Origin of the sequence: Kitasatospora sp. NPDC004799, assembly GCF_040609095.1 — a bacterium.
GTDB lineage: Bacteria > Actinomycetota > Actinomycetes > Streptomycetales > Streptomycetaceae > Kitasatospora.
Window position 1 is genome coordinate 1 of sequence record NZ_JBEXJK010000012.1, and the last position, 50,485, is coordinate 50,485.

Genomic DNA, 50,485 nt, shown 5'->3' on the forward strand with positions numbered 1-50,485 from the left:
TCCCGATCGAGCGCGAGGGCGAGCCGGCCCTGCGGGTCTTCGACCCGGCCGCGCCCCGCCGGGCGGCGTTCGCGGGCATCTCCGCCTACCCGTACACGCACGAGCGGTCGTGACGACCGGAGTTCGGCCGGGACGGGACGGCATGGTCTGCTAGCCTCGGCCCATGGCCCGGAAACCTGCTGCCGGTACCCGCGAGCGCATTCTGGACGCCGCTGCCCACCTCTTCGACCAGCGGGGCGTGCACGCGGTCGGCATGCAGCAGATCATCGACGCGGCCGGCTGCGGAAAGCAGCTGCTCTACCGGGAGTTCTCCGGCAAGGACCAGCTGGTGGTGGCGTACCTCGAGCGGTCCGCCGAGGACTGGGACCGGCTCGTGAGCGAGGTGTGCGCCGCGGTGGAGGCGCCGGAGGAGCGGCTCGTCGAGCTGGTCCGGGCGGTCCGGGCCATGGCGCCGAACGCCAGGGGCTGCCCGCTGCGCAACACCCAGGCGGAGTTCCCCGACCCGGACCATCCGGCGCACCAGGTCTCCGTGAAGCACTTCCGGCGGGTGCGCGAGCAACTGCGGGACCTCGCGCGCAGGACTCCGGCCGCGAACCCGGAGCGGCTCGGCGACCGGATCATGCTGATCATCGACGGCGTCTACGTGAACGGGTCGACCCTGGGTTCGACCGGCGCCGCGGAGGCGGCCGTCGGGTTCGCCGACGACGTGGTCCGGGCGGAGATCGCCGCCGCGGTCGGCTGATCCCCGTCCGCTGACCCCGTCCCGCTCTTCTCGATTCATCTCTTTTCCCACAGTCCGTCCCCGGGTGGAGTCCGCCCGCGGGCGGGAGACCTTCTGCTGCGCAGAATCCCACGACCCAGTGTTCCGAGGAGGACCACGGTGAAGACCATTGTTGTCACGGGCGGCACGTCCGGTATCGGGCAGGCGCTCGCGCACACCTATCTCGGCCGGGGCGACCAGGTGGTCGTCATCGCTCCGGACCCGGTGAAGGGCAAGAAGTACCTCGACACGGCACACAAGCTGGGCGCCGCCGACCGCGCCTTCTTCATCGAGGCCGACCTCAGCCTCGTCAGCGAGAACCGGCGCGTCATCGCGGAGATCGAGGACCGGTTCGAGGCGGTGGACGTCCTCGTGCTGTGCGCGCGGTACTTCCGCAGCCACCGGAAGGTGACCTCCGAGGGGATCGAGCACAACTTCGCGCTCTACTACCTCAGCCGGTACCTGCTCGGGTACGGCCTGGCCGACCTGATGAACAAGGCCGAGACGCCGGTCGTGATGAACGTCGCCGGCCCCGGCGTGGGGGCGCCGGGCATCAACTGGAACGACCTCGGCTTCGAACGGGGCTACGACGGCTGGTCGGCCATGTTCCAGGGCGGCCGGCTCAACGACCTCCTCGGCGTCTCGTTCGCCGAGGGCGGGAGCACGCGTCGCGCCCGGTACGTGCTGCTGTTCCCCGGGGGGACGCGCACCGGCTTCGCGGGCGAGTTCGACGCCGCCACCGCGGCGCACATCGCCCAGATGAAGCAGGCCGCGCAGCCGGTCGAGTTCACCGTCCCGCCGATCCTCGAGATCATCGACGCCCCGCCGCGGGAGCCGCTGAGCGCCTTCGTGGAGGGCACGCCCCTCAGCCTGCTGCGCCCCGCGTTCGACAAGGGCGCCGCGGCGCTGCTCGACAGCATCACCAGGGACCTCCTGCGCGAGAAGGCGAGCGCCTCGTGACGAACGTCCCGCAACCGGTGCCCGCTCCGCGCTGAACCGCCCCCGTGCCGTCAGGAAGGAAGTGAACGCCATGACCGAACCGGTGTCGATGCCTCACAACCACCGCCAGGCCGAGTGTCCGTTCCGGCCCGGGCCCGCGCTCGTGGCACTGCACGAGGACCCGTCGCTGCACCGGGTTCCGGTGCCGAACTCCCAGCTCGGCGAGGTCGGAGCCGTCCTCGTCACCCGTGAGGAGGACGCCCGTACGGTGCTGTCCGACGCCCGCCACGAAGTCGGGTTCGCCTTCGATCCGCACTGGACCGGCCCGCGCTCGGTGATGAACCAGCCGGGCGTCCTGCTCAACTACGACGGGGACGAGCACACCCGGTACCGCCGGATGCAGGCCGGCGCCTTCACGATGAAGCGGATCCGGGCGCTCAGCGGCGTGATCGAGCAGATCGTCGGGAAGCACCTCGACGCGGTGGAGGAGGCCGGTCCGGGCGCCGACCTGGTCAGGACCTTCGCCGAACCGCTGCCCCTGATCGTGATCTGCGAGTTGCTGGGGGCACCGCTCGAGGACCGGGCGGGCATCCTGGAGCGCAGTGCGATCGCGAGCAGCGTCGACACCACGCTGGAGGTCCAGCAGGAGAACTTCGCGGCCATGATCGACTACATGGCCCACCTGGTCGCCGCCCACCGGCGGGACCCGGGCGACAACATCCTCGGGGACCTGGTGCGCAAGCACGGCGCGGAGCTCAGCGACGACGAGCTGATCGGCATGGGGCTGGACGTCCTGGTGGCCGGACACGGGACCCTCTCCGGCATGATCGGACTGAGCGTCCTCGCCCTGCTGTCGCACCCGGAGCAGCTGGCGGTCCTGCGCGACGGGGACGCGCTGTCCGGCGGCGCCGTCGAGGAGCTGCTGCGGTTCCTCGCCGTGGCGCCCCCGCTGGTCAGGCGGGCCAGCACCGACCTGTCGGTCAACGGCCAGGAGGTGCGCGCCGGGGAGTACGTCGTCGTCTCGACGCTGATGGCCAACCACGGCGCCGCCCTGCCCTCACCCGCGGACGAGCTCGACCTGCGCCGCAAGCCGGTGCCGCACCTGGCCTTCGGCTACGGCCGGCACCAGTGCGTCGGTCAGCAACTCGCCCGTCTGGAGCTGGGCATCGCGCTGCCCGCGCTGTTCCGCCGCTTCCCCGGGCTGCGGCTCGCCGTCCCGTTCGAGGAGATCGAGTACCGCACCGAATCGCTGGTGTACGGGGTCAGGAGCCTTCCCGTCGCGTGGTGACCGAGCGGCGTTCCGCCCGGGGGGGCACTCCGGGCGGAACGCCGCACACGAGGGAGCCGCCCACCTGGTCGGAGGGCGGCTCCCCGGGCCCGTCCCTGTCACCGGCGACGACCCGGTCGGGCGTCAGCCGTGCGGCGGCGGCCCCTGCGCCAGGCGGATGGCGGCGGCCGGGCAGAGGGCCACGGCCGCGCGCACCCCGTCCTGGGCCGCGGCGGGCGGCCGGGCGTCGAGGAGGACGACGACACCGTCCTCGTCACGCTGGTCGAAGACCTCCGGCGCGGTCATCACGCACTGCCCCGAGGCCACGCACCTGTCCTCCTCGACGATGATCTCCAGGGAAGCGGTCATGGCGAGTTCCTCTCCTGCCGCGGCCCGGGGCCGAGGCGGTCGACTCCCGGCCGGCCGGAGCGCGTTCCGCCGACCGCGACGGCGACCCCGGCCGCGCCGGCGAGCGCGACGGCCAGGAGCGCCGGCCGGTGGCCGCCGAAGCGGGTGAGCAGGGCGGCGGTCAGGGGCAGCATCAGGACGCCGCCGAGCTGCACGCCCGTCTGGAACAGCGGCACCGCCGCCGCGCGCAGGCCGGGTTCGACGTCCTGGGTGGCCTGCATGTTCAGCGCGGCGAAGGACAGCGCCATGGCGGCGCCGACGAGCAGGAGCGTCGGCAGCAGACCGCCGGCGTACGAGGCGGGTTCGGGGCGCAGCAGCAGGAGCAGCTGGCCCGCGAACGCGGCCGCCGCCCCGGCGGCGATCTGCCGCCGGGTACCGAAGCGGGCGACCAGGCGGCCGGCGAATGGCACGGACACCGCGAGCGGCACGCACGCGGGGAGCAGCGCCAGCGCCACCTGCCAGGGCCGCCACCCGAAGCGGTCGTGCGCCTGGAAGGTGACCAGGAGGAGCAGCGCCGCGTAGGTGCCGTTGAGGGTGGCCGCGCCGAGTGTCGCGCGGATCAGCGAGCCGTTGCGGGCGAGGTCCGCCGTCAGGCGCGGCGGCGTCCGGCGCCCGGTGTCCGGGATCACCCGCAGGCCCCACACCAGGAGCACGAGGGCGAGCGGCGCGGGGAACAGGAACGTCCAGCGCCAGCTCGCCGCGGTGAGCACCCCGGAGAGCAGCAGGCCGAGGGTGAACCCGGCCGCGCCGAACAGGGAGTACACCGACACGGCCCGCCGCTGCCGCGGGCCGTCGGGGACGGTGGTGGTGATCAGGGCCAGCCCGGCGGGCGCGGTGAGCGCGGCGCAGCCGCCCTTGAGGACGCGCGAGGCGATCAGGAGGGCGGTCGAGTCGGCGAGGCCGCCCGCCACCGACGCCGCGGCGAACACCAGCATCGCCACGAGGTAGCAGCGGCGCAGGCCCCACCGGGCGGTGGCGCGGGGGCCGAGGAGCAGCATCGCGGCGAATCCGGCGGCGAAGCCGCCCATCAGCCACTGCACCGTCCAGACGGACAGGCCGAGGTCGGCGCCGATCCAGGGCAGGGCGACGAGGACCACCGAGACCTCGACGGCGTCGAGGACCATGTTGCCGGACAGGATGAACAGGAGCCGCCAGGTGCCCTGCCGGGCCGGCGCGGGGAGGGGTCGGGCGGCGGGCGCCTCAGTCACCTGCGGGCACCTTGCCCGGGCGGGATCCGGCGGCGTCGGCTCCGGCGGTCCCGGCGGTCCCGGCGGCCTCGGCGAGCAGCGCGGGCAGCCGCTCGCTGACCAGCTCGATGTGGCGGACGACGAGGTCGTCCGGCATCCCGGCGATGCTCGCCCAGAAGATGAGGTGCTTCACCGGGAGGCCCTTGGTCCGCTCGTGGATGCGGGCCGCGGCGTCCTCGGGCGTGAGGATCTCCAGGGTCGACCAGGAGCCGTCGGCCTTCGGGACCTCCGGGAAGTCCTCGGGGTTGAGCAGCGGCGGCCTGGGGTGGTCGGTGCCCTCCACCGAGCCCTGCCGGTAGGTGTTCATCTGGTGGGCGAGGTGCGGTGCGACGCGGGGCCAGGCCGCTTCCGGGTCGTCGGCGAGTATCACGGGGAGCAGGTCGGAGACCCGGGCGAGCCCGGGGTCGTGGCCGCCCTCGACCAGGCCCTCGCGGTAGTGCCCGTACGAGGCGTGCGAGATGTGCAGGAGGCCGATGCCGAGCCGGCCCGCGATGCGGGCGCCGCGCGGACCGTAGAAGCCGCCCCACAGCGGGACCGAGGACTGGAGCGGCCGCGGGGTGATGCCGCCCTCCTCCCAGAGCCGCCTGACCTCGGCGATGTTGCGTTCGATCTGGGTGAAGCGGCTCTTGAAGTCGGCGTCGAACAGCTCGTACTCGGGCACCCGGTAGCCGGCGCCGAAGCCCATCTCCAGCCGACCGCCGCTGATCAGGTCGACGACCGCGGCGTCCTCGGCGAGCCGGGCGGGCTTGTGGAGGTTGGGGAGCACGACCGCGGTGCCGATGCGGGCGTCGCGGGTGCGGGCGGCGGCGGCCGCGGCGAAGGTCAGGGGCGAGGGCAGGTAGCCGTCCTCGAAGAGGTGGTGCTCGGTGAACCAGAGGCCGTCCGCGCCGCGCCGGTCGGCCTCCTCGCAGAACTCCAGGGAGCGGGCGTAGTGGTCGGCCCAGGGCCGGTGCCACTGGTCGGGGTTGCGCAGGTCGAAGAGAAGTCCGACATCCATGCTCTGGTCTCCGTGTCGTGTGGGTGGGGTGCTCAACTGGGGCTGTGGCGCCAGGTCCGCGGGCCCCGGAAGCCGGGCGCGCGCTCGGGGCGGCGCCAGTGCGCGGACGGGTGACCGGGCTCCGGCGGCTGCTCCTGGGCGGCGGCCAGCCGGGCGTACAGGACGGTGACGAGGGCGCCCAGCTCGGTCGGGTCCGGGCGGCCCCGCTCCACCCGCAGGAGCGGGGGCCCGTCGGAGCCGGTCGGCCGGCCGCTCACTGCGGGGGGTTGCCGTGCTTGCGCTGCGGCAGGTCGACGTCCTTGCGGCGCAGCATCGCGAACGCGCGGATCAGGACGGAACGGGTGTCGCCGGGGTGGATGACGTCGTCGACCAGGCCGCGTTCGGCCGCGTAATAGGGGTGGACGAGCTCCCGCCGGTACTCCTTGATCTTCTGCTCGCGGGTGGTGGCCGGGTCCTGGGCCGCGGCGATCTCACGGCGGAAGACGACGTCGGCCGCGGCCTCCGCACCCATCACCGCGATCTCGTTGGTCGGCCAGGCGTAGGACAGGTCGGCGCCGATGGAGCGGGAGTCCATCACGATGTAGGCGCCGCCGTAGGCCTTGCGCAGGATCACCGAGACGCGGGGCACGGTCGCGTTGCAGTACGCGTACAGGAGCTTCGCGCCGCGCCGGATGATGCCCTCGTGCTCCTGGTCGACCCCGGGCAGGAAGCCCGGCACGTCGACGAGGGTGAGCAGCGGGATGTTGAAGGCGTCGCAGAACTGCACGAACCGCGCGCCCTTCTCGCTGGCCTTGATGTCCAGGACGCCGGCCAGCGAGGACGGCTGGCTCGCGACGACGCCGATCACCTGGCCGTCGAGCCGGGCCAGGGCGCACACGAGGTTGGCGCCCCACTGGGCGTGCACCTCCAGCACCTCGTCGTCGTCGACGATCTCGGCGATCACGTCGCGGATGTCGTACGACCGGTTGCCGTCGGCGGGCACCAGGTCGAGCAGGCGGTCCACGCGCCGGTCGGCCGGGTCGCCGTTCGGTGCCGCGGGCGGCAGCTCCCGGTTGTTGGACGGCAGCATCGACAGCAGGAAGCGCACGTCCGCGAGGCAGCTCTCCTCGTCGTCGTGCACGAAGTGCGCGACGCCCGACACGCCGCCGTGCACGTCGGCGCCGCCGAGCCCGTCCTGGGTGACCTGCTCGCCCGTCACCGAGCGCACCACGTCCGGGCCCGTGATGAACATCTGCGAGATGCCGCGGACCGCGAACACGAAGTCGGTGAGCGCGGGCGAGTAGGCGGCGCCGCCCGCGCAGGGCCCGAGCATCACGCTGATCTGCGGGATGACCCCGGAGGCGCGGGTGTTGCGCTGGAAGATGCCGCCGTACCCGGCGAGCGCCGAGACGCCCTCCTGGATGCGGGCGCCCGCGCCGTCGTTCAGCGAGACCAGCGGGGCGCCGGCCGCGATGGCCATGTCCTGGATCTTCTGGATCTTCTGGGCGTGCGCCTCGCCGAGCGCGCCGCCGAAGATGCGGAAGTCGTGCGCGTACACGAAGACCGTCCGGCCCTCGACGGTGCCCCAGCCCGTGACCACGCCGTCGGTGTGGGGACGCTTGGCCTCCAGGCCGAAGCCGGTCGCGCGGTGCCGCCGCAGCTGCTCCACCTCGGTGAAGCTGCCCGGGTCGAGCAGCAGGTCGATGCGTTCGTACGCGGTGAGCTTGCCCTTGGCGTGTTGGCGCTCGGTGGCCTTCGGGTCGGCTCCGAGCCGCGCCAGTTCCTTGAGTTCCTTGAGTTCGCCGAGCCGGTCGCCGGCGGTGGTCACGGGTGCCTGCGCGGTGGTCATCGTCGCTCCTGGGGGTCCGGGTCGGGTCGGCTCCGGTCGGGTCGGCTCTGTGCGGGTCGGCTCTGTTCGGGTCAGCCGAGCAGGGTGCCGCCGCTCGCGTCGACGAAGGACCCGGTGATCCAGCGGGCCTCGTCGGTGGCCAGGAACGTCACGACGTCCGCGACGTCCCCCGCCTTGCCGACCCGCTTGAACGCGGACAGCTGGGCCATCTGCTCGACGGCCTCGGGGATGTCGAACACCGCGCTGCCGTTGTCGGTGATGCCGGGCGCCACGCTGTTCACGGTGATGCCGCGCGGGGCGAGGTGCCGGGCGAAGTGCAGCGAGAGCTGCTCGATGGCGCCCTTCGTCATGGCGTACGCCACCTGGTCGGGGCTGGCGAAACGGGTGAGCCCCGACGAGATGTTGATGATGCGGCCGCCGTCGGAGAGCAGCGGGAGCGCCCGCTGCACGATGAAGAACGGGGCCTTCGCGTTCACGGCGAAGAGCCGGTCGAACTCCTCGGGGGTGACGTCCTCGGGGGCGAGCCCGGCCGGCGTGGTGGCGCCCGCGTTGTTGACCAGGATGTCGAGCCTGGTCTCACCGGTCCGCTCCTTCAGGCCCTGCTCCACGCCGAGGAACAGCTCGTGCACGTCGCCGGGGGCGCCGAGCCGCGCGCGGACCGGGAAGGCGCGGCCGCCGTCCCGCTCGATCAGCGCCACGGTCTCGTCCGCGGCGGCCTGGTCGGAGGCGTAGTGCACGATGACGAGGGCGCCCTCCCGGGCGAGGCGCTGTGCGGTGGCGCGGCCGATGCCCCGGCTGGAACCGGTGACCAGCGCCGTCCTGTCGGTGAGCCTGCCCATCGTGGAACTCCTGTCGGTCGTCGCGGTCGTCGCGGTCGTTGTGGTCGGGGCGGTCGTCGCGGTCGTTGCGGGGGAGTCGTGCGGTGCCGCGGCGGAACGGGGGCGGCCGAGGCCGCTGATCATGCGGGCCAGGTGGCGGCGGACCGGGGCCAGGCCGAGGAGTTCGCCGAACACGTCCCGCAGCTGCTCCACTTCGGGCCCGCCGAGGAGCAGCAGCGACTGCGCCCGGATGTTGTCGAGGGTGTGTGCGCCGACGGGTCTGCGCACGAGGTCGTAGCCGTCGAGCAGGTCGTCGCGGTCCGGGGACCGGACCCGCTCGGCGAGGCGTCCGCCGAGTTCGGCGGCGTCCTGCAGGCCCAGGTTGAGCGCCTGCCCGCCGACGGGCATCTGCACGTGGGCGGCGTCGCCCGCGAGCAGGACCCGGCCCTTGCGGTACCGGGTCGCCTGCCGGCTCGTGTCGTCGAACGCGTTCAGCCACCGGGCCGTGCCGTGGCCGATGTCCTCACCGGTGACCTTCGCCCACGCGGTGACGACCTCGTCGAACGCGGGCGGCCCGGTGCGCTCCTTCGGGTCCGCGCCGAAGACGTGGACCATCACCCGGGTGCTGCCGTCCGGCCAGCGGTGCGCCACGGCGAGGCCGTCGGGGTGCCGCTCGAAGCGCCGGGCGGGCACGTCGATGCCCGCCACGTCGGCGCGCAGCATCTCGCGGGTCGCGGCGCGGCCCGCGAAGTCGAAGCCGGCGAGCCGGCGCACGGTGCTGTCGCCTCCGTCGCACCCCACCACGAACGCGCCGGTGACGCGGACGCGCTCGCCGTCCTCCCTGACGGCCTCGACCAGGACGTGTCCGTCCCGGTCGGTCAGGGAGACCACGCGCAGGCCGCGCCGCAGCCGCGCCCCGAGTTCCAGGGCCCGCTCCTGGAGGACCGCCTCGAGGCGGGTCTGCGGGCACTTCCACTGGCCGGCGTACCGGTGTCCGGGGTCGGCGGCGGTCAGGTCGAGCCGGATGCCCCCGAAGTGGCCGGGGCCGCCGTCCGGCAGCTCACCGAGCCGCTCGCGGATGCCGCGCTCCTCGAGCACCGTCATGGTGCGGGCGTGCAGCGTGGACGCCCGGGACTCGGTCATCGGCGCGCCGAGCCGCTCCAGGACGGTCGTGCGCACGCCGTGCGTGCGCAGGTCCCCGGCGAGCAGCAGCCCGACGGGCCCCGCGCCGACGATCACGACATCGGTGTCCGTCGGGGGAGTCGAGGTGGACGGCATGGGTCAGCGCCGCGCTTCCGCGAACCGCTTGGCGTGCTCCAGGGTGGCCCGGCTGTTGGTGCCGAGCGCGTCGCGCAGGAACCTCCTGGCCTGCTCGACGTCCGCGTCCGGGCCCAGGATCCGGGTGATGTTCTCCGGGTTGACGACGACGGTGTGCTGCGACGAGGCCGTGACCACCCCGTCGTCGCCCTCCACGAACTCCCAGATCCCGGTGTGCAGCGTCATGAGCGCGGGCAGCGTGGTCTGCTTGTACGCGATCCGCTGGTGCGGGAAGCACACCCGCACCGACTCGGTGGTGTGCGTGGAGCCGTCCTTGGCGACGGTGTCCATCCGCAGGACCTGCAGGCCGGGGGTGTCCTCGGTGAGCCGGACGGAACCGACGTGCGGCAGGCGCTCCACCCACCGGTCGGCCTCGTTGACGAAGTCGTACAGGTCCTTCGCGGACCCCTCGACCCGCACCGAGTCCGTGAACGACAGCGTTAACTCCGCGGTCCGCGAGGCCTCTTCGAGTCCGGCCTTGAGCGAGGGCAGCTCGGCGCGGCTGTTGCCGTCGACCGCCCGGTCGATCCAGGCGAGCGACTCGGGGTCGTCGTCGACGGCCCGGTAGGAGTGCAGCAGCCGCAGCCGGGTCTCCTCCGGGCCCAGCGGCTCGACGATCCAGGTGCCGCTCATCTCGGCGATCGGCGGGGACGACACCTCCTGCCGGAAGGTGATGCGCAGCCCCTGGGGGTCGAGCCGGCGGCGCGAGGTCCAGTTCTTGGCCTCGCCGTTGGCGGTGGCCCAGATCCGGATCCGCTCCCGGTCGCCCTCCCGCTCCAGGTGCTCGACGTACACGTTCGGCGGGAAGAGGCGCGGCCAGTTCTCCACCTCGGCGAGCAGCCGGTAGACCTCCTGCGCCGTCGCCGAGACGGTGATCTCGTGCTCGACCTCACGGGTCGTCATGATGGGTGCTCCTCAGTCGGGTCGGGCGGGATCAGAAGTTGCCGAGGCCGCCGCACACGTTCAGGGCCTGGGCGGTGATGGAAGCCGCCAGGTCGGAGGCGAGGTAGCCGACCAGGCCCGCGACCTCCTCCGGCGTCGAGTACCGGCCGAGCGGGATCTTCGCCTGGAACTTCTCCAGGATCGCGTCCTCGGTGGTGCCGTACGCGTCCGCGTAGCCCTGGCGGACCCGCTGCGCCATCGGGGTCTCCACGTAGCCGGGGCACACCGCGTTCACCGTGACGCCGGTCGGCGCGAGCTCGTTGCCGAGGGCCTTGGTGAAGCCGACCACGCCGTGCTTGGACGCCGAGTAGGGGGCGCCGAGCACCACGCCCTGCTTGCCGGCGGTGGAGGCGATGTTGATGATGCGGCCGCGCGCCTTGGTGCGCATCCCGCCCGAGTTCAGGACCTCGCGGGTCATCAGGAAGACGCTGGTGAGGTTGGTCGCGATGACGTCCTCCCACAGCTCGTCGGCCAGGTCGGCGGTCACCCCGCCGCCCGAGCGGCCCGCGTTGTTCACCAGGACGTCGATCGGCCCGAAGCGGTCGACCGCGGCCCGCACCACGGCGGCCACCTGCTCCTTGGAGCGCACGTCGGCGGTGGTGCCGTCCACGTCGAGGCCCTCGTCCTGCAGGTCCTTGACGGTCCGGGCGACGGTCTTCTCGTCGCGGGCGCACAGGAACACCCGGTGCCCCTGCTCGGCGAGCAGCCGGGCCGAGGCCAGGCCGATCCCGCTGGTCGCACCGGTGACCAGGGCGACCCTGCGTGCGGTGGTGTCGGTCATGTTCGGCTCCCGGTCAGGCGGCGTGGGCGGCGGGCAGGTGGGCGGTGACGAGGTCGATCAGGGCGCGCGGGGTGCGGGCCTCGGAGAAGGCGTCCTCGTCGAGGCTGATCCCGTACTCGCGCTCGATGCGCCCGGCCGTCTCCAGGAGGGCGAGCGACTCGTAGCCGAGGTCGGCGAACTCGGTGTCGAGGATGTCCCCGTCCAGGTCGGCCTCCGCGTCGGCGCCGGCGGCCTCCAGGAGGATCCGCTTGAGCTCGGAGAGGGTGAAAGCGGTGGTGGACACGAGGTTTCCTTCCGTCAGTGGTGGGCGGACCGCACGACCATCGCGGAGTTGAATCCGCCCTGGCCGCGGGCGAGCACGAGGGCGGCGCGCACCGCGTGGGGGCGCGGGGCGCCGGTGACCAGGTCGATGTCGTAGTCCGGGGACAGGGTGGAGCCGGTGGTCGGCGGGATCACGCCGTCGCGCATCGACAGGAACGCGGCCGCCAGGTCCAGCGGCGCCGCGCCGGAGTACAGGCGGCCCGTCATCGTCTTCGGGGCGGTCACCGGTACGGCGCGCACCCCGAACACCTTGGTGATCGCCTCCGCCTCGGCCCGGTCCAGGTCGGGCACGGCCGCCGCGTCGGCGAACACCACGTCGATGTCGTCCGGTGCCAGGCCGGCGTCGGCCAGGGCGAGTTCCACGGCGCGCTGCAGGGTCGGCGCGCGGTCGCTGCCGGGCCGCGGGTCGACGGTGGAGGCGTGCCCGGCGATCTCCCCGTACACCTGCGGGGCGCCGCGCTCCAGGGCGTGCTCGGCGTTCTCCAGGACGAGCAGCGCGCCGCCCTCGCCCGGCACGTGGCCCGAGGCCCGGTCGTCGAACGGCAGGTAGGCGCGCTCCGGGTCGTCGCTGGTGGTCAGGCGCCCGCTGGTGAGCTGGGCCACCCAGCCCCACGGGCAGATGGAGGCGTCGACCGCCCCGGAGATCACCATGCTGGTGCCCTTGCGGATCTGCCGGCGGGCCTGCGCCACCGCGTCGAGACCGCCGGCCTGGTCGCTGACCACCACGCTGCTCGGGCCGCGCAGTCCGCCGCGGATGGAGATCTGGCCGCTGTTGACCGCGTAGAACCAGGCGAACGACTGGTAGGCGCTGACGTACTGGCCGCCCTTGCTCCACAGCGCGCGCAGCTCGTTCTGGCCGAACTCGAAGCCGCCGGAGTGGCTCGCCGTGATGACGCCGACGTCGTAGTCGGGCAGTTCGGACGGGACGACGCCCGCGTCCGCGAACGCCCAGTCGGCGCCGACCAGGGCGAGGCGCGTCATCCGGTCGGTCTGCGGGAGCAGCCTGCCGGGGAGGTGTTCCCCGGCCTCGAAGCCGTGGATCTCGCCCGCGAGCCGGGAGGCGTACGGCGACGGGTCGAACCGGGTGACCCGGCCGATCGCGCCCCGCCCGGCGAGCGTCGCCGCCCAGTAGTCCGCCAGGCCGAGGCCGGTGGGCGCGACGACGCCCAGTCCGGTGACCACCGCGCGCGAGCTCACCGGGCACCCGCCCGGTCGGGCGAGGCGAGCACGATCGCGCTCTGGAAGCCGCCGAAGCCGCTGCCCACGGAGAGCACCGCGTCGGTCTTCCACTCCCGGGCCGTCAGCGGTACGTAGTCCAAGTCGCACTCCGGGTCGGGGTTGTGGAGGTTCGCGGTCGGGGGCACGACGTCGTGGGCCATGGCGAGGACCGAGGCGGCCACCTCGATCGAGCCGATCGCGCCGAGCGAGTGCCCCACCATCGACTTGATGGAGCTGACCGGCGTGCGGTAGGCGTGGTCGCCGAGGCTGCGCTTGAACGCGGCCGTCTCGTGCCGGTCGTTCTGCTTGGTGCCGGAGCCGTGCGCGTTGATGTAGTCGATGTCCTGCGGGGCGAGCCGCGCCTCGTCGAGCGCGACCCGGATCGCCTCGGCCATCTCCTTGCCGTCGGGCCGCAGCCCGGTCATGTGGAAGGCGTTCGACCGGGTCGCGAAGCCGGCGACCTCGGCGTAGATCCGCGCGCCGCGCCTGCGGGCGCTCTCCAGCTCCTCCAGGACGAAGACCGCCGAACCCTCGCCCAGGACGAAGCCGTTGCGGCTGTTGTCGAAGGGGCGCGAGGCGTGCTGCGGATCGTCGTTGCGCGGCGTGGTCGCCTTGATCGCGTCGAAGCAGGCCACCGTGATGGGCGAGATGGGCGCGTCGGCGGCGCCCGCGATCATCACGTCCGCGGAGCCCTCCCGGATGACGTCGGCGGCGTAGCCCACCGCGTCGAGACCGGAGGTGCAGCCGGTGGAGACGACCGTGCTCGGGCCCTCGGCGCCCACCGCCCAGGCGACCTCCGTCGCGAAGGAGCTGGGCACCATGTAGTTGTAGAGGTGCGGCACGGCGTAGGCCTGGTCGACCAGTTCGAGGCGGCCGCCGTCGCTGACGGTCCGGTACTCCTGGTCGAGGCCCATCGTGGCGCCGACCGCGCTGCCGATCGTCACGCCCGTGCGGTGCGGGGCGAGCGCCGCGAACTCGAGGCCGCTGTCGGCGACCGCCTCGCGCGCCGTGACCACCGCGAACTGCGCGGCCCGGTCCATGCGCCGGATCTCCTGCGGGGTGAGTCCGGACAGCTCCGGGTCGAAGTCGACCTCGGCGGCCACCTGCGAGCGGAACGGCGACGGGTCGAAGAACGAGATGCGGCGCGTCGCCGTGCGGCCGTCGGTGAGCAGCTTCCAGAAGCCCTTGGTGCCGTGGCCGCCCGGCGCGGTCACCCCGACACCGGTGATCACGACCCGCCGGCCGTGGGCGCCTCCCATCACGCGCTCCATTCGTAGAAGCGGCGGGCCATGGCGTCCGCGGGGGAACGCCAGGTCGCCGGGTCGTACGCCTCGATGTACGGCTTGAGGTCCTCGCTGATCGAGGTGAACAGCGGATCGGTCTTGGCCTCCTCGATGCGGCTCGCGCCGTTGTCGTCGTCGAAGTCCTGGAGGTGGAAGTACAGGCCGCGGAAGGAGAAGAGCTGACGGCGGCGCGTGCCCATGCGGCCGGGCATGTCGGTGCGGTCGAAGGCGCCGAAGAGCTCGGCGACGTCCTGGGCCGAGGAGGGGGCCATCCTGGCCACGATCAGAGTGCTGTGCATGGTTTTCCCTACTCCCTTGCTTGTCGAGCGGGCCCGAACCAGCGGTCCAGGGCCATCGGTAGGTCGTGGTGGCTGCCGGGGGCGGCCCAGGCGACGTGTCCGTCCGGGCGCACGAGCACCGCCGAGGTCCCCTTCAGGTCACTGCCGTCCGGGACGCCGACGGGGGTCGCCGTCACGATGTCGATCCGGTCCCGCCAGGCGTCGGCCCGCCCGCGCAGCGTCGCGTTGTCGTCGAGGTCGAGCAGCACGCCGCGCCCGGTGCGCAGGAGCGCGGTGCTCGTGGTGCGACCGCGCTCCCAGGCCAGGTCGAGGTGCGGAAGGCGCGCACCGAGCAGCGGATTGCGCCCGCTGCCGACGTCGTACCGGATGTCGAGGCCGCTGACCCGCGCCGCGAGGTGGCGGACCACCTCGGGGTGGACGAGGAGTTCGCCGAGCGTCTCCCGTACGGGGGAGACCTCCTCGCCGCCGAGGATCAGCAGGCTCTGCGCCCGGGTGTTGGCCAGCAGCCGGCGGCCGACCTCGTACCGCTCCTCGTGGTAGCTGTCGAGCAGCGCCTCGGGCGCCGTGCCCCGCACCACCGCGGCGAGCTTCCAGCCCAGGTTGACCGAGTCCTGGACGGAGGTGTTCATGCCCTGGCCGCCCGCGGGGAGGTGGACGTGCGCGGCGTCCCCGGCGAGCAGCACCCGGCCGCGGCGGTACTCGGTGACCAGCCGGGCGGCGTCGCTGAACGAGCTCACCCAGACCGGCTCGGCACCGGTGAGGTCGATGCCCGTGAGCCGCTTCCACACGTCGGCGACCTCGTCGAACTCCGGCGGCCCCGAACGGCGTCGCGGCGGGGTGCCGCGCTCCCCGACGATGATCCGGTGGATGCCGCCGGGCAGCTCGGCCACCATCACCAGGCCGCCGTCGGTGGGCTGCCCGGTCATCCGGGGTTCCAGGTCCACGCCCTTGAGGTCGGCGAGGAACAGCTCGGTGGTCGCGGGCGTGCCGGGGAAGTCGAACCCGGCGAGCTTGCGGACGGTGCTGCGACCGCCGTCGCAGCCCACCACGTAGCGGGCCCGCAGCGCGCGGGCCGAGTCCCGGAGGACCACGGTCACGCCTTCGCCGTCCTCGGCCAGGCCGGTGACCTCCGTGCCGCGCCGGATGTCGGCGCCCAACTCCCGCGCCCAGGACTCCAGTACGGACTCGGTGGCGGACTGGGGGACACCGCGCGCCGACGCGTGGGCGGCGTCCAGGGAGGCCAGGTCCAGGGGGAGGCCGCCGAAGTGCCCGTCCTGGCTCGTCCGGATCTCGCCGAACCGGGGCAGCAGGCCGCGCTGGTCGAACACCTCCATCGTGCGGATGGTGAAGCCGATCCCGCGCGACTCGCCGGTCCGTTCCGGCAGCCGGTCGAGCACGATCGTGTCGACGCCCGCGAGACGCAGTTCTCCGGCCAGCATGAGCCCGGCCGGCCCGGCGCCGACGACAATGACTGAAGCGTCCATGTGAATCTCCAGAGCGTCCGGGGAGCCGGTCCCAGGGGGGGGTGAATGTCGGGAAATCCCTACGATTTCTCGATGTTGGCGGCGATGCGGGCCAGGACGTCGTTGGCGGCGAGGAATTCGGCTTCGGAGATTCCGGCGAGCGAGTGGGCCGCGTGGTCGTTCACCAGGACCTCGGCCCGCAGGTGCGCCGCGGCGCCGGATTCGGTGAGCGTCACCGTGTCGCCCTGGCGGAGCACCCAGCCGCGGTCCACGAATCCGTCGACCACCGACCGGTAGGAGTCGGCGCGGTCCACGACCAGGAAGGGGGAGAATGCCGCGTCGATGTCCGCGACGGTCCGCACCCCGATACTGATGGCGTGCAGAACCTGCCACTGCCGCCGGTTCAGATCCTCTTCCGCGAGGGCCTTCGCGGTGGCCTCGTCGAAGAGCTGGTGCAAATGCAGAAGCCAGTACCCGATGCGCTTGGTGGTGTTCTGCTGGAGCATGGAGCGCCTACTTCCTCGGCGGTGGGGAGGGATTCTCGACCCGCCTCTTCGGACTCGCGGGTCGAATGTCCGACCACTCGACGTTCGCATGATCGGCTGTCGCGCTACAAGGCTCCACCGGCAAGCCTACGGGCGACCCGCAGGATCCCTTGCGGGTCGCCCGTAGGCCCCTGTCGGGCCCGGTGAAGCGGCCCGCGGGCGGAACGGAAAGGGCCCGGAATGCGAAACGCCGCCCACCCGAACCACGGGTGAGCGGCGGATGAACGGCGGGGTCAGACGGCGGAGTAACAGTGGTCGAGCCGGAAGGACGAAAGGCGCTGGGTGTCGAGTGCGGAGTGCAGCTCGCTCCGGCCGGAGATGGCGAGTTTGCGGTAGACGCTCGACAGGTGGAACTCGACGGTGCGGGTCGCCAGGAAGAGGGTCTCGGCGATCTGCCGGTTGCTGTAGCCGGCGCTGGCCAGCTGGCCGATGTGCAGTTCCTGGCTGGTGAGGCTGGGGGCGTCCAGGCGGTCCAGGGCGGACCACAGGCGGCGCTGCCAGCGCCGGTTGCCGCTCTCCCGGGCCACCACGAGGGCGGCCTCCAGGTGACGGCGGCCCGCGGACCGGTTCTCGGTGTCGATCCGCAGGGTCCCGAGGTCGTACAGGACCTGGATCAACTCGCCCCAGGCGTAGGCGAGATGGAGCAGCACCACGGCCTCCTCCAGGAGTGCGACCGAGGTGTCGTCCCGGCGGGCGACCGCGAGGGCGTGCAGCGCCAGGCCGATGCAGCGCGGTGAGCCCCAGGTGCGGGCCGCGGCCAGTTCCTCCTCGGCCAGGGCGAGTGCGAGGCCGCCCTGGTGGGCCGCGAGCGCGGCCGCCGAGGCCCGGGAACGCCAGGGAATGACGGCGGGGTTGGCGACCTGGTGCTCGGCGAGCAGCCGTCCGCACGCCAGGAAGTCCTTCAGGCTGTGCTGGAACTGGCCGGCCGCCTGCTGCAGTGCGCCGCGCGCGGCCAGGGTGTGGACGAGGTCCGGGCGGCCGGTGTCGAGCCGGCCGGCCAGGCCGTGCGCCCGCAGCACCTGGTGCGCGTGCCCCAGTTCGCCGGCCAGGACGTGCGCCTCGATGAGCCAGGCGACGGCGAGCCCGCCGAGGTGCGGCGAGATCCCGCGGGTCAGCTGTGCGGTGAGCAGGCCGGACGCCTCGAGGCCGTGGCCCTCCAGCAGGCTGATCCGCGCGCGCAGCAGGGTCAGTACCTCCTGGTGCCGCGGTGAGCCCGACCAGCGGGGGTCGTCGGCCAGTCGGCGGCACTCGGCGTGCGCGGTGACGATGTCGCCGGTGTAGAGGAGCGTCATGACCGCCGACCACATGCCGCACGGGTTGCCGCGGTCCTCCTCCGCCGCGAGGGCGGCCTCGACCTGCTGGTGGACGAGGGCGCGCCTGATCCCCAGGTTGGCCAGTTCGACGGTGCGTAAGGAGACGCCCGGCTCGGGAGGTGACAGGTGTTCGTCCTCGACGGGGTCGAGGCGTCCCGGTACGTAGACGTCGCGGCCCTCCCGGCCGGCGCCGGCCCTCGTCCCGGCCACGACGGCCGCCTGAGCTGCGGCGAGGTGTCTCGGCCGGGGCGTGTTCCTGAGGTCGTGGTCGATCATCTTCTTCTCCTCCTGCTGTTCATCCGGTCGCCGACACCGATCTTCCGCCGGGCGCGGGCGCGGGCTGTCCTCGGGTGAATTCCGCTTCGTGGACGCCTCATCCGGATCCACGCTACAGCGGCTCTATTGCACGCACATTAACGATCCCGGCTGCCCGACAGCGTGCCGACCGGTGGGGGCGGCCGAATGCCGGGATGCCGTCCGGTACGCCGCCCGGCGTGCTGACCTGGTGATCTCCCGGTGGGTTCGGGTGCGTTGTCCAGTGCGTTCCTTACGGATTCCTGACACGGCCGGGACGGCGAAACGTGACCGTGGCCACCATTCGTCGACCGGTGCGCCGACAGCGCCTCCGGCGGAAATGTGCGGCGTGCCGCCGGGAAACGGGAGGAAATGGTTCCAGTTGGCTCGCCGTGAGTGACGGGGGTATGAATCGCGGATATCGGTGCGAAAAGCGGACAGGGGGGCGGTGACGGCGGCGCCCGATCGGGCGGATTGTGCGGGCTTCGGCAGGTGCGGACGCCGGGCCCTTCCCGCCGGAGCCGTGTACGCCGAGTCACCGTGCATGGTGCGGCGGTGGTGCTCCGGTGAAGAATTCGGCGCCGTGGGGGCGAAACTCCGCCCATCTCACTCCTGGGGGCGGGCGTCGGGTCGTCCGTGTGGCGGGAACGTGTGGCGCCTGAACGGCGGCCGGCCCGGGGGTGGCCGGACGGCGCCCCGCGACGGGCGCGACCTGACGACCCAAGGAGCGGGAGTCGCTGTTCCTGCTCGGCATCGGCTGCTCCCGCTCGGCATCGGTTGCACCGGCGAGGTGGCCTCCCGACGCCGCCGGCTGTCGCTGCGCACGGTGCGCCGGATGGGCTCCCAGCTGACGGGCCGGCTCCGGCGGACGGAAAGTTCGTGCATGAAACGTGATAACAGCGGCGAGATCAGGCTCTGCCACGAGCGTGATCCCGCCTTTTTCGGTGCGGGTGCGTCGGATCCTGTCGTCTTCGGGTGAAGATCCGACCGGTAAGGGAGCCTTGCGGAATTCCGGGGGAATTCGGCTCCGACGACTGCGGGACCGGCGGCCGGGAGGGCGGTGCGACCCCGGGCCGGTGCCGCGGGACGAACACGGGAAAGGGACGGGATTACATGCTCCTGGAGCGCGACGAGGTGCTTGGCATGGCTGCGACAGCCGCTGCGGCCGCCCGGGCGGGCGGCGGACGCCGGCTCCTGCTCTCGGCGCCGGTGGCCGGTCTGGGCCGGACCGCCGCGCTGGAGGCGATCGTCCGGCAACAGGCCGCCGGCGACGCCATGCGCGTCGTCCGCGCGCGCGGCGTACGGGAGGAGACGGCGTTCCCGTTCGGTCTCGTCCGGCAGCTCTTCGCGGACGACGCGGCCGTGCCCTTCTCGGCGCCGGCCGGGCCGGACGAACAGCGGCTGTTCCACCGGCTGGTGACGCGACTGGCCCGGTCCGCCGCCGAGCGGCCGGCCCTGCTCGCGGTGGACGACCTGCACCTCGCCGACGAGCCGTCCCGGCGCTGGCTCGGCTACCTCGCCCGCCGCATCGCCGGCCTCCCCGTCCTGCTGGTGGCCACCGAGTGCGCCGACCCGTCCGACCCGACGGCCCTGCCGCCCCCCACCGGCGGGTCCGTCGTCCTCCGGCCGCTCAGCGCGGCCGCGGTCGTCCGCCTCGCCCGCGCCGTCGGCCTGGACCGGGAGTCCACCGTGACCTGCGTCGAGGCGGGCGTCGGCAACCCGGCCCTGGTGCGGGCCCTGGTCGCCGACCTCGCCGAGGGGCCGCTGCCCCGCCCGCCGTCCGCCCGGTCCCGCAGCCGCTACCGCGACACACTCGCCGACTGGCTGAGGCGGGCCGATCCGTGCCTGCGCCACGCCTGCCTCGCCCTCGCCGTCGCGGCCGAGGAGGGGATGCCGGCCGACCCGGGCCTCCTGCACCGGTTCTCCGCCCTCTGCACCTCCTGGCGCGCCCCGGGCGAGCGGTCGGTGCGCCGCCTCGGCCGGCTGCTGCGCCACCCCCTGGCGCGGGAGGCCGTGCTCGCCGCCGCCGCGCCGGAGTCCGTGGCCGCGCTGCGCACCCGGGTCGCGGAACTGCTCGACGAGAGCGGTGCGCCGGCCACGGCCGTGGCCACCCGGCTGCTGCGGGTGGACCGGCCGGACGAGGTGTGGATGGCCCGCTCGCTGGCCGACGCCGCCGAGGAGGCGATGCGGGCCGGCCACGTCGCGGCCTCCGCCGCGTACCTGCGGCACGCCCTGAGCGCCCCGCTCGACCCGGACCGGCGGGCCGCCCTCACTATGCGGCTGGGCGCCCTGGAGCTGCCGAACAACGCGACCGCCGGGATCCGCAGGCTCCACACCGGGCTCGAACTGCACACCGACCACCGGGAGCGCGCGAGCGCGGCGACCGCCCTGAGCGCGGCCCTGGTCGCGGGCCGGGACCCGGACACCGCGCTGCGGGTGCTCCACCAGGCCAGCCGGACGGCCGACGACGACGAACTCGTCCAGGTGCTGCAGACCCTCGGCGCGCTCGTCTCCTCCCATGACAGCGACGCCTGGCGCGGCGCCGTGGCCGGCCTGCGCGCGCTCGCCCCGACGGCGCCCCCCGCCATCGAGCCGCTGGTGTGCGGGCTGGTCACCGAGTACGAGGCCGGAGCCGGGCTCTGCTCGGCGGCCGAGGCGCTCGCCCGGGTCCGGCCGCGGCTGGCGGCGCCGGTGGACCCGCGGCTGCGGACCGCCTGGCTCGGCAGCGCGGCCACCCTGCTGCAGTGGGCGGACCGCCTGGCGGAGGCCCGCGAGCTGACCGACCTGTGCCTGCCCGCCCCGCCTGTCCCGCCGGACCTGACGGACGTGGGGCTGCAGTGCCTGCTCAGCGTCCGGGCCGAGGCGGCGCTCTGGGCGGGGGAGTTCGAGCGCGTCGTCGCCGAGAACGCCCCGCTGGTGGCCGCGACCGCCGGCCACGGCGTCCGGCTGCCGCACCTGGCGGCCATGGTGGCGACCGCCCGGCGGGAGACGGGCCGGCGCGCCGGGGCGTGGGAGGCGGTGGCCCTGGCCGGCCCGTCCGGCGGCGACAGCTCCTGGGAGTGGAACGAACTCAGCTACACCCGGGCCCTGTTGCACGCGGCGGACGGCGACTGGCAGGCGGCGCTCGACGACTACCTGGTCTGCGGAGCCGGCCAGAGCGCCCGGGACTTCGTCAGCCCGGTCGCCACGCCCTGGCGTTCCGGGGCGGCGCTCGCGCTGGTCCGGCTCGGCCGGCGGGAGGAGGCCCGCGAGCTCGCCGAGGAGGAGCTGCGCCACGCCCGGACCTGGGGCACCGCGCGCACCGTCGGCCGGGCGCTGCGGGCGTACGCCGCGGCCGTGGGCGGCAGGACGGCCCTGGAGTCGCTGACCGAGGGTGCCGAGCTGCTCCGGCCGGGCAACGCGCCGGTGGAACTCGTGGAGGTGCTGGTCGACCTCGGCCGGGCCCACCTCGAGGCGGGCAGCGGCCGCAAGGGCCGCGACACCCTGCGCGAGGCGCACGCCGTGGCGCTGCGGCTGGCCGGGCCCGCCGCGGAGGACGGGACGCCGGCCGGCGGCCGGCTGCTCGACCTGACGACGGCGGCGCTGCGCGCGGGCGGGGTGCGCAACCGGAACGGCGGGCACGCGCTGACCCCCGCCGAGCGGCGGGTAGCCGAACTGGCGGCGGCGGGGCACAGCAACGCCCAGATCTCCGCCGCGCTGTGCCTCACCCGCCGCACCGTGGAGACGCACCTCACCAGCGCCTACCGGAAGCTGCGGATCGCCCGGCGCACCCAACTCGTCGCGGTGCTGGGGCGGTAGAGGGGCCGTGGCAGAGCCGTGCCGTCCCCGCCCGGGTACGGAGGCACCCGGGCGGGGACGGCTCAGGTCCGACCGGCGCGATCAGGACTTCGACAGGGTGAAGGAGACCGCGGCGTTGTCGCCGCCGCCGCCCTGCCAGGTGCACTTGTAGCCCCACGGGGCATCGCAGCTGTAGCCGTTGCTGCCCGCGTAGGGGTTGTTCCAGTGCACCTTCACCTTGCCCTGCTCGCCGAGCACGTCGAAGGTGACGTCGCCCTCCGTGCCGGTCATGAAGCCGTCCGACTCACTCGCCCACTTCGCGGTGACCCCGGACTGGACCATGGACGGCGGCATCCCGTTGTCGGACCAGATCCCCCACTGCAGGCTCGCGCCGGAGCGGGTGAGCAGCTTGCCCGAGTTGTTGGTGAAGTTGACGGAGGTGCTCCGGGCGGCACTCATGAGGGCGGGCGCCTCCGCGGCGGCCGGGGCCTCGGCGGCCGGGGACTCGGTGGCCGCGGCCGCGGCAGCCCAGGACGCGCGCTTGATCTCGAACGTCACCGAGGTGTTGTCCCCGCTGCCACCGCTCCTGGAGCAGCTGTATCCGTACGGGACGTCGCAGTTGTAGTCGTTGCTGCCCCAGTAGGGGTTGTTCCAGTGCAGCTTGACCTCGCCGCCGCTGGCGAGCGTGTAGGTGATGCTCCCCTCCGTCCCGGTCGCGAACCCGCAGGACTCGCTCTCCCAGGTGGCCGACTTGGTGTCGGGGATGTAGTCGGACGGCAGCATGTCGTTCGTCCAGCAGCCGTGGTCGAGCTTCTCCCACGTCTTGGTCATGCCGGACCCGCTCTTGTTGGTCAGGGTGACGTTCGTGGAACGCTTGGCGGCGAGCGCCGGCGCACTCGCAGCCTCGCTCTCGGCGACCGGGCGCTGCGCCGCGGACGCCTGCGGCCCGGTCTGCCCGGTCGAGGCCTGCGCGGACGGGGCGAGGGCGACCGCTCCGGCCGCCATCAACAGGGCGGTGAGGGCACCGGCGGCCGTGCGGCCCAGACCGGTCATGGACGTCTTGCGCTGCATGGGGTGACCCACTCTCTTCGAGGCTGGGCGGGCGGACGCGCGTCACGCTCGCGGTGTTCGGATCCGGGGGTGGCGCGGCTCGGTGCCGGCGCCGGGGGGCTCACTGGATGTAGAGCACCCACGCGTACGCGCTGCCGACCCAGACCTGCTCGATCTTGTACTGGACGGCGCTCCCGAGGCCGTACAGCACCCAGTACGCCGCCTGCGCGGCGACGTAGGACTCGTATTGGCCGGCCCACCGCCAGAGGTCGATCGCCTGCGCCGACACACCTTCCTGGACGGCGGGCGCCACGGAGGCGGGTGCCACGGCGGCCTGCGCCGGCGCGGGAGAGGCCGAGGCGGCGTACGCCTGGGCGGTACCGCCGACGAGGACCGCGGCGGCGAGGACGGCGCAGAGCGAGGCCGCGCGAATTCGCCTGTTCATGACAAGCATTCCCTTCTGGACGTTCCACGTGGCAGCCGGTCACCCGTGGCGGATCGGCCCGCCCCGGCTGCGGGGTGCGGTGGTGGTCACAGACTGGCAGCGGCCGCCGCACCCGGGCATCGTGGAAAACCGCGAACTTGGCGCGGTGCGTGTCCTGGGGGTGTGCGTCCCGGGGGTGCGCCTCCTCCGGCCGTGGCCCGGCGCGCCCGTCCGCCGGAGGTCCCGCGAGGTGGACATCCGACGGTTCGTCACAACCCTTCAGTGGGAACGCCCCAGGCCCCGCGCGCGGACTGCTCGGGCGCGCGGGGCCTGGGGCGGGGGTGCCGTCCGGGGGTCAGGCCGGGCGGGGGAGGTAGGCCAGGCCGTGGGCGCCCGGGTCGGCGAGCTTCGGGACGGTCAGCCGGGAGACCGGCGTCAGGGTGGCCAGGTCGATGACGTCGACGGTGGAGGAGACGACGCTGGAGACGTAGGCCAGGGCGCCGTCCGGGGAGGAAGTGATGGTGAGCGGGAACAGGCCCACCTCGACGGAGCCGATCCGGCGATGGTCCTCGGCCGCGAACACGGTGAGGCGGCCCGGGAGTTGGCGGCCCAGGGCGTTGGCCGGGTCGGGCGCCAGCCGGACCTCGCCGGCCAGGACCAGGCCGGTCGAGGTGAGGTGCACCGGCAGTGCCGGGGACTCCAGCGGGAGCACGGCCGTGACGGTCTCGGCCGCGACGTCGATGACCCGGACGCCCGGCGCCGCGGTGGAGGGGGTGGTGGTGGAGACGTAAGGCCCGGCCGCGTAGACCCGGGTGCCGTCGGGGGAGACGGCCAGGCCCTCGCTGCCGGGGACCTCGATCTTGGCGGTCAGCACGCCCCGTTCGAGGTCCACGACCGAGACGAAGGGCGCCTCCTTGTTGGTGGCGAAGCCGGTCCGGCCGTCCGGGGAGATGGCGAACCAGTGCGGGCCGGGGGCGTCGGTGTCGATCCGGCCGATCGGGCGGCGGGTCCCGGTGTCGATGACCACGACGCCGCCGGGGCGGTCCTCGCCGGCCTCCACGCTGACGTAGAGCCGCTTCCGCGCGGTGTCCAACGCCAGCCCGTGCGGGCCGTGTTCGGGGGCGAGATCGATCACCTCGACGATCCGGCGGGTGTCGGCGTCGATGACGGTCAGCTCGGTGCGGCGGCCGCTGTTGGCGTGGTAGTAGCCCGAGTGGTACGCGCTGGTGCACCAGAGCAGCCGCTGCGTCGGGTCGAAGCACAACTCGTGCGGCTCGGCGAGGATTTCGACGGTGTCGAGGTGCCGGTCGGTGGCGGCGTCGAAGAACGAGACGGTCGGGCCGCTCTGGCTGACGACGGCGAGCACGTCGCCGGCGCGGTCGGAGCGGTCGGTGTGCTGGGACATGAGGACTCCTCAGAAGGGTCTTTCGTGGTCGTCCCCCACCTTCGTCGGCGGCCCCGGGCGGGAACAATGCAAGAATCGGCATCGGATAGTTGCCGGGAACGGAAAGATACAGCTCAGGAGCGTGCTGCCGTGGACCTCAACCTGTTGCGGGCGCTGGACGCCCTGCTCCAGGAGAACAGCGTGACCCGCGCGGCCGAGCGGCTCGGCACCTCGCCGGCGGCGGTCAGCCGGATGCTGGCCCGGCTGCGCCGCGCCGTCGAGGACCCGCTGCTGGTGCGCGCCGGGCAGGGGCTCGTCCCCACCCCGCGGGCGCTCGAACTGCGCGAGGAGGTGGCCGCGTTGCTGCGCGCCTGCGACGACGTGCTGCGGCCCGGCGCCGGGTTCGACCCGGTGCACCTCGACCGCACCTTCACCGTGCAGGCCGGCGAACTGCTGCTGGCGCGGACGGCCGGCCCGCTTGCCGAGCGGGTCCGGGCCGGGGCGCCGCGGGTGGACGTGGTGTTCCTGCCGGAGAGCCTGGAGGGCGGTCCGGCGCTGCGCCAGGGCCTGGTGGACGTCGAGCTGGGCGTGCTCGGGCAGCTGGACCCGGAGATCCGCACCCGCGCGCTGCTGAGCGCCGAGCTGGTCGGTCTCGCCCGCGCCGGCCACCCGCTGTTCGACGGCCGCCGGATCACCGCCCGGCGCTTCGCCGCCGCCGACCACATCGGCGTCTCCCGGCGCGGCAAGCGGCTCGGGCCGATCGACACCGCGCTGGCGGGGCTCGGGCTGCGGCGCCGGGTGGCGGTCGTCGTGCCCAGCCACACCGGCGCGATGCTGCTGGCCCGGGACAGCGACCTGATCACCCTCGTCCCGGCGGACTGGCTGCCGGACACCGTCGCCGCGCTGGGCCTGCGCACCTTCCCGATCCCGCTCGACCTCGCCCCGCTGGAGCTGGGCATGGCCTGGCACCCGCGCAACTCCGCCGATCCGGGCCACCGCTGGTTCCGCGAGCACGTGGCGGCCGCCGTGCTGGGCGCCGGCCCCGCTGCGTCGGCGGACGGCCCGGACGGCCCGGCCGGGTGAACGCGCCGCGGCGCCCCGGCGCCGCTCCCGGGGTGAGTTCGGGATACCCTGCCCGGGTACACGGAGACGGGGCCGACGGGAGGCGGAGGATGGTGTGGTCACGGCCGTTCGGCCCGCCGGTGCCGTGGGCGCCGCGCCTGCTGCTGCTCGCCGCCCTGCTGCTCGGCATCGTGACCATGCACACGCTCGGCCACCCGGCCGGCGGCCACGGCGGCCCTGCGGGCGCGGGCGGGCACGAGGGCCCGGGCACGCACGCCGCCGCGATGCACCCGGCGGGGGCCGTCCACCACGGCGAGGCCGCCGCGCCCGCCCCCGTCGCCGCCGCGGTCACGGAGCTCTCCGCCGCGCCCACCGAGCTCTCCGCCGCGCTCACCGGCAGCTCCGCCGCGGCGGACCCCGACGCCCCCGGCGGCCTGGACGCGATGGCCGTCTGCCTCGCCGTCCTGGCCGGCTGGACCGTACTGCTCCTGCTGACCGGCCCGCTGCTGCGCCGCAGCGGCGACACCGCCGCCGAGGTGCGGGCCCGGCTGCTGGGGGCCGTCCGCGCCCAGCCCCCGCCCGGCGGCGGGCGGACACTCCTCACCCGGCTCTCGGTGCTGCGCCAGTAGGCGCGCGCCCGCCGTCCCGTGCCCGCGCCCGCCCAGGCGCGCCCGCGCGCACCTGCGCGTGCCCGCTCGCGCCCCCCCGGGGCGCCCGCGCACGGAACGGCCGACGCGACGTCCTGCACGCCCACACCCACCGCACGAGGTGCACTCCGCCATGCGCACACCCACCCGTCGTACCGTCCTCGGCGCCGCGCTCGCCGCCGCCGGGACCGGCCTGCTCACCGCCTGTTCCTCCGGCTCCATGAAGGGCATGGACCACGGGTCCATGAACCACGGCGTCACGAACGGCCCGGCCGCGCCGTCCGCCACCCCGGCCGGCTACCTCGCCCCGAACGGCCCCGAGGTCGCCGCCGCCGAGGCCCGGCGCAACCCCGGCCCGGAGCGGAAGGTCGCGCTCACCGCCACCGAGACCACCCTCGACCTCGGCGGCCGCACCGTCCGCAGCTGGGCGTACGGCGACCGCCTGCCCGGCCAGGAGGTGCGCGCCACCCTCGGCGACACGCTCGCCGTCACCCTCGCCAACCACCTGCCGCAGCCCACCTCGCTGCACTGGCACGGCCTCGCGCTGCGCAACGACATGGACGGCGTACCGGGCCTGACCCAGGCCGACGTCAAGCCCGGCGCCTCCTTCGAGTACCGCTTCGCGCTCGCCCACCCGGGCACCTACTGGTTCCACCCGCACTCCGGCGTCCAGCAGGACCGCGGCCTGTACGCCCCGCTGATCGTCGAGGACCCCAAGGAGCCGCTGGCCTACGACAAGGAGTGGGTCGTCGTCCTGGACGACTGGGTGGACGGCATCGACGGCAGCACCCCGGACGCCGTCCTGGCCGAACTCGCCAAGGGCATGGGCGGGATGGACCACTCGGGCGGCTCCGGGCACGACATGTCCGGGATGCCGGGCCACGACATGTCCGGGATGTCCGGGATGCCGGGCCACGACATGGCGGGGGCGGCCGGGACGCCGGGCGCCGCCGGACCCTCCCGGATGCTGATGGGCGCCGCGAGCCCGCTGCTCGGCGGTGACGCCGGCGACGTCGCGTACCCGTTCCACCTGGTCAACGGCAGGCTCGCCACCGCCCCCGAGACCTTCACCGCCAAGCCCGGCGACCGGATCCGGATCCGCCTGGTCAACGCGGGCGGCGACACCGCCTACCGGGTCGCCCTCGGCGGCCACGAGCTGACCGTCACCCACACCGACGGTTTCCCGGTCGAACCGGCCACCACCCAGGCGCTGCTGCTCGGCATGGGTGAGCGCTACGACGTGCTGGTCACCGCCCAGGACGGCGTCTTCCCGCTGACCGCGCTGGCCGAGGGCAAGAACGCCACCGCCCTGGCCGTGCTGCGCACCGGCGGCGGCGCCGCGCCCGACGCCGCCGTCCGCCCGGCCGAACTGGACGGCCGGTTGGTCACCGCCGGGCAGCTGAAGGCGGCCCCGGGCGTCCGGCTGCCCGCCAAGGCGCCGGACCGCACGGTGAAGCTGGAGCTCACCGGCGGGATGGCGAAGGCCGACTGGGCGTTCAACGGCCGCAGGTACGACCCGGCGCAGCGCCACCCGGTCGCGGCGGGCGAGCGGGTCCGGCTGGAGTTCCGCAACAGCACCGCCATGTGGCACCCCGTCCACCTGCACGGCCACAGCTTCGCGCTGCCCGGCGACGGCCCGCGCAAGGACACCGCGGTGGTGCTGCCGGGGCAGACCCTGGCCGTCGACTTCGACGCCGACAACCCGGGCCTGTGGATGGTGCACTGCCACAACGTCTACCACGCGGAGACGGGCATGATGACCGTCCTCGGCTACCGGGCCTGACCCCGCGGGCTCCGCCCGATCTCCCCCCCCCCCCCGAGGGAAAAAGCCCCGGATTTCCCCGGGAAGGACCCCGGACCGAAGCGCCGGTCCGGGGTCCTTCCGTGCCCGCCGCCGGCCCCGCCGACGGGGGCCCGCGGCGCCGACCTGCGCGGCCATGACGTTTTCTTAACGCGGGCCGATAGCGGTTTCTTGACGCCGGTCGCATAGCGTGTCGCCCTGCCGTCGCCCGACGGCGTTTTCACGGGGTCGTTGAGCAAGAGGTGCAAGGTGGTTTCGTCGGGTTCGACGGAGACGGCGGAGTCGGACGCGCCGTCGGCGCGAATACGCATCCGCGAGTGGCTGCTGGAGGACGTGAGCGCGGCGAAGCCCGCGCAGCCGTCCGCCGCGGAGGACGCCCCGCAGGCGTCGTCCCGGAACGCGGAGCCGGGGGAGTCGGGGGAGCCGGGGGAGCCGGGGAACGCGGCGGCGGGGGACTCCGCCGCGCCCGGTGCGCACGCCGGCCAGCGCTGGTGGCGGGTGATGTGCCTGACCGGCCTGGACTACTTCTCGACGCTCGGCTACCAGCCGGGCATCGCGGCCCTCGCCGCGGGCGTGCTGTCGCCGATCGCCACCATCGTGCTGGTGGTGGTCACCCTGCTGGGCGCGCTGCCGGTCTACCGGCGGGTGGCCAAGGAGAGCCCGCACGGTGAGGGCTCGATCGCGATGCTGGAGCGGCTGCTGTCGTTCTGGAAGGGCAAGCTGTTCGTCCTCGCGCTGCTGGGCTTCGCGGCCACGGACTTCCTGATCACCATCACGCTCTCCGCCGCCGACGCGAGCGCGCACCTGGTGGAGAACCCGCACCTGACCAGCCTGCTCGGCGACAAGCAGGTGCTGCTCACGATGATCATGATCGCGCTGCTCGGCGCCGTCTTCCTCAAGGGCTTCAGCGAGGCGATCGGCCTGGCGGTGTTCCTGGTCGGGACGTACCTGGTGCTGAACGTGGTCGTGGTGGCCGTCGGCCTCTGGAAGATCGTCGAGGCGCCGCACGTGGTCACCGACTGGACGGACGCGCTGACCGCCCAGCACGGCAACCCGGTGATCATGGTCGGGGTGGCGCTGGTGACCTTCCCGAAGCTGGCGCTCGGCCTGTCCGGCTTCGAGACCGGCGTCGCCGTGATGCCGCACATCAAGGGCGGCCCCGACGACACCGCGGCGAACCCGGCCGGCCGGATCCGCGGCACCCGCAAGCTGCTGACCACCTCCGCCGTGATCATGAGCTGCTTCCTGATCGCCACCAGCTTCATCACCACGCTGCTCATCCCGGCCGACCAGTTCAAGGCCGGCGGCGAGGCCAACGGACGTGCTCTGGCCTTCCTGGCGCACGAGTACCTGGGCGGCACCTTCGGCAGCGTCTACGACCTGTCCACCATCGCGATCCTCTGGTTCGCAGGCGCCTCCGCCATGGCGGGCATGCTCAACCTGCTGCCCCGCTACCTGCCGCGCTACGGCATGGCCCCGCACTGGGCCCGCGCGGTGCGGCCGATGGTGATCGTGCTGACCCTGATCGGCTTCCTGGTCACCTGGATCTTCGACGCGGACGTGGACGCCCAGGGCGGCGCGTACGCGACCGGGGTCCTGGTGCTGATCAGCTCCGCCGCCATCGCGGTGACCATCGCCGCGTACAAGAAGCGCGAGCGCGGCTGGACCGTCGCCTTCGCGGCCATCTCGGCGATCTTCCTGTACACCACCGTGCTGAACGTGCTGGAGCGGCCGGACGGCCTGAAGATCGGCGCCTGCTTCATCGCCGGGATCATCCTGGTCTCGCTGCTCTCCCGGCTGCGCCGCGCCTTCGAGCTGCGCGTCACCGACGTGGTCCTGGACGACACGGCGGAACGTTTCATCAGGGACTACGCGCACCGCCCGCTGCGGCTGATCGCCAACGAGCCCAGCAACCGCGACAACGCGGAGTACCGCGACAAGATCCGCCAGATCCGCGCCGACAACGACATCCCCGGCGAGGACGACCTGGTCTTCGTCGAGGTCACCGTCCGCGACGCCTCCGACTTCGAGTCCGAGCTGACCGTCCGGGGCGAGGTGCTGCACGGGCGCTACCGGGTGCTGACCCTGGAGAGCTCCAGCATCCCGAACGCGCTCGCCGCGCTGGCGCTCACCGTCCGGGACCGCACCGGGCAGCGGCCGCACCTGTACTTCGAGTGGACCGAGGGCAGTCCGTTCGCCCAGTTCCTGCGGTTCTTCCTGTTCGGTCAGGGCGAGGTCGCGCCGGTCACCCGCGAGGTGCTGCGCGAGGCCGAGCCGGACCGCGCGCGCCGGCCGCGCGTCCACGTCGGCTGACCGCACGGGCGTCCACGTCGGCCGACCCCACGCGTACGGCCCGTCCGCTCCTGGTGAGCGGGCGGGCCGTACGCGTGTCCGGGTCGGTGCGGGTAGGGGGGAGGGCGGCGTCAGGCGGGGTCGTCGGCGGAGGGGAGTTCGAGGACCAGGCCGGGCTGGATGAGGTCCGGGTCCTCCCCGACGGCGGCGCGGTTGAGCTCGTACAGCGCGGGCCAGCCGCCGGGCACCCGCAGCGCCTCGGCGATGTCGGCGAGGGTGTCGTGCTCCCGGACGGTCCAGGTGCCGTCCTCCGACGCGGCCGGGGCCGAGGCCGGGGCCGCGGTGCCGGCCGGGGGCGGCAGGACGGACTCGCGGCCGCCGTGGCCCCGCGCGGCGCGGGCGCCGCAGACGGGCCACGGGGACAGGCCGCGGCGGCCGGCGAGATGCTCGGCGACGGCGATCTGCTGCTCGCGGCTGGCGAGGTCGGCGCGCGGAGCGTAGGCGAGGCCGCCGTTCTCCCGCCAGGTCGGCTGGTCGAACTGGAGGCCGCCGTAGTAGCCGTTGCCGGTGTTGATGCGCCAGTTGCCGCTGCTCTCGCAGGCCGCCACCCGGTCCCAGTCGTACGAGCCGTCGCCCGTCCTCCCGGGGTCGGACCCGGTGTCGCGGCCCGGTGGCGCGGCGTGGGCCGCGGGGGCGGCGAGGGCCACGGACAGGGCGCAGAGCGCGGTCGGGACGATGCGGCGCAGACGAGCGGTGGGAGGCATGGGCGGCTCTCGGACTCGGGGACAAGGACCGGCGCCGTCCGCGGACGGCGCACTCCCACCCATGCACGCCGGACGGGGCGTTCCGCCGCCGACACGACCGGCAGGTCACCCGTGCGGCCGCCCCCGGCCACTCCGGCGGCCCGCGGCCGATCGGCCGTCACCCCCGCCGCTCCCGTCGCCCGGCCCCGGTCTCCCGCCGGTCCGCGGGGGCTCCGGCAACCCGGCGTTCAACTTCCGTTCCTCGTAAGCGAATTCGATGGCGTCCGCCCTCTTGTCAGAAGTTAGGGAAGTTTCCTAACTTGATGGCATGTCCGAGACACCACGGCACTCCCGGCGTGACCTCCTCCGTGCCGGCGCGATGGGCGGAGCCGCCCTCGCCGCCGGCGGCCTGCTGCTGCCCGGCACCGCCCTGGCCGCCCCGCGTCCGACCGCCCTCGACACCCCTGCCGCCCCCGGTACCCCGGCCGCTTCCGGTACCCCGACCGTCCCCGCACCGCGCGGCGAGCGGACCGCCGGGTCCGCGCTGCGCCCCTTCGGCCGGCACCTCGCCTACGGGGCCGACCCGTCCCAGCAGGTCGTCGTCTCCTGGCAGGTGCCGGAGGCGGTGACCGCCCCCTTCGTCCGGATCGGCGTCCAGCCCGGCGAGTTCGGCGCCCCGATCGCCGCCGAGGTCCGCACCCTGGTCAGCAAGCTCTCCTGGCAGCACCCGGTCGAGGACCAGCCCCTGATCAAGCCCACCACCGTCACCCAGTACTACCTGCACGCCCAGCTGGACCAGCTGATCCCGGACACCACCTACTACTACGTCGTGGGCCACCAGGGCTACGACCCCGCGGGCGACCACACCCGGCTCGGCGACGTGGCGAGCTTCCGTACCGCGCCCGCCCCCGGGCGCGGCGCCGGGTTCACCTTCACGGCCTTCGGCGACCAGGGCATCGGCTACAACGCGGCCGCCACCGGCAACCTGATCGCCGGGCTCGACCCCGCCTTCCACCTCCACATGGGCGACCTCTCGTACGCCAACGCCGGCGGCAGCGGCAAGACCAGCGACGCGTACGACGCCCGGCTGTGGGACTCCTTCTTCGTGCAGAACGAGCCCGTCGCCGCCCGGACCCCGTGGATGCCGGCGATCGGCAACCACGAGATGGAGCCGTGGTACGGCGCCGACGGCTACGGCGGCATGCGCGCCCGGTTCACCACGCCCGACAACGCCTGGAGCCAGTCCACCGGCATCTACTCCTGGCGGTACCAGAACGTCGGCCTGATCAGCCTGGACGGCAACGACGTCTGCTTCAACACCCCGGCCAACCTCGACTACACCAAGGGCAAGCAGAAGAAGTGGCTGGAGAGCCGGCTCGCCGCGCTCCGCGCGGACACCGGCATCGACTTCATCGTGGTCTACCTGCACCAGTGCACGTACTCCACCTGCCACGACAACGGGGCCGAGCTGGGCGCGCAGCAGGACTGGGCCCCGCTGTTCGACAAGTACAAGGTGGACCTGGTGCTCAGCGGCCACAACCACGTCTACGAGCGGACCGACCCCATCCGGGCCGGCAAGGCCACCCGGAAGGTCGACTCCGGTGACACCGTCGACCCGGCGAAGGACGGCACCACGTACGTCGTCGCGGGCGGCGGTGGCGGCGGGCTCTACTCCTTCCCGGTGGCCGACACCTACATCGGGCACGAGACGAGGAACGACAAGCCGGTGCCGATGGTGGTCTCCGAGCGCGGCGGCCACGAACAGACCGTCAAGGTCACCTGGTCCCGGGTGCGGTACACCGGCTACTGCCTGGTCGCCGTCGACGTGACCCCGGCCGCCGCGGGCAAGCCCGCCCGGATGGAGGTGCGCTCGCTCATGGAGGACGGCACGGCGGTGGACCGGGTCACCGTGCAGCGGAGCTGACCCGGGGTCGGGCACTCCTGCTCAGGCGGCGGGCGGCGGGCGGTGGACGGTCGGCGGCGGACGGCGAGCACGGCCACCGTCGCCGCCCGCCGCGCCGGTCCGGCTCGACAAAAAATATTTTTTCCCGATCGCGGCAACCTTCGCGCGCGCGGCGGCAACAGGCAGGCAACGAGGCCGAGACAAAGGCCCACCGCGCCAGAAGGACAAGCCCTTGCCAGACCAGAAGAACTCTCATCGCCGCCGTCCGGCGACCCGCCGCGTGATCGCCGTCTCCGCGGCCCTCGCCGCGGCGGGTGGCGCCGTCCCGCTGGTCGCCATGGCCACCAGCACGACCGGTGCCCCGACCACGGCCGCCGACGCGGCCGCCCGCAGCGGGCGCTACTTCGGCACGGCAGTGGCCTCGGGCCGGCTCGGCGACTCGACCTACGCGGGCATCCTCGACCGGGAGTTCAACACGATCACCCCCGAGAACGAGATGAAGTGGGACAGCACCGAGCCGTCCCGCGGCTCGTTCACCTTCGGCCCGGCCGACGCGATCGTCAACCACGCCGCCGCGCACGGCCAGAAGCTGCGCGGCCACACCCTGGTCTGGCACTCCCAACTGCCCGCCTGGGTCTCGTCGATCAACGACGCGAACACCCTGCGCGGCGTGATGAACAACCACATCACCCAGGAGATGAGCCACTACAAGGGCAAGATCTACGCCTGGGACGTGGTCAACGAGGCGTTCGCCGACGGCGGCAGCGGCCAGCACCGCAGCTCGGTGTTCCAGAACGTGCTGGGCAACGGCTTCATCGAGGAGGCCTTCCGCACCGCCCGCGGCGTCGACTCCTCGGCCAAGCTCTGCTACAACGACTACAACATCGAGAACTGGACGGACGCCAAGACCCAGGGCGTCTACAGCATGGTCAAGGACTTCAAGGCCCGCGGCGTGCCCATCGACTGCGTCGGCTTCCAGAGCCACTTCGGCGCCGGCGGCCCCCCGACCAGCTTCCAGACCACGCTGTCCAACTTCGCCGCGCTCGGCGTCGACGTCCAGATCACCGAGCTGGACATCGCCCAGGCGGCCCCCGCCACCTACACCAGCGCCGTCCAGGCCTGCCTCAACGTCGCCCGCTGCACCGGCATCACCCTGTGGGGCATCCGCGACCGCGACTCCTGGCGCGCCGACGAGAACCCGCTGGTGTTCGACGGCAACGGCAACAGGAAGCCCGCCTACAACGCCGTCCTCACCACCTTCGGGGGTGCCGGCGGCAGCACGCCGGACGGCGCCATCACCTCCGGCACCGTCTACACGCTCTCCGCGATGGGCGCCGCCGGACGCGTCCTCGACCAGCCCGCCGGACAGAACGGCAACGGCACCCCGCTCCAGGTGTGGGACGCCAGCGGCGCCGCCAACCAGCAGTGGCGGGCCAACCGGAACGGCGACGGCTCCTACACCTTCACCAACCTCGCCAGCGGCCGGGTCCTGGACGATCCGGCCGGCCAGGCCGCCAACGGCACGAAGCCGGTGGTCTGGGACAGCAACGGCGGCCCCAACCAGCGCTGGAAGGCCGCCCGCAACGGCGACGGCTCCTACACCCTCACCAACGTCGCCACCGGCAAGGCCCTGGAGACGCCCGGCAACCAGACCGCCAACGGCACCCCCGTCCAGATCTGGGACTCCTGGGGCGCCGCCAACCAGCACTGGACCCTCCGGCCGACCGGGACCTCCGCCCCGGCCCCGGCCACGCCCGCCCCGGCCGGCACCTGCGCCCTGCCCTCGACGTACCGGTGGTCCTCGACCGGCGCGCTGGCGCAGCCGGCGAACGGCTGGGCCGCGGTGAAGGACTTCACCTCCGTGGTCTACAACGGCAAGCACCTGGTCTACGCGTCCGACGTGTCGGGGACCTCGTACGGCTCGATGGCCTTCGCGCCCTTCACCAACTGGTCGGACATGGCCTCGGCCAAGCAGACCGGGATGAGCGAGAAGGCGGTGGCGCCCACCCTGTTCTACTTCGCGCCCAAGAAGATCTGGGTGCTGGCGTACCAGTGGGGCCAGTGGCCGTTCGTCTACCGGACCTCGGCCGACCCGACCGACCCCAACGGCTGGTCCGCGCCGCAGCCGCTGTTCACCGGCAGCATCCCCAAGTCCAGCACCGGCCCGATCGACCAGACCCTGATCGCCGACGACCAGAACATGTACCTGTTCTTCGCCGGTGACAACGGCAGCATCTACCGCGCCAGCATGCCGATCGGGAACTTCCCGGGCAGCTTCGGCTCCTCCTACACCACCGTCATGACCGACACGCCCGCCAACCTGTTCGAGGCGCCGCAGGTCTACAAGGTCAAGGGCCAGAACCAGTACCTCATGATCGTCGAGGCCCGCGGTGCCAACGAGCAGCGCTACTTCCGCTCCTTCACCGCGACCAGCCTGAACGGTTCGTGGACCCCGCAGGCCGCCAGTGAGAACAACCCCTTCGCGGGCAAGGCCAACAGCGGCGCCGGCTGGACCAACGACATCAGCCACGGCGACCTGGTCCGCACCAACCCGGACCAGACCATGACGATCGACCCCTGCAACCTGCAGTTCCTCTACCAGGGCAAGTCCCCCACCGCCACCGGCGACTACGACAAACTGCCGTGGCGCCCGGGCGTCCTGACGCTCCAGCGCTGACCTGAACCACCGCCTCCAGGAACCCCGGCCGTGCCTCGGCCGGGGTTCCTCCGTTCGAGCCGCCTGACGCCCGGCCCGCTGCCGGGCCCGCTGCTCTGGCCGCTGGCCGCTGGCCGCTGGCCGCTGTCCGCTGTCGGCCCCGGCTGCGGGCGGGTCTGTCAGTGCGGGGTGAGACGGTACGGGCCTGGGTAGCACGCAGGGGAACAGGTGACCGGGGAGGCGCATGTGAGCGGGGAACCGACCGTCGAGTGGGAGCCGCAGTACCAGGGAGCGGGCTCGAACCCCCGGGTCGTCGAGTGCTACGAGCGGTTCATCGGCACGTCGGACCCGGGGTGGCTGGTCGCCCTGGAGGGGCTGGCCCAGGTCGAGGGCGCGCAGGCGGGGGACCTGCACGCGCTGGCGTCGGCCTACCTGGTCGCGGGGCGGCCCGCGGACGCGGTCCCGCTGCTGGAGTTCCTGGCGTTCGTGGCGCCGGACGACCCGGCCGTGCGGTGCGACCTCGCCCACACCTACGCCCGGATCGGCAGCGCGGACCGGGCGGCCCGGGAGCTGGAGCGCGTCCTCGCGGCCCACCCCGGGTGGCCCGCGGCCGTGCGTCAACTCGCCGACGTCCGCGCCTGGTTGCGCTGGCACGAGGACAGCGTCCGCCTCCTGCGGCAGCAGGCCGACGTGTTCACCCTGCTGACCGCCGACGGGAACGGCGACCTGACCGAGCACCTCGCCCTCGGGAAGGTGCTGTACCAGCTGGCCGCCGTCCCGCGCAGCGGTGTGGACTGGCCGGACGTGGTGAAGGCCCTGGAACGGGCCCACCGGCTCGACGACGGCCACCAGCAGGTGCTGGAACTCCTCGCGGCGGCGAGTCACCACGCGGGCGCCGAGGCCCAGTGGCGCGCGGCCCTGGCGGCGCTGGAACGGGTCGCCCCCGGGTCCGAGCACCTCGCCCACTGGCGGGCGGCCCCGCCCGCCGTCGCCCCGAACCCGGACCGGCTGCTCGCGCTCGCCTCCGCCGAGACCGCCGACGCCCACGGCGCCGTGCGGGACCTCCGGGCGCACTACCGGGCGGCTCCGAACAACCCGGACGTCCAGCGCTGCCTGATACAGGTGGAGGCCGGCGTCGGGAACCCGGCCGAGGCGCGGTGGCTGGCCGAGGGCCTCGCCGCCACCGGCGGGCTCGACTTCTACGCGCACGGCGCCCTCGCGATGGTCTACCGGATGCTCGGGGACGGGCGGGCGCGGCAGCACTTCACCGCGGCCCTGGACCTCGCACCGGACGACGAGGACCGGGCCTACTTCCTGGCCGAGTACGACGCGGTGGGCGAGGGCGATGCCGTGGGGGAGGGTGACGTGGTGCGGGAGGGTGACGTGGTGCGCGAGGGTTGACGTCGACCGGCCGGGTGATCCCGCTGTCCGTGCCGCGAACTACGCTGACGGGCATGGACTGGCTCGATCGGGTGGCGCGGCTGAGGCGCTGGACGAAGGGCGGCGAGCGCGCGCCGCACAAGCCGCTGCTGCTGCTCTACGCCCTCGGTGGCTACCAGCGGGACGCGGAGGGCGAACTGCGGTACAGCGCCGTCGAGGAGGAGCTGAAGCGGTTGCTCGCCGAGTACGGGCCGCCGCGCCCGACGACTCCGGCCTACCCGTTCCACCACCTGGTCAGCGACGGGGTGTGGGAGGTCCGCACCGACCGGGGCCCGGGCAGCCCCGGCAGCGGGATCGGGGTCCTGCGGTCGAGCGGGGCCGCCGGTCGGCTCGCGCCCGCGCTGCGCGAGTCCCTGGCGGAGGACCCCGCCCTGCTGGGGCGGATGGCCAGGGTGCTGCTGGACGTCAACTTCCCGTCCTCCCTGCACGCCGAACTCTGCGAGGCGGTCGGCCTCGACCTGGAGCGCGCCGAGACCGTGCTCGCGGGCGGGGCCGACACCGCGGCCCGGCGCCGGCGCGACCGGCGGATGCGTGAACTGATACTCACCGCCTACGAGTTCCAGTGCGCCTTCTGCGGCTACGACGGCGCCCTCGGCGCGAGCGCGGTCGGACTGGAAGCCGCACACGTGCGCTGGTGGTCGCACGAGGGGCCGGACGAGGTCGACAACGGCCTGTGCCTGTGCTCGCTGCACCACAAGCTCTTCGACAAGGGCGTGCTGGGCCTGGGGGAGGGCCACCGCATCCTGGTCTCCGACCGCTTCGTCGGCCGCAGCGAGGCCAGCCACCGCCACGTGCTGGCGTTGTCCGGCCGGCCCGTGCTCGGCCCCCAGCCCGGCCGCCCCCCGGTCGCGGACCGCCACCGCGCGTGGCACGTGCAGCAGGTCTTCCACGGCACCCCGCGCCAACCGGCGGACCGGGAGCCGGTGTTGGTGTAGGAGCCGTCAGCGCGTGATCGGTCGCCGCTCAGGGACGGCTTCCGGAGGCCGCGCCCTGAGCCGGGCACTGGTAGTCGGCTGCGTCGATCGCACGACCCGCCGTGTCGGCGAGGTGGAAGCAGTGCCCGTTGACCCACACCGTGACCGAATCCCGTCGGTGCACGACCTCGAAGGGCTCGTCCCCGCGCAACGTCCCGGGCCAGGGTCCCTCCGCCGCCGGTGCGTGGGTGACGACGACGTAGGTCCGCTGCGGCTGGATCCGGTAGGTGTCCGCCCGGGGCTCCACGGTCAGCTCCAGCGGCGCGTCACCGTCGTTCGTGACCAGCAACCGCGCGGTTCCCCCGGCGAACATCTCCAGCACCTCTTCCTGCCCTGGGTCCGACCCTGCAGGCACGCGCCCGCGCGGGTGTACATGGCCCGATCCTCACACACGGGATCGGATCCGCCGCCGGAGCCGTCCCCCTCCGACCGCCACCGCGGGCCCTCCGCAGGAGGCGACCTCTCAGCCGGGGAAGACGCGGCCGAGGTGGTAGTGCAGGACGGCCGTCGCCGCCTCGGCCGTCCGCTGGCCGAGCAGGACGCTCAGGCCGAGGCCGGCGGAGACGGCGAGCAGGACGACGGCCTCCTGCCGGGGGTCGAGGCGGGGGTCGGCGGCGCCGGACCGCTGGGCCGCCGTCAGCTGGGCGGCCAGGAAGGCCTCCATCTCGTCGGGCGCGGCCAGAAACGGCTGCCCGCCCAGCGCCGGGTCGGTGACGGCGAGCACCGCGTACTCGGTGTGAATGAGGTGGAAGGCGCGGCTCTCCTCGTCGGTGGGGACGGCCTCCAGCAGCACCGCCTCGACGATCCCGCGCGGGTCGGTGGCGGCGCCGCTCGCGCGCACCCGCCGCTGGATCCGCTCGCCCATCCGGGTGGTGAGGCGGGTCATCGCGGCGAGCAGCAACTGCTCCTTGGTGTCGAAGTAGTACTGCACGAGCCGCACCGAGACGCCGGCCTCGACCGCCACCGAGCGCATGGTGACGGAGTGCAGGCCGCTGCTCGCCGCCGAGCGGAGCAGCGCGTCGATGATGTGGGCCCGCCGTTCCTCGTGATCCACCAGCTTCGGCATCGGGTTCCTTCCAGATACTTTTGTGGTACAACCATACCACCAAAGTCGGGGAGGGGTGGAGGGGATCATGACCAGGACCAGCGTCGGGCACTTCGTCAGCGAGGCGGCCCGGACGAAGTTCCTTGCGGCGTACGACCGCGCGATGGAGCTGTGGCCGAGTCCGCGCCAGGAGTTCGACGTCGAGACGGCGTACGGACGTGTTCACGTGCACCGCTACGGTGCGGCGACGGGGGAGCCGGTCGTGCTGCTGCACGGCCACGCCGGGCACCCGTCCAACTGGTACCCGCAGATCGCCGAGTTGGGGGCGCGGCACCCCGTCTACGCGGTCTCCACCCTGGACGACCCGGGGCGCAGCGTGCAGCGGGCGGTCGCGGCGGGGTCGGTGGAGAACGCGGCGTGGTTGGGAGAGGTGCTGGCCGGCCTCGGCCTGGAGCGGGTGCACCTGGTGGGGGTCTCGTACGGCGGCTGGCTGGCGCTCAACCAGGCGATCCACGCGCCCGATCGGCTCGCCTCGGTGGTGTCGCTCGACCCGGGCGGGATCGAGAAGGTGCCCGCGCGGTTCTACGCCCACATGGTCGGCGGCCTGTTCGGGATGCTCGCCCCACGGCGGCTGCGCCCGGCGGTCGGGCGGCTGCTGGCGAACCCGGCGCTGAGCGCGCCGCGCGAGATGATCGCGCCGATGATGCTCGCGATGCGCAGCTACAAGCCGGGCAGTCGGCCTGCCGCCCGGCCGTTCACGGACGAGGAGTTGGCGTCGGTACGGGTGCCGGCGCTGGTGCTGGTCGGCCGGCGCAGCGCGCTGCTGCGCCCGCGCCGGGTCGTCGAGCGGGTGACCCGGCTGATCCCGGACGTGCGGGCCGAGATCGTCGAGAAGGCGGGGCACGGGCTGAACCTGGAGCGGCCGGAGGTGGTCAACGAGCGGCTGCTGGGGTTCATCGGCTCCGTCGGACGGTAGTTCGCGAAGCGTCGAAGGGCCCCGCGCATGGCGGAGGGCCCTTCGTGTTCCGTTGGCGCTACGGTTGCGCGCGCCTCCGCTTGTGGACGGATCCGGAGGCGCCGGCTCAGGCGGCTGCGGCCTGGTGTGTGGTGGCGGAACCCGGCTGCGCGAGCCAGATCAGCCGCGCGGTGATGCCCGCCCGCCGGGAGAAGTGGCGGAGGGTCCGCTCCGGCGACCCGAGCGTCATGCGCATCCTCCCGTCGACCCCGATGGCGTGGGTCTGGCCGTCGGAGTCGGCGAGCCCCCAAGCCGCGACCCACCCGTCTGCGCCGTCGCCGCACACCTGGACGACGGCGAACAGCCGGGGTTCGGTGTCGACCACGAGCCCGCACAGCTCCTGGTCGAACGTCAGGTTGGTCGGGTGGGCGTTTTGCGAGGGCGCAGCAGTCATGGAAGTCTCCTACGTACATGGGAGGTGGACGCCATGCTGCCGTCATCGCGGGCAGCGATCGTGCTCTGACGCAGAATCAAAATAGCTAGTCGGTAGTATGTAGTCCACCGCCTCAGGGGAATCCGTATCGCGACCACCCCAACGAGTGACGCCGCCGACGAAGGCGGTCGAAGCGAGGAGACAGCGGATGCCGCCCAGCAAGACCCCGCCGAGCATCCGGCAGCGGCGGCTCGGCACGGAGCTGCGCCGGTTGCGCGAGCAGGCCGGTCTGTCGGCCACCCGGGCCGGGGAGCTGCACGGTGCCACCCAGTCCCGGATCAGCAACATCGAATCCGGCGGATATCCCGTGAGCGCGGAGCGTGTAAGGACCCTGGCGCGCCTCTACGGCTGCGCGGATGATGCCCTGATCGAGGCCCTCACCGGCATGACCGGTGGCCGCACGCGGGGCTGGTGGGAGGAGTACCGCGAGATCCTCCCGGCCGGAGCGCTCGATTTGGCCGAACTCGAACACCATGCCCAGTCGATGCGGATCGCTTCCGCGATTCATATTCCCGGGCTCCTCCAGACCCCAGAACATGCTCGTGCGCTCTTCCGGGACGTCGTCCCACCCTTCTCGCCGCCGGAAGTTGAACATCTCGTCTCCCACCGCATCAAGCGGCAGGCAGTGCTCTACGGATCGCGGCCGATCCCACTGTCGGCCGTCGTCCACGAGGCCGCCTTGCGAATGGGCTTCGGTGGTCCGAAGGTCGCCCGTGACCAGCTGCGATTTCTGCTGACCATGAGCGAACAACCTCACATCGACCTACGCGTCATCCCGTTCGGTACCGGTAGCTATCCAGGCTCCGGCGCCGGGATCGTGTACTTCAATGCCGAGGTCGCGCGGTTGGACAGCGTCCAGGTCGATGGAGACCGATCTGAGTTCATCGACACTGAGCCGCAGTTGATCAAATACCGGGCTGTGATGGATCGCCTGGAGACGAGCTCGCTACAGCCCGAAGCATCCCGCGACCTCATCCGTCGAATCGCCCAGTGCATCTGAGACAGGACCGAGTATGGCTGTTCACGACTGGCAGAAGTCCTCATTCAGCGGCGATGCCGCCAACTGCATATACGTATCAGTAGTCGCCGACACGGTCATCAGGATCCGTGAGAGTGACGACCCCGGCGTCGTCATCACCACAACGCCCGGCACGTTCGACGCCCTCCTGCATGGCGTCAAGGCGGGCGAGTTCGACCACCTGGCAACGTGATCCGGCCCTCTCCGCGCGGCCGGAAGATGCCGTTGATGTGGTAGCGCGGGAGTAGGAAGTCGGCCGGGCCGACTTCTCACGCACGCGGTGGGCAGGGATTCACCGACGCCGCTTCGGCGGTGCTGGTCCGGATTGCGGAGTGAGCGGGCGTCGAGACTGGCCGGGTGGTGTCGGCGACTCCGTATCGGGAAGGAACCTGAGAGGAAGCGCGCATGGCGGCTCTCGACTGGCAGAAGTCCGGTTACAGCTCCGAGTCGGCTAACTGATCGTTTCAGGATGACTGGAACCCCAGGTCTTGCGATGAGTGATCTTGATCGACAGGGTGTCCGGGGTGCGTGCTGATCTTGTTCCAGATGACCTGTGGGAGCGTGTGGCTCCGTTGCTGCCGCCCGCACCCGAGCGGCGCCACTGTCACCCAGGGCGTCTTCGCATACCGGACCGGGCGGCCCTGGCCGGGGTCATGTACGTGCTGCGGACCGGTGTTGCGTGGCGCGATGTCCCCGCGCCAGTCGTGGGCTGCTCGGGGGTGACGGCTTGGCGTCGGCTGCGGGACTGGACCGCGGCCGGCGTCTGGCCGCGCCCGCACGCCGCGCTGCTGAGCGAGTTGCGCCACGCCGACCTTCTGGACCTGGACGACTGCGCCGTGGACGGGTCGCACGTCCGGGCGCTCAAAGGGGGGATCACGGTGGCCCGTCACCGGTCGACCGCGGCCGCCCCGGCTCGAAGCACCACCTGATAGCCCACCGCCACGGCATCCCGGTCGCCGTCACGCTCACCGGTGGGAACCGACACGACGTCACCCAGCTCATGCCGCTGCCGGACGCGATCCCGTCGGTCCGTGGCTTGCGAGGACGACCTCGGCACAGGCCGCGCCGCTTGTACGCGGACCGAGGCTACGACTTCGACGAGTACCGCCGCCTGCTGTGGAAACGCGGCATCAAGCCCATGATCGCGCGCCGAGGTGTCACTCACGGCTCCGGCCTCGGCAAGGTCCGTTGGGTCGTGGAGCGGGCGTTCGCCTGGCTGCACCAGTTCAAGCGCCTGCGCATCCGCTACGAACGCCGCGCGGATCTCCACCAGGGCCTACTCGAACTGGCCTGCAGTCTCATCTGCCTCCGACGACTCCGTGCAGCTTGAGCAGCTACGCATCCAGACCGCGTCAGCTTGGGACCACGCTCGTCGCCCACGTCCGATACCAGTCCCCGAAGGCTGGGCCGGGGGTCAACCTGTCGTCTATCCCCAGGGTGTCGAACCAGACCTGGCCACTGGCCGCTCCGGTGACCACCAGTCGGACGAACGCGCCGCACCCCATGTCCGAGATGATCATTGACCCCGGCACGATCCCGTCCTCGTCGTAGTCGTCTTCGAGGTCGTCCGGGCCCACCGCCCGGGTGAAAGGGAACGGCGTCGCAAGGTATCCCGGCCACCAGGCTTCGTCCTTCGGGCCGTACGACCTGCTCAGCACCCAGATACCGTGGTAGGGTCCCGGGCCACCGTCGCCGATGGTCATCAAGAACGTTCGGTAATCCGCGGGGAGGGCCACCCCGTAGTCACGCTCGAAGGACCGAACTTCCGCCTCCGAAAGGACACTCCTCAGCGGACCACCAGGCACACGGTCCATCTCGTCCCCCATCACCCAGTTCTGCCGTCTCCGCGAGCATAGGGCTCCCACGACAAGTGAACAGGTGCCTCCACCCGGGACATCGAGCAGGCCGGGCCTCACTTTGAAACGATCAGTTAGTTGTGGCTGGCGTGGTCGGTGCCGTCGAGGGTGAAGTAGCGCAGGGCGGTGAACTGGGCCTCGATGCGGTTCAGCCACGAGGAGTTGGTCGGGGTGTAGGCGATCTCGACGTTGTTGGCCTCTGCCCAGTCCGCCACCCGGCGGCACCGCTTGGTGGTCAGGTGCGGGGAGTAGTTGTCACACACGATCGCCAGGTGGACTGTCGGCGGGTAGAGGCTGCGCAGGTAGCGGCAGAGACTCCAGGAACCTCGTGCGGTTCTTCCTTGGCTTGATGTGGTCGTAGAGCTTGTCCTTGCCCAGGTCCAAGGCGGCGAACAGGTGCCGGACTCCGTGCGGGCGGGTGTAGGTCGCCCGCCGTCGGGGCCGGGGACCCCGGCCGGGGTCCTTGTGCTTCCCGCCGCGCTCGGCCCATTGCCGCCCCGGGTGGGGCTGGAGGTTGAGCGGGCCGAACTCGTCCACGCAGAAGACGACGCCGGGTTCGCCGTCCTCGGGTATGACCTCGCCGTCAGCGATGGCGTACAGGTGCTCGACGCGGGCCTTCTTGGCGGCGTAGTCCGGATCGCGGGAGGTCTTCCAGGTCTTTATGCGTTGGAAGGAGAAGCCTTCCTCGCGGAGCAGGATGCGCAGGCCCTCGTGGCTGACGTCGTCGACCACACCCTCGGCAACCAGGAAGTCGGCCAGCTTGGCCAGGCTCCAGGTCGAGAACGGCAGGCCGTGCTCGGCCGGCTTGGACTCGGCGATCTTCTTGATCTCCCGGCGCTCAGGCAGGGTGAAGGTCTTCGGCCGCCCGCCCGCGTACTTCGGATAGAGCGAGTCAAAGCCGTCAGCGTTGAAGTTGTGGATCACATCCCGGACCCGGTCCGCGCTGGTGAACGTCGCCTCGGCGATCTTCGCCACGGGCATGCCCTGCGCGGATAACAGCACCATCTGCGCCCGGCGCCAGGTCACCACCGACCTGGTGCCCCTCCGGATGATCCGCAGCAGCCGCCTGCCCTCGTCGTCATCGATCTCACGGACCCGCACTCGCTCTGCCACCGGCACAGCTTGCCGGACGCGCACGCCGTAGTGGAATCCGGACGGCGCGTCACCTCACGACAGCACAAGGGCCGCTGATGCGGCGCTAGCCGAGATTCAGAACCTCATCGTCCGCGTGCGTGCCGAACTCGGCGACGCGCACCTCCGCGATGTGCTCGTACCGACTGATCCGGTCGGTCCACTCCGCGTCGACGCCGAACGCCACCTGCGCGAAGCCCACCCGCCCGACGGCCTCGGCCAGGCCCGGATCGCCAGGGGCCAGCAGCCGCACCGGCGCGTCAAGCGCCACGGTGTGCGGCGGCACGAAGTACTCGTCCGGCAAAACGGTGCGCGCGTGGACGAGCGCGCCGACAGCGACAACCGAGCCGGCCCCCAACCGTGCGCACTGCAGGACCGTCGCCGCGGTTGCCACATAGACGCACCTGCCGACCTCGCAGCCCAGCAGCGTGGCGTGCGGCCCCACGAAAACGTGGTCGTCGACAAGCACCGGCTGATCGCCGGCGACCGCAGACCCACGCAACACCGCGTTCTCGCAGATCACCGCCGCCTCACCGACCTCGATCCGAGACCCCTCGGCATCGAGCACCGCACCGTACATCACCCGCGCCCTTGGCCCCACGCGGACATCACCGACCAGCGTGGCCGTCGGGGCGACGTAGGCGGTGGGATGGACCTGCGGTTCATGCCCGCGGTGCCGGATGCGGATTCCCTGCGTTTCAGCGTTCATGAGAGGATCGTCGCCCGACCGGCCGCGAGGATGCTGGCGGATTTCCGACGTCGCGTTCGCCGAGACATGTGCCATCCGCGATCTGAGGCACTGCAGGGCGAACGTTGGCGGATACGGCACTGGCCGCCGCCCCCGAACACAGCATCAAGCTTCGCGAGAGCGATGACCCCGGTACCATCCTCACCACTTCGCCCGGTGCGCTCCGGGCGCTCCTGCGCGGCGTCAAGGCGGGCGAGTTCGATCACCTGACAACATGACGGCCCGTGCGCCTCTGTGCGTGAGAAGTCGGGCGGGCCGACTTCTCACGCACACGGTTACCGGGTGAGGGCCGGGTGGGGGCGGTGTGGGGGCCAGGCGTGGTCGCCCAGGAGGGCCAGGGCGGCGGGCAGAAGCACGCCTCGGACGATGGTGGCGTCGACGATGATGGCCACGGCCATGCCGACGCCCATCATCTTGTACTCGATGGCGGTCAGGCTCACGAACACCGTGAAGACCGCCGTCATGATGACGGCGGCGCTGGTGACCACGCCGGCGCTGCCGCCGATGCCGCCGACGATCGCGTCCTTCGCGGTGGCGCCGTTCTCCCGGCGCTCCCGGATCCGGCTGAGGATGAAGACGTGGTAGTCCATGCTCAGCCCGAACAGGATCACGAACATGAACAGCGGCAGCCAGGCGACCACGCCGCCGTACGAGGTGAAGCCGAGCGCCGATTCCAGGTGGCCGTTCTGGAACACCCAGGTCAGCACGCCGTAGGCCGCGCCGATCGAGAGCAGGTTGAGCAGGATCGACACCAGCGGGATGGCCCAGGAGCGGAAGGCGAGCACCAGGATGACGAAGGCCAGGGCGAGGATGAAGGCGAACACGGCGGCGGTGCGGCCGTTCAGCCGCTCGGCGAAGTCGTACGGCTGCGCCGTCTTGCCGCCGACCGCGTACTCGATGCCCGGCACCGTCCCGAGGGTGGCGGGCAGCACCGTCTCCCGGAGTTTCCGGAGCGACTGGTTCGAGGTGGCGTCGGTGCCCTTGCCGACCAGCGGGACCCGGACCACCAGCGCGTCGCCGACCGGCACCGCGGTGATCGGTTCGGCGATACCGCTGCCGGGTGCGGCGGCCTCCCGGTGCAGGGCGTCGATCGCCCCGCGTAGGGCGGGGGTGTCGACGGTGCCGCCGTCCCGGCCGGTGATCGCGAGCCGGGCGGGGCCCGGTGAGCCGGGGAAGGCCTCGTTCATGCGCACCGCCGCGTCCACGGGGGCGACGCTGCGCGGCAGGCTGTCGGTGGTGGCCGGGTCCTGCAGCCGCATGCCGAGCGCCGGCAGCGCCAGGGCGAGCAGGACGAGCACGGCGACGCCGCCGGTCAGCGCCGGACGCCGGACGACGCCGCGGGCCACGGCCGACCACGTCCGCGACGCACGGGCCGTGGTCCGGCGTCGGCCCAGCCAGGGGACGCGGGCCCGGTCGACGCGGTCCCCCAGGGCGGCCAGGACCGCGGGCAGGACCGTCACCGACCCGACCACCGTCAGGCCCACGACCACCACGGTGCCGGCCGTCAGACCCTTGAAGACGTCCAGACCGGTGAACAGGAGCCCGCACGCGCAGACCGTCACGGTGAGCCCGGAGACCACCACCGCGTGGCCGGAGGTGCGGGCCGCGATCGCGAGCGCCCGCCCGGTGCCGTGCCCCCTGCGCCGCTCCTCGCGCTGCCGGCGCAGGTAGAACAGCGAGTAGTCGACGCCCACGGCCATGCCGATCAGCAGCACGATGGAGGAAGCGGCGCTGTTGACCGGGACGACCTTGCCGATGGACTGCAGGAGGCCGAAGGTGGCGACCACGGTCGTCGCCGACAGGAGCAGCGGGATGCCCGCGGCGACGAGCGAGCCGAAGACGACGAGCAGGATCACCAGGGTGAGCGGCAGTGAGATGACCTCGGAGCGCTGGAAGTCGTCCTTGATCGCCTCGTCCACGACGGCGTTGAGGCTGCGGTCGCCCGCCTGCACGATCCGCAGCCGCGGATGGCGGTCCTGGACCTTCGCCACGGCGTCGACGACCGCGCGGTAGTTCCGCTTCCGGTCCTCGGCGGGCCCGGCGAGTTCGAAGGTCACCAGGCCGGACCGGCCGTCCTGGGAGGTCCAGCGCTCGCCCTGGGCGCCCAGGGGTGAGCCGACGTCGCGCACCGCTTCGCCGGTGCCGTGCAGCGCTTCCACCAACTCCCGGGTCGCTGAGGTGAGTTCGGAGTTCGAGGTGAACCCGGGGCCGCCGCTCTCGCGGGGTTGGATCAGGACGTTCTCGCGGACGGAGTCGCCGGCGTCCTCGGTGCGGACGATCCGCTGGGCCCGGCCGGCTTCGCCAGGATCGCTGGACCGGGCGTCGTGTCCGCCGATCAGCGCGCCGGAGAGGACGGCGACGAGGACGAGGACCAGCCAGCCGGTGACGGCCAGGCCGCGGTGGCGGACCGACCAGCCGGCCACCGCCTCCACGATCCCGCCCGCGACGGCCGGTGCGTCCGGCTGTGCCGCGTTGGGCGGCGGTGTTCGGTCCGGCTTGCTTTTGCGCAGCATGAACTGCTCTCCTTGAGGTGGAGGTGCGTATCCAGGGAAAACTCGCCGGTCGGCGAGGGAGATGCCTTCCGAAACCTGGGCCGTCGAGTTGCCGCTCGGCGGCCCAGCTCGTTGATCACATGACACACGCGGGCGGCGCGCGGCGCGCGCCCTACTCGACCTCCTTGAGGATCCGCTCCATCGACTCCAACCGCCCGCGTACTTCGGTGAGTTGACGTTCAGTCCGCTGCTGGGCGTCGACCGCCGCCTCGGCCAGCTTGCGGTACTCCTCCTCGCGCGCCAGCACCGCCTTGGCCCGGTAGGTGGCACCGAACTGCCAGATGACCACGGTGAGTACGGCGGTGAGCAGGACGAAGAGGCCCAGCGCTCCGACGACCTCCGTCCAGTCGGACCCGCTCATCGGTCGCTGCCTTCCCCGTCCCGTCCCTGCGCCGGGTCGGCGGCGGTCAGGGTCGGCATCGCGGCCGCGATCGAATCCGGTGTCAGTTGCACCGCGAAGGGGGTCACCTCGTAGAACTTCATCGCTTTCCCATCGGGTGAGATCTCCAGCTGCGCCGACACGAGCCCTGCCGTCTCCAGCTTCTTCAGGTGGACCTGGAGCAGCGCCCGGCTGATCCCCAGGTCCCGAGCCAACTGGCTCACGTACGTGCGCCCGCCGGTCAGCGCCGCGACGACCCGCAGGCGGTGCGGGTTGGCGAGCGTCGCCAGCATCAGCACCAGCTCGTCGCCCGTCGGCGGCGGTGGCGTCTTCATCGCAACACCCAGCACATGCAAAAAAACATTAGCAGGTGCTCATTCGCGTTGTCGCCTATCGGGGCAAGGGAGTTGGGAACGGAGCGGTGAGGTACCGGTACGTGCGTACGCGATCCTCGGCGGCGAGGAGCAGGCCCGCGCCGATGACGAGGCCGACCGCGCCGGACCCTGGTGTGATCAGGCGGCGGCGAACTCCTCCGCGGCCGCCCGGGCCCGGGCGTAGCGGTGGAGCACCAGGCGGGCGAGGGCAGGGTGGGGGCCGAGCGGGGCGCCGGTCCAGGTGGCGCCCGCACCGGCGGCGCGGCGGGCGAAGAAGCCGGGGGAGAGGAGGTAGGTCGCGAGGGCGATGCGAGGGTGCCCGTCCGCCCGGAGGTCCGCGACGGCCTGCTGCGGGGTGGGGGCGGCGGCCGACAGGTGCGACGCGGTGACCGGGCGCCCGAGCCGGGCGGCCAGCAGGCCGGCCATCCGGGCGGTGTCGGCGAGGGCGGCGGGGTCCGAGGAGCCGGCGCCGGCCAGCACCACGGGGGCGTGCGGCGGGGCGCCGGCCTCGGTGAGGCGGTCGGCGAGGGCCTCGGCGAGCAGCGGGTGCGGGCCGAGTGCGGGGGCGAGTCGGGAAGGCGGCAGGCCGAGGGCGGGGAGGTCCACCCGTAGGTGGTAGCCGGTGGAGAGGAGCAGCGGCACCAGGATCGGTCGCGCGCCCGCGAGTCGGGCCAGGGCCTCGCCGACCGACGGCCGTTCGAAGTCCAGGAAGCAGCACCGTACGGGCAGTTCGGGCCGGAGCGAGCGAACCACGCGGAGCAGGGCCCGGGTTGTGGCACCCGCCGCCGGATCCCGGCTGCCGTGCGCCACGGCGAGCAGGACGGGCGGCGGCATCAGCCCGCCGCCAGCCGGTAGCCGCGCTTGGGCACCGTCCGGATCAGCCCCGCGTGCGGCCCCAGCGCGGCCCGCAGCCGGCCGACCGCCGCCTCCACCGCGTGCTCGTCGGCGCTCGCCTCCGGCCAGGCGGCGCGCAGGAGTTCGGCCCGGCTGAGCACCCGGCCCGGCTGCTCGGCGAGCGCCCGCAGGACGGCGGCGCCGCGCGGGCTGAGCCGGTGGCTCTCGCCGTCGATCAGGGCGGCGTTCCCCTGGAGGGTCAACAGCAGCCCGGGCAAGGGTACTTCGTACCGGGAGTGGCCCGGCAGGGTGTCCGCGAGCAGCCGGACCAGGGCGCCGAGCCGGCCGCGTTCGGGGTGGACGGCGGGCAGCCCGAGCTCGGTCAGCGGGCGGGCGCAGAGCGTGCCGACGCAGACCGGCAGGACGTCCGCGCGCAGGGCGTCGAGCAGCGCCTCGTACAGACCTTCGTGCTCCGCCGCGGCGAGCAGGGCGGTGATCGCGGGGGCGCTGGTGAAGGTGAGCGCGTGCACCTGGCGCCGTACGGTCTGGTCGAGCAGGCGGCGCACCGCCCCCGGGTCCTCCGGTGGCGCCCAGCGGTACACCGGGACGGAGATCACCTCGGCGCCGCGCTCGCGCAGCGCCGTCGCGAAGGCGTCCAGCCGGACGCCGTGCTCCTGGACGGCGATCCGCCGCCCGGCCAGCGGGCGGGCGAGCAGCCAGGTGAGCAGCTCGTCGGTGGCCTCCGAGGCCGGTGACCAGCCCTCGTCCAGCCCGCTGGCCCGGACCGCCCCGGTGGCCTTGGGGCCGCGGCTGAGCACCACGTCCGGCCAGAGCGAGCGCAGGCAGGGCTCCAGCGGGGGCATCGCGAGACCGGCGATCGCGGCCCCGACCGGTGCGGCGACCGCGG

General features: G+C 73.0%; 46 protein-coding genes and 1 pseudogene. 17 read left to right on the forward strand and 30 right to left on the reverse strand.

Annotated elements, in window-relative coordinates; all coding sequences use genetic code 11:
* Positions 1–163: 163 nt before the first annotated feature.
* From ABZW03_RS02965 to ABZW03_RS02975, 3 genes are all read left to right on the forward strand, one after another.
* Positions 164–742 carry a TetR/AcrR family transcriptional regulator gene (locus ABZW03_RS02965; RefSeq protein ID WP_355251228.1) on the forward strand — a complete coding sequence of 193 codons (579 nt, stop codon included), beginning with the start codon at positions 164–166 and terminating at the stop codon, positions 740–742.
* Between the two features lie 138 nt (positions 743–880).
* Positions 881–1,720, forward strand: a complete 840-nt coding sequence (locus tag ABZW03_RS02970; RefSeq protein WP_355251231.1) for an SDR family NAD(P)-dependent oxidoreductase — start codon at positions 881–883, stop codon at positions 1,718–1,720.
* Positions 1,721–1,790: 70 nt separating this feature from the next.
* Entirely contained in the window at positions 1,791–2,987 is a 1,197-nt protein-coding gene (locus ABZW03_RS02975) for a cytochrome P450 (RefSeq protein ID WP_355251234.1), read from the forward strand.
* 123 nt (positions 2,988–3,110) lie between these two features.
* Here ABZW03_RS02975 and ABZW03_RS02980 read toward each other — a convergent pair whose 3' ends face one another.
* From ABZW03_RS02980 to ABZW03_RS03050, 15 genes are all read right to left on the reverse strand, one after another.
* Entirely contained in the window at positions 3,111–3,323 is a 213-nt protein-coding gene (locus ABZW03_RS02980) for a ferredoxin (protein WP_355251353.1), read from the reverse strand.
* Between the two features lie 8 nt (positions 3,324–3,331).
* Positions 3,332–4,582 (reverse strand): MFS transporter, encoded by a 1,251-nt coding sequence (locus ABZW03_RS02985; protein ID WP_355251237.1) that lies wholly within the window; start codon positions 4,580–4,582, stop codon positions 3,332–3,334.
* Entirely contained in the window at positions 4,575–5,618 is a 1,044-nt protein-coding gene (locus ABZW03_RS02990) for an LLM class flavin-dependent oxidoreductase (protein WP_355251240.1), read from the reverse strand. Before ABZW03_RS02990 ends, ABZW03_RS02985 begins: the two co-directional genes overlap by 8 nt.
* 32 nt (positions 5,619–5,650) lie before the next feature.
* The gene (locus ABZW03_RS02995; RefSeq protein ID WP_355251243.1) at positions 5,651–5,875 is read right to left on the reverse strand and encodes an acyl-CoA carboxylase subunit epsilon; all 225 of its coding nucleotides are present in this window, start codon (positions 5,873–5,875) and stop codon (positions 5,651–5,653) included.
* Positions 5,872–7,446 carry an acyl-CoA carboxylase subunit beta gene (locus tag ABZW03_RS03000; RefSeq protein ID WP_355251246.1) on the reverse strand — a complete coding sequence of 525 codons (1,575 nt, stop codon included), beginning with the start codon at positions 7,444–7,446 and terminating at the stop codon, positions 5,872–5,874. Before ABZW03_RS03000 ends, ABZW03_RS02995 begins: the two co-directional genes overlap by 4 nt.
* A gap of 71 nt (positions 7,447–7,517) precedes the next feature.
* A complete protein-coding gene (locus tag ABZW03_RS03005; protein ID WP_355251249.1) occupies positions 7,518–9,542 on the reverse strand; it encodes an SDR family oxidoreductase in 2,025 nt (674 codons plus the stop codon).
* Positions 9,543–9,545: 3 nt separating this feature from the next.
* Positions 9,546–10,484 (reverse strand): aromatase/cyclase, encoded by a 939-nt coding sequence (locus tag ABZW03_RS03010; protein ID WP_355251252.1) that lies wholly within the window; start codon positions 10,482–10,484, stop codon positions 9,546–9,548.
* 31 nt (positions 10,485–10,515) lie between these two features.
* On the reverse strand, positions 10,516–11,304 hold the full coding sequence (gene fabG / locus ABZW03_RS03015) for a 3-oxoacyl-ACP reductase FabG (RefSeq protein ID WP_355251255.1): 789 nt from the start codon (positions 11,302–11,304) through the stop codon (positions 10,516–10,518).
* Positions 11,305–11,317: 13 nt separating this feature from the next.
* A complete protein-coding gene (locus tag ABZW03_RS03020) occupies positions 11,318–11,587 on the reverse strand; it encodes an acyl carrier protein (protein WP_355251258.1) in 270 nt (89 codons plus the stop codon).
* 14 nt (positions 11,588–11,601) lie between these two features.
* Positions 11,602–12,822 carry a ketosynthase chain-length factor gene (locus tag ABZW03_RS03025; protein ID WP_355251261.1) on the reverse strand — a complete coding sequence of 407 codons (1,221 nt, stop codon included), beginning with the start codon at positions 12,820–12,822 and terminating at the stop codon, positions 11,602–11,604.
* The gene (locus ABZW03_RS03030) at positions 12,819–14,102 is read right to left on the reverse strand and encodes a beta-ketoacyl-[acyl-carrier-protein] synthase family protein (protein WP_355251264.1); all 1,284 of its coding nucleotides are present in this window, start codon (positions 14,100–14,102) and stop codon (positions 12,819–12,821) included. The genes ABZW03_RS03025 and ABZW03_RS03030 overlap by 4 nt, the downstream gene beginning before the upstream one ends.
* Positions 14,102–14,425, reverse strand: a complete 324-nt coding sequence (locus tag ABZW03_RS03035; RefSeq protein ID WP_355251267.1) for a TcmI family type II polyketide cyclase — start codon at positions 14,423–14,425, stop codon at positions 14,102–14,104. Before ABZW03_RS03035 ends, ABZW03_RS03030 begins: the two co-directional genes overlap by 1 nt.
* 8 nt (positions 14,426–14,433) lie before the next feature.
* Positions 14,434–15,909 (reverse strand): FAD-dependent monooxygenase, encoded by a 1,476-nt coding sequence (locus ABZW03_RS03040; RefSeq protein ID WP_355251270.1) that lies wholly within the window; start codon positions 15,907–15,909, stop codon positions 14,434–14,436.
* 59 nt (positions 15,910–15,968) lie between these two features.
* Entirely contained in the window at positions 15,969–16,394 is a 426-nt protein-coding gene (locus ABZW03_RS03045) for a MarR family winged helix-turn-helix transcriptional regulator (RefSeq protein WP_355251273.1), read from the reverse strand.
* Positions 16,395–16,666: 272 nt separating this feature from the next.
* Positions 16,667–18,022 (reverse strand): helix-turn-helix transcriptional regulator, encoded by a 1,356-nt coding sequence (locus ABZW03_RS03050; protein ID WP_355251276.1) that lies wholly within the window; start codon positions 18,020–18,022, stop codon positions 16,667–16,669.
* A 1,131-nt stretch (positions 18,023–19,153) separates the two neighbouring features.
* Between ABZW03_RS03050 and ABZW03_RS03055 the strand changes: the two genes are divergently transcribed.
* A complete protein-coding gene (locus tag ABZW03_RS03055) occupies positions 19,154–21,838 on the forward strand; it encodes a LuxR family transcriptional regulator (protein WP_355251279.1) in 2,685 nt (894 codons plus the stop codon).
* Between the two features lie 81 nt (positions 21,839–21,919).
* Here the strand turns inward: ABZW03_RS03055 and ABZW03_RS03060 are convergent, their stop codons facing one another.
* From ABZW03_RS03060 to ABZW03_RS03070, 3 genes are all read right to left on the reverse strand, one after another.
* Positions 21,920–22,888 (reverse strand): Crystal protein ET79, encoded by a 969-nt coding sequence (locus ABZW03_RS03060; RefSeq protein ID WP_355251282.1) that lies wholly within the window; start codon positions 22,886–22,888, stop codon positions 21,920–21,922.
* Between the two features lie 100 nt (positions 22,889–22,988).
* On the reverse strand, positions 22,989–23,312 hold the full coding sequence (locus ABZW03_RS03065) for a hypothetical protein (protein WP_355251285.1): 324 nt from the start codon (positions 23,310–23,312) through the stop codon (positions 22,989–22,991).
* Between the two features lie 334 nt (positions 23,313–23,646).
* On the reverse strand, positions 23,647–24,696 hold the full coding sequence (locus ABZW03_RS03070) for a YncE family protein (RefSeq protein ID WP_355251288.1): 1,050 nt from the start codon (positions 24,694–24,696) through the stop codon (positions 23,647–23,649).
* Between the two features lie 129 nt (positions 24,697–24,825).
* Here ABZW03_RS03070 and ABZW03_RS03075 point away from each other — a divergent pair, with 129 nt between their 5' ends.
* The 4 genes from ABZW03_RS03075 (at position 24,826) to ABZW03_RS03090 (ending at position 30,498) form a co-directional block, all read left to right on the forward strand.
* Positions 24,826–25,758, forward strand: a complete 933-nt coding sequence (locus tag ABZW03_RS03075) for a LysR family transcriptional regulator (protein ID WP_355251291.1) — start codon at positions 24,826–24,828, stop codon at positions 25,756–25,758.
* 89 nt (positions 25,759–25,847) lie between these two features.
* Positions 25,848–26,366: a hypothetical protein gene (locus ABZW03_RS03080; RefSeq protein WP_355251294.1), complete on the forward strand. Its 519-nt coding sequence runs from the start codon at positions 25,848–25,850 to the stop codon at positions 26,364–26,366.
* Positions 26,367–26,517: 151 nt separating this feature from the next.
* A complete protein-coding gene (locus ABZW03_RS03085) occupies positions 26,518–28,167 on the forward strand; it encodes a multicopper oxidase family protein (RefSeq protein WP_355251297.1) in 1,650 nt (549 codons plus the stop codon).
* Between the two features lie 267 nt (positions 28,168–28,434).
* Entirely contained in the window at positions 28,435–30,498 is a 2,064-nt protein-coding gene (locus ABZW03_RS03090; protein ID WP_355251300.1) for an amino acid transporter, read from the forward strand.
* Positions 30,499–30,608: 110 nt separating this feature from the next.
* Here ABZW03_RS03090 and ABZW03_RS03095 read toward each other — a convergent pair whose 3' ends face one another.
* Positions 30,609–31,241, reverse strand: a complete 633-nt coding sequence (locus ABZW03_RS03095) for a transglycosylase family protein (protein WP_355251303.1) — start codon at positions 31,239–31,241, stop codon at positions 30,609–30,611.
* 307 nt (positions 31,242–31,548) lie between these two features.
* Between ABZW03_RS03095 and ABZW03_RS03100 the strand changes: the two genes are divergently transcribed.
* The 4 genes from ABZW03_RS03100 (at position 31,549) to ABZW03_RS03115 (ending at position 38,154) form a co-directional block, all read left to right on the forward strand.
* A complete protein-coding gene (locus tag ABZW03_RS03100) occupies positions 31,549–33,144 on the forward strand; it encodes a metallophosphoesterase family protein (RefSeq protein WP_355251306.1) in 1,596 nt (531 codons plus the stop codon).
* A 316-nt stretch (positions 33,145–33,460) separates the two neighbouring features.
* The gene (locus ABZW03_RS03105) at positions 33,461–35,800 is read left to right on the forward strand and encodes a non-reducing end alpha-L-arabinofuranosidase family hydrolase (protein ID WP_355251356.1); all 2,340 of its coding nucleotides are present in this window, start codon (positions 33,461–33,463) and stop codon (positions 35,798–35,800) included.
* Between the two features lie 225 nt (positions 35,801–36,025).
* A complete protein-coding gene (locus ABZW03_RS03110; protein ID WP_355251308.1) occupies positions 36,026–37,180 on the forward strand; it encodes a tetratricopeptide repeat protein in 1,155 nt (384 codons plus the stop codon).
* Positions 37,181–37,233: 53 nt separating this feature from the next.
* Complete coding sequence (locus ABZW03_RS03115) at positions 37,234–38,154, forward strand: phosphorothioated DNA-binding restriction endonuclease (protein ID WP_355251310.1); 921 nt, start codon at positions 37,234–37,236, stop codon at positions 38,152–38,154.
* A 28-nt stretch (positions 38,155–38,182) separates the two neighbouring features.
* Here the strand turns inward: ABZW03_RS03115 and ABZW03_RS03120 are convergent, their stop codons facing one another.
* Together ABZW03_RS03120 and ABZW03_RS03125 are read right to left on the reverse strand one after the other, a co-directional pair.
* Complete coding sequence (locus ABZW03_RS03120; RefSeq protein ID WP_355251312.1) at positions 38,183–38,506, reverse strand: hypothetical protein; 324 nt, start codon at positions 38,504–38,506, stop codon at positions 38,183–38,185.
* 150 nt (positions 38,507–38,656) lie between these two features.
* Positions 38,657–39,259: a TetR/AcrR family transcriptional regulator gene (locus ABZW03_RS03125; protein WP_355251314.1), complete on the reverse strand. Its 603-nt coding sequence runs from the start codon at positions 39,257–39,259 to the stop codon at positions 38,657–38,659.
* 67 nt (positions 39,260–39,326) lie between these two features.
* Here ABZW03_RS03125 and ABZW03_RS03130 point away from each other — a divergent pair, with 67 nt between their 5' ends.
* Positions 39,327–40,214, forward strand: coding sequence for an alpha/beta fold hydrolase (locus tag ABZW03_RS03130; protein WP_355251317.1), 888 nt, complete (start codon positions 39,327–39,329; stop codon positions 40,212–40,214).
* A 106-nt stretch (positions 40,215–40,320) separates the two neighbouring features.
* On the opposite strand, the gene ABZW03_RS03135 is transcribed toward ABZW03_RS03130, so the two are convergent.
* Positions 40,321–40,647, reverse strand: coding sequence for a hypothetical protein (locus ABZW03_RS03135; RefSeq protein ID WP_355251320.1), 327 nt, complete (start codon positions 40,645–40,647; stop codon positions 40,321–40,323).
* 187 nt (positions 40,648–40,834) lie between these two features.
* On the opposite strand from ABZW03_RS03135, the gene ABZW03_RS03140 reads away from it, so the two are divergent.
* The 3 genes from ABZW03_RS03140 to ABZW03_RS03150 all read left to right on the forward strand — a co-directional run bounded on the left by ABZW03_RS03140 (position 40,835) and on the right by ABZW03_RS03150 (position 43,034).
* Positions 40,835–41,686: a helix-turn-helix transcriptional regulator gene (locus ABZW03_RS03140; protein WP_355251323.1), complete on the forward strand. Its 852-nt coding sequence runs from the start codon at positions 40,835–40,837 to the stop codon at positions 41,684–41,686.
* 13 nt (positions 41,687–41,699) lie between these two features.
* Positions 41,700–41,897: a DUF397 domain-containing protein gene (locus ABZW03_RS03145; protein ID WP_355251326.1), complete on the forward strand. Its 198-nt coding sequence runs from the start codon at positions 41,700–41,702 to the stop codon at positions 41,895–41,897.
* A 331-nt stretch (positions 41,898–42,228) separates the two neighbouring features.
* Positions 42,229–43,034, forward strand: a protein-coding gene (locus ABZW03_RS03150) for an IS5 family transposase (RefSeq protein WP_355251359.1) whose coding sequence is annotated in 2 segments (ribosomal slippage) — positions 42,229–42,571 and positions 42,571–43,034 — 807 coding nt in all. Because the reading frame shifts where the segments join, the coding sequence is not laid out codon by codon here.
* 22 nt (positions 43,035–43,056) lie between these two features.
* Here ABZW03_RS03150 and ABZW03_RS03155 read toward each other — a convergent pair.
* The 3 genes and pseudogenes from ABZW03_RS03155 to ABZW03_RS03165 all read right to left on the reverse strand — a co-directional run bounded on the left by ABZW03_RS03155 (position 43,057) and on the right by ABZW03_RS03165 (position 45,400).
* Entirely contained in the window at positions 43,057–43,530 is a 474-nt protein-coding gene (locus tag ABZW03_RS03155; protein WP_355251329.1) for an SMI1/KNR4 family protein, read from the reverse strand.
* A gap of 110 nt (positions 43,531–43,640) precedes the next feature.
* Positions 43,641–44,673: pseudogene (locus tag ABZW03_RS03160) on the reverse strand (IS630 family transposase); the annotation flags it as partial.
* A gap of 85 nt (positions 44,674–44,758) precedes the next feature.
* The gene (locus tag ABZW03_RS03165; protein WP_355251332.1) at positions 44,759–45,400 is read right to left on the reverse strand and encodes an acyltransferase; all 642 of its coding nucleotides are present in this window, start codon (positions 45,398–45,400) and stop codon (positions 44,759–44,761) included.
* A 104-nt stretch (positions 45,401–45,504) separates the two neighbouring features.
* Here ABZW03_RS03165 and ABZW03_RS03170 point away from each other — a divergent pair, with 104 nt between their 5' ends.
* The gene (locus tag ABZW03_RS03170) at positions 45,505–45,657 is read left to right on the forward strand and encodes a DUF397 domain-containing protein (RefSeq protein ID WP_355251335.1); all 153 of its coding nucleotides are present in this window, start codon (positions 45,505–45,507) and stop codon (positions 45,655–45,657) included.
* 57 nt (positions 45,658–45,714) lie between these two features.
* Here the strand turns inward: ABZW03_RS03170 and ABZW03_RS03175 are convergent, their stop codons facing one another.
* The 5 genes from ABZW03_RS03175 to ABZW03_RS03195 all read right to left on the reverse strand — a co-directional run.
* Entirely contained in the window at positions 45,715–47,952 is a 2,238-nt protein-coding gene (locus tag ABZW03_RS03175) for an MMPL family transporter (protein ID WP_355251338.1), read from the reverse strand.
* Between the two features lie 151 nt (positions 47,953–48,103).
* On the reverse strand, positions 48,104–48,352 hold the full coding sequence (locus tag ABZW03_RS03180; RefSeq protein WP_355251341.1) for a hypothetical protein: 249 nt from the start codon (positions 48,350–48,352) through the stop codon (positions 48,104–48,106).
* Positions 48,349–48,705, reverse strand: a complete 357-nt coding sequence (locus ABZW03_RS03185) for a winged helix-turn-helix domain-containing protein (protein WP_355251344.1) — start codon at positions 48,703–48,705, stop codon at positions 48,349–48,351. Before ABZW03_RS03185 ends, ABZW03_RS03180 begins: the two co-directional genes overlap by 4 nt.
* 177 nt (positions 48,706–48,882) lie before the next feature.
* The gene (locus ABZW03_RS03190) at positions 48,883–49,578 is read right to left on the reverse strand and encodes a sirohydrochlorin chelatase (RefSeq protein ID WP_355251347.1); all 696 of its coding nucleotides are present in this window, start codon (positions 49,576–49,578) and stop codon (positions 48,883–48,885) included.
* On the reverse strand, positions 49,578–50,485 hold a 908-nt coding region (locus ABZW03_RS03195), incomplete at its 5' end, for a uroporphyrinogen-III synthase (RefSeq protein WP_355251350.1). The genes ABZW03_RS03190 and ABZW03_RS03195, both read right to left, overlap by 1 nt.

Coding starts and splice junctions, on each gene's coding strand:
- ABZW03_RS03140 (WP_355251323.1), top strand. CDS start 40,835: ATGCCGCCCAGCAAGACCCCGCCGAGCATCCGGCAGCGGCGGCTCGGC.
- ABZW03_RS03175 (WP_355251338.1), bottom strand. CDS start 47,952: ATGCTGCGCAAAAGCAAGCCGGACCGAACACCGCCGCCCAACGCGGCA.
- ABZW03_RS03080 (WP_355251294.1), top strand. CDS start 25,848: ATGGTGTGGTCACGGCCGTTCGGCCCGCCGGTGCCGTGGGCGCCGCGC.
- ABZW03_RS03120 (WP_355251312.1), bottom strand. CDS start 38,506: ATGTTCGCCGGGGGAACCGCGCGGTTGCTGGTCACGAACGACGGTGAC.
- ABZW03_RS03030 (WP_355251264.1), bottom strand. CDS start 14,102: ATGGGAGGCGCCCACGGCCGGCGGGTCGTGATCACCGGTGTCGGGGTG.
- ABZW03_RS03190 (WP_355251347.1), bottom strand. CDS start 49,578: ATGCCGCCGCCCGTCCTGCTCGCCGTGGCGCACGGCAGCCGGGATCCG.
- ABZW03_RS03135 (WP_355251320.1), bottom strand. CDS start 40,647: ATGACTGCTGCGCCCTCGCAAAACGCCCACCCGACCAACCTGACGTTC.
- ABZW03_RS03185 (WP_355251344.1), bottom strand. CDS start 48,705: ATGAAGACGCCACCGCCGCCGACGGGCGACGAGCTGGTGCTGATGCTG.
- ABZW03_RS02990 (WP_355251240.1), bottom strand. CDS start 5,618: ATGGATGTCGGACTTCTCTTCGACCTGCGCAACCCCGACCAGTGGCAC.
- ABZW03_RS03085 (WP_355251297.1), top strand. CDS start 26,518: ATGCGCACACCCACCCGTCGTACCGTCCTCGGCGCCGCGCTCGCCGCC.
- ABZW03_RS02975 (WP_355251234.1), top strand. CDS start 1,791: ATGACCGAACCGGTGTCGATGCCTCACAACCACCGCCAGGCCGAGTGT.
- ABZW03_RS03125 (WP_355251314.1), bottom strand. CDS start 39,259: ATGCCGAAGCTGGTGGATCACGAGGAACGGCGGGCCCACATCATCGAC.
- ABZW03_RS03040 (WP_355251270.1), bottom strand. CDS start 15,909: ATGGACGCTTCAGTCATTGTCGTCGGCGCCGGGCCGGCCGGGCTCATG.
- ABZW03_RS03050 (WP_355251276.1), bottom strand. CDS start 18,022: ATGATCGACCACGACCTCAGGAACACGCCCCGGCCGAGACACCTCGCC.
- ABZW03_RS03000 (WP_355251246.1), bottom strand. CDS start 7,446: ATGACCACCGCGCAGGCACCCGTGACCACCGCCGGCGACCGGCTCGGC.
- ABZW03_RS03115 (WP_355251310.1), top strand. CDS start 37,234: ATGGACTGGCTCGATCGGGTGGCGCGGCTGAGGCGCTGGACGAAGGGC.
- ABZW03_RS03035 (WP_355251267.1), bottom strand. CDS start 14,425: ATGCACAGCACTCTGATCGTGGCCAGGATGGCCCCCTCCTCGGCCCAG.
- ABZW03_RS03045 (WP_355251273.1), bottom strand. CDS start 16,394: ATGCTCCAGCAGAACACCACCAAGCGCATCGGGTACTGGCTTCTGCAT.
- ABZW03_RS03100 (WP_355251306.1), top strand. CDS start 31,549: ATGTCCGAGACACCACGGCACTCCCGGCGTGACCTCCTCCGTGCCGGC.
- ABZW03_RS03005 (WP_355251249.1), bottom strand. CDS start 9,542: ATGCCGTCCACCTCGACTCCCCCGACGGACACCGATGTCGTGATCGTC.
- ABZW03_RS03065 (WP_355251285.1), bottom strand. CDS start 23,312: ATGAACAGGCGAATTCGCGCGGCCTCGCTCTGCGCCGTCCTCGCCGCC.
- ABZW03_RS02965 (WP_355251228.1), top strand. CDS start 164: ATGGCCCGGAAACCTGCTGCCGGTACCCGCGAGCGCATTCTGGACGCC.
- ABZW03_RS03055 (WP_355251279.1), top strand. CDS start 19,154: ATGCTCCTGGAGCGCGACGAGGTGCTTGGCATGGCTGCGACAGCCGCT.
- ABZW03_RS03145 (WP_355251326.1), top strand. CDS start 41,700: ATGGCTGTTCACGACTGGCAGAAGTCCTCATTCAGCGGCGATGCCGCC.
- ABZW03_RS03105 (WP_355251356.1), top strand. CDS start 33,461: ATGGCCACCAGCACGACCGGTGCCCCGACCACGGCCGCCGACGCGGCC.
- ABZW03_RS03070 (WP_355251288.1), bottom strand. CDS start 24,696: ATGTCCCAGCACACCGACCGCTCCGACCGCGCCGGCGACGTGCTCGCC.
- ABZW03_RS03180 (WP_355251341.1), bottom strand. CDS start 48,352: ATGAGCGGGTCCGACTGGACGGAGGTCGTCGGAGCGCTGGGCCTCTTC.
- fabG (WP_355251255.1), bottom strand. CDS start 11,304: ATGACCGACACCACCGCACGCAGGGTCGCCCTGGTCACCGGTGCGACC.
- ABZW03_RS03095 (WP_355251303.1), bottom strand. CDS start 31,241: ATGCCTCCCACCGCTCGTCTGCGCCGCATCGTCCCGACCGCGCTCTGC.
- ABZW03_RS03155 (WP_355251329.1), bottom strand. CDS start 43,530: ATGGGGGACGAGATGGACCGTGTGCCTGGTGGTCCGCTGAGGAGTGTC.
- ABZW03_RS03010 (WP_355251252.1), bottom strand. CDS start 10,484: ATGACGACCCGTGAGGTCGAGCACGAGATCACCGTCTCGGCGACGGCG.
- ABZW03_RS03060 (WP_355251282.1), bottom strand. CDS start 22,888: ATGCAGCGCAAGACGTCCATGACCGGTCTGGGCCGCACGGCCGCCGGT.
- ABZW03_RS03130 (WP_355251317.1), top strand. CDS start 39,327: ATGACCAGGACCAGCGTCGGGCACTTCGTCAGCGAGGCGGCCCGGACG.
- ABZW03_RS03165 (WP_355251332.1), bottom strand. CDS start 45,400: ATGAACGCTGAAACGCAGGGAATCCGCATCCGGCACCGCGGGCATGAA.